Annotated in this window: 49 protein-coding genes and 1 pseudogene (1 of these 50 running past the window's edge); 26 read left to right on the plus strand and 24 right to left on the minus strand. The window is 50.5% G+C overall.

All coding sequences use genetic code 11. The annotated features are described in order from the left end of the window. Positions 1–285: pseudogene (locus LKK83_RS25760) on the plus strand (hypothetical protein); the annotation flags it as partial. A gap of 138 nt (positions 286–423) precedes the next feature. Here LKK83_RS25760 and xseA read toward each other — a convergent pair. Next, complete coding sequence (xseA, locus tag LKK83_RS25765; RefSeq protein ID WP_324634317.1) at positions 424–1,656, minus strand: exodeoxyribonuclease VII large subunit; 1,233 nt, start codon at positions 1,654–1,656, stop codon at positions 424–426. 230 nt (positions 1,657–1,886) lie between these two features. Here xseA and recA point away from each other — a divergent pair, with 230 nt between their 5' ends. Next, positions 1,887–2,993 (plus strand): recombinase RecA, encoded by a 1,107-nt coding sequence (gene recA / locus LKK83_RS25770; protein ID WP_324634318.1) that lies wholly within the window; start codon positions 1,887–1,889, stop codon positions 2,991–2,993. 160 nt (positions 2,994–3,153) lie between these two features. Here recA and rsgA read toward each other — a convergent pair whose 3' ends face one another. From rsgA to LKK83_RS25785, 3 genes are all read right to left on the minus strand, one after another. Further along, positions 3,154–4,218 (minus strand): ribosome small subunit-dependent GTPase A, encoded by a 1,065-nt coding sequence (gene rsgA / locus LKK83_RS25775; protein ID WP_324634320.1) that lies wholly within the window; start codon positions 4,216–4,218, stop codon positions 3,154–3,156. Between the two features lie 494 nt (positions 4,219–4,712). Further along, positions 4,713–7,850, minus strand: coding sequence for an MFS transporter (locus tag LKK83_RS25780; protein WP_324634321.1), 3,138 nt, complete (start codon positions 7,848–7,850; stop codon positions 4,713–4,715). Between the two features lie 608 nt (positions 7,851–8,458). Next, positions 8,459–9,958, minus strand: a complete 1,500-nt coding sequence (locus tag LKK83_RS25785) for a CIA30 family protein (protein WP_324634323.1) — start codon at positions 9,956–9,958, stop codon at positions 8,459–8,461. A gap of 99 nt (positions 9,959–10,057) precedes the next feature. On the opposite strand from LKK83_RS25785, the gene LKK83_RS25790 reads away from it, so the two are divergent. Together LKK83_RS25790 and LKK83_RS25795 are read left to right on the plus strand one after the other, a co-directional pair. After that, positions 10,058–10,309 (plus strand): hypothetical protein, encoded by a 252-nt coding sequence (locus LKK83_RS25790; RefSeq protein ID WP_324634324.1) that lies wholly within the window; start codon positions 10,058–10,060, stop codon positions 10,307–10,309. Positions 10,310–10,600: 291 nt separating this feature from the next. After that, positions 10,601–11,458 (plus strand): prohibitin family protein, encoded by an 858-nt coding sequence (locus LKK83_RS25795; RefSeq protein WP_324634325.1) that lies wholly within the window; start codon positions 10,601–10,603, stop codon positions 11,456–11,458. A 59-nt stretch (positions 11,459–11,517) separates the two neighbouring features. Here LKK83_RS25795 and LKK83_RS25800 read toward each other — a convergent pair whose 3' ends face one another. Then, a complete protein-coding gene (locus tag LKK83_RS25800; RefSeq protein WP_324634326.1) occupies positions 11,518–12,456 on the minus strand; it encodes a GUN4 domain-containing protein in 939 nt (312 codons plus the stop codon). Positions 12,457–12,555: 99 nt separating this feature from the next. Then, complete coding sequence (locus LKK83_RS25805) at positions 12,556–12,963, minus strand: MAPEG family protein (RefSeq protein ID WP_324634327.1); 408 nt, start codon at positions 12,961–12,963, stop codon at positions 12,556–12,558. 3 nt (positions 12,964–12,966) lie between these two features. Between LKK83_RS25805 and LKK83_RS25810 the strand changes: the two genes are divergently transcribed. Continuing rightward, positions 12,967–13,107 (plus strand): hypothetical protein, encoded by a 141-nt coding sequence (locus LKK83_RS25810; protein ID WP_324634329.1) that lies wholly within the window; start codon positions 12,967–12,969, stop codon positions 13,105–13,107. On the opposite strand, the gene LKK83_RS25815 is transcribed toward LKK83_RS25810, so the two are convergent. Beyond that, positions 13,104–13,487, minus strand: a complete 384-nt coding sequence (locus tag LKK83_RS25815; protein ID WP_324634331.1) for a hypothetical protein — start codon at positions 13,485–13,487, stop codon at positions 13,104–13,106. The genes LKK83_RS25810 and LKK83_RS25815 overlap by 4 nt on opposite strands. A 306-nt stretch (positions 13,488–13,793) precedes the next feature. On the opposite strand from LKK83_RS25815, the gene LKK83_RS25820 reads away from it, so the two are divergent. Beyond that, on the plus strand, positions 13,794–15,233 hold the full coding sequence (locus LKK83_RS25820) for a sodium/proline symporter (RefSeq protein WP_324634332.1): 1,440 nt from the start codon (positions 13,794–13,796) through the stop codon (positions 15,231–15,233). A gap of 18 nt (positions 15,234–15,251) precedes the next feature. Here the strand turns inward: LKK83_RS25820 and LKK83_RS25825 are convergent, their stop codons facing one another. The 3 genes from LKK83_RS25825 to LKK83_RS25835 all read right to left on the minus strand — a co-directional run bounded on the left by LKK83_RS25825 (position 15,252) and on the right by LKK83_RS25835 (position 18,150). Beyond that, the gene (locus LKK83_RS25825; RefSeq protein ID WP_324634333.1) at positions 15,252–15,962 is read right to left on the minus strand and encodes a class I SAM-dependent methyltransferase; all 711 of its coding nucleotides are present in this window, start codon (positions 15,960–15,962) and stop codon (positions 15,252–15,254) included. Positions 15,963–16,201: 239 nt separating this feature from the next. Further along, on the minus strand, positions 16,202–17,134 hold the full coding sequence (locus LKK83_RS25830; protein WP_324634334.1) for an Rpn family recombination-promoting nuclease/putative transposase: 933 nt from the start codon (positions 17,132–17,134) through the stop codon (positions 16,202–16,204). Positions 17,135–17,217: 83 nt separating this feature from the next. Continuing rightward, the gene (locus tag LKK83_RS25835; protein WP_324634335.1) at positions 17,218–18,150 is read right to left on the minus strand and encodes an alpha/beta hydrolase; all 933 of its coding nucleotides are present in this window, start codon (positions 18,148–18,150) and stop codon (positions 17,218–17,220) included. A gap of 167 nt (positions 18,151–18,317) precedes the next feature. On the opposite strand from LKK83_RS25835, the gene LKK83_RS25840 reads away from it, so the two are divergent. The 4 genes from LKK83_RS25840 (at position 18,318) to LKK83_RS25855 (ending at position 21,030) form a co-directional block, all read left to right on the plus strand. Next, positions 18,318–19,481 carry an acyl-CoA dehydrogenase family protein gene (locus tag LKK83_RS25840; RefSeq protein WP_324634336.1) on the plus strand — a complete coding sequence of 388 codons (1,164 nt, stop codon included), beginning with the start codon at positions 18,318–18,320 and terminating at the stop codon, positions 19,479–19,481. A 31-nt stretch (positions 19,482–19,512) separates the two neighbouring features. Further along, positions 19,513–19,917, plus strand: a complete 405-nt coding sequence (locus LKK83_RS25845; RefSeq protein WP_324634338.1) for a DUF2809 domain-containing protein — start codon at positions 19,513–19,515, stop codon at positions 19,915–19,917. A gap of 96 nt (positions 19,918–20,013) precedes the next feature. Next, entirely contained in the window at positions 20,014–20,427 is a 414-nt protein-coding gene (locus LKK83_RS25850; protein WP_324634339.1) for an acyl-CoA thioesterase, read from the plus strand. A gap of 162 nt (positions 20,428–20,589) precedes the next feature. Further along, positions 20,590–21,030 (plus strand): arsenate-mycothiol transferase ArsC, encoded by a 441-nt coding sequence (locus tag LKK83_RS25855; RefSeq protein WP_324634341.1) that lies wholly within the window; start codon positions 20,590–20,592, stop codon positions 21,028–21,030. 67 nt (positions 21,031–21,097) lie between these two features. Here LKK83_RS25855 and LKK83_RS25860 read toward each other — a convergent pair whose 3' ends face one another. Together LKK83_RS25860 and LKK83_RS25865 are read right to left on the minus strand one after the other, a co-directional pair. Next, the gene (locus LKK83_RS25860; RefSeq protein ID WP_324634343.1) at positions 21,098–22,264 is read right to left on the minus strand and encodes a calcium-binding protein; all 1,167 of its coding nucleotides are present in this window, start codon (positions 22,262–22,264) and stop codon (positions 21,098–21,100) included. Positions 22,265–22,578: 314 nt separating this feature from the next. Next, positions 22,579–23,562: a DNA-methyltransferase gene (locus tag LKK83_RS25865; RefSeq protein ID WP_324634345.1), complete on the minus strand. Its 984-nt coding sequence runs from the start codon at positions 23,560–23,562 to the stop codon at positions 22,579–22,581. A gap of 358 nt (positions 23,563–23,920) precedes the next feature. Here LKK83_RS25865 and LKK83_RS25870 point away from each other — a divergent pair, with 358 nt between their 5' ends. From LKK83_RS25870 to LKK83_RS25880, 3 genes are read left to right on the plus strand one after another with little or no spacing between them, the layout of a single operon-like run. Next, the gene (locus tag LKK83_RS25870; protein ID WP_324634346.1) at positions 23,921–24,286 is read left to right on the plus strand and encodes an AAA family ATPase; all 366 of its coding nucleotides are present in this window, start codon (positions 23,921–23,923) and stop codon (positions 24,284–24,286) included. Between the two features lie 60 nt (positions 24,287–24,346). Further along, positions 24,347–24,496, plus strand: coding sequence for a hypothetical protein (locus LKK83_RS25875; protein WP_324634347.1), 150 nt, complete (start codon positions 24,347–24,349; stop codon positions 24,494–24,496). A 39-nt stretch (positions 24,497–24,535) separates the two neighbouring features. Then, complete coding sequence (locus LKK83_RS25880; RefSeq protein WP_324634348.1) at positions 24,536–24,772, plus strand: hypothetical protein; 237 nt, start codon at positions 24,536–24,538, stop codon at positions 24,770–24,772. Positions 24,773–25,095: 323 nt separating this feature from the next. On the opposite strand, the gene LKK83_RS25885 is transcribed toward LKK83_RS25880, so the two are convergent. From LKK83_RS25885 to LKK83_RS25905, 5 genes are all read right to left on the minus strand, one after another. Next, the gene (locus tag LKK83_RS25885) at positions 25,096–28,149 is read right to left on the minus strand and encodes an SMC family ATPase (RefSeq protein ID WP_324634349.1); all 3,054 of its coding nucleotides are present in this window, start codon (positions 28,147–28,149) and stop codon (positions 25,096–25,098) included. 102 nt (positions 28,150–28,251) lie between these two features. Beyond that, complete coding sequence (locus LKK83_RS25890; protein ID WP_324634350.1) at positions 28,252–29,427, minus strand: exonuclease SbcCD subunit D; 1,176 nt, start codon at positions 29,425–29,427, stop codon at positions 28,252–28,254. Between the two features lie 161 nt (positions 29,428–29,588). Continuing rightward, positions 29,589–30,086 carry a BON domain-containing protein gene (locus LKK83_RS25895; protein WP_324634352.1) on the minus strand — a complete coding sequence of 166 codons (498 nt, stop codon included), beginning with the start codon at positions 30,084–30,086 and terminating at the stop codon, positions 29,589–29,591. A gap of 123 nt (positions 30,087–30,209) precedes the next feature. Further along, positions 30,210–31,517, minus strand: a complete 1,308-nt coding sequence (locus tag LKK83_RS25900; protein WP_324634353.1) for a general stress protein — start codon at positions 31,515–31,517, stop codon at positions 30,210–30,212. 164 nt (positions 31,518–31,681) lie between these two features. Further along, positions 31,682–32,149: a BON domain-containing protein gene (locus tag LKK83_RS25905; RefSeq protein ID WP_324634354.1), complete on the minus strand. Its 468-nt coding sequence runs from the start codon at positions 32,147–32,149 to the stop codon at positions 31,682–31,684. Between the two features lie 350 nt (positions 32,150–32,499). On the opposite strand from LKK83_RS25905, the gene LKK83_RS25910 reads away from it, so the two are divergent. Continuing rightward, complete coding sequence (locus LKK83_RS25910) at positions 32,500–32,928, plus strand: tetratricopeptide repeat protein (protein ID WP_324634381.1); 429 nt, start codon at positions 32,500–32,502, stop codon at positions 32,926–32,928. 177 nt (positions 32,929–33,105) lie between these two features. On the opposite strand, the gene LKK83_RS25915 is transcribed toward LKK83_RS25910, so the two are convergent. Continuing rightward, complete coding sequence (locus tag LKK83_RS25915) at positions 33,106–33,408, minus strand: hypothetical protein (protein ID WP_324634355.1); 303 nt, start codon at positions 33,406–33,408, stop codon at positions 33,106–33,108. Between LKK83_RS25915 and LKK83_RS25920 the strand changes: the two genes are divergently transcribed. The 3 genes from LKK83_RS25920 to LKK83_RS25930 all read left to right on the plus strand — a co-directional run bounded on the left by LKK83_RS25920 (position 33,396) and on the right by LKK83_RS25930 (position 36,309). Continuing rightward, on the plus strand, positions 33,396–33,806 hold the full coding sequence (locus tag LKK83_RS25920; RefSeq protein ID WP_324634356.1) for a hypothetical protein: 411 nt from the start codon (positions 33,396–33,398) through the stop codon (positions 33,804–33,806). The two genes, LKK83_RS25915 and LKK83_RS25920, sit on opposite strands and share 13 nt — an antisense overlap. 156 nt (positions 33,807–33,962) lie before the next feature. Beyond that, positions 33,963–34,538, plus strand: a complete 576-nt coding sequence (locus LKK83_RS25925) for a ferritin-like domain-containing protein (protein ID WP_324634357.1) — start codon at positions 33,963–33,965, stop codon at positions 34,536–34,538. Positions 34,539–34,728: 190 nt separating this feature from the next. Further along, the gene (locus LKK83_RS25930; RefSeq protein WP_324634358.1) at positions 34,729–36,309 is read left to right on the plus strand and encodes a phytoene desaturase family protein; all 1,581 of its coding nucleotides are present in this window, start codon (positions 34,729–34,731) and stop codon (positions 36,307–36,309) included. Between the two features lie 603 nt (positions 36,310–36,912). On the opposite strand, the gene LKK83_RS25935 is transcribed toward LKK83_RS25930, so the two are convergent. The 4 genes from LKK83_RS25935 to LKK83_RS25950 form a co-directional block, all read right to left on the minus strand. Beyond that, the gene (locus LKK83_RS25935) at positions 36,913–37,575 is read right to left on the minus strand and encodes a dienelactone hydrolase family protein (RefSeq protein ID WP_324634359.1); all 663 of its coding nucleotides are present in this window, start codon (positions 37,573–37,575) and stop codon (positions 36,913–36,915) included. Positions 37,576–37,681: 106 nt separating this feature from the next. Next, a complete protein-coding gene (locus tag LKK83_RS25940; RefSeq protein WP_324634360.1) occupies positions 37,682–39,028 on the minus strand; it encodes an erythromycin esterase family protein in 1,347 nt (448 codons plus the stop codon). Between the two features lie 193 nt (positions 39,029–39,221). Next, positions 39,222–39,884 carry a phosphoribosyltransferase gene (locus LKK83_RS25945; RefSeq protein ID WP_324634361.1) on the minus strand — a complete coding sequence of 221 codons (663 nt, stop codon included), beginning with the start codon at positions 39,882–39,884 and terminating at the stop codon, positions 39,222–39,224. Between the two features lie 642 nt (positions 39,885–40,526). Next, positions 40,527–41,267 (minus strand): type 1 glutamine amidotransferase, encoded by a 741-nt coding sequence (locus tag LKK83_RS25950; RefSeq protein WP_324634362.1) that lies wholly within the window; start codon positions 41,265–41,267, stop codon positions 40,527–40,529. Positions 41,268–41,331: 64 nt separating this feature from the next. On the opposite strand from LKK83_RS25950, the gene LKK83_RS25955 reads away from it, so the two are divergent. From LKK83_RS25955 to LKK83_RS25965, 3 genes are all read left to right on the plus strand, one after another. Then, positions 41,332–42,954 (plus strand): hypothetical protein, encoded by a 1,623-nt coding sequence (locus LKK83_RS25955; protein WP_324634363.1) that lies wholly within the window; start codon positions 41,332–41,334, stop codon positions 42,952–42,954. 144 nt (positions 42,955–43,098) lie between these two features. After that, positions 43,099–43,872 carry a hypothetical protein gene (locus LKK83_RS25960; protein WP_324634364.1) on the plus strand — a complete coding sequence of 258 codons (774 nt, stop codon included), beginning with the start codon at positions 43,099–43,101 and terminating at the stop codon, positions 43,870–43,872. A gap of 249 nt (positions 43,873–44,121) precedes the next feature. Continuing rightward, positions 44,122–45,063, plus strand: a complete 942-nt coding sequence (locus tag LKK83_RS25965) for a lysylphosphatidylglycerol synthase transmembrane domain-containing protein (protein WP_324634365.1) — start codon at positions 44,122–44,124, stop codon at positions 45,061–45,063. Between the two features lie 39 nt (positions 45,064–45,102). Here the strand turns inward: LKK83_RS25965 and LKK83_RS25970 are convergent, their stop codons facing one another. Continuing rightward, complete coding sequence (locus LKK83_RS25970; RefSeq protein ID WP_324634367.1) at positions 45,103–47,751, minus strand: PAS domain S-box protein; 2,649 nt, start codon at positions 47,749–47,751, stop codon at positions 45,103–45,105. A 299-nt stretch (positions 47,752–48,050) separates the two neighbouring features. Here LKK83_RS25970 and LKK83_RS25975 point away from each other — a divergent pair, with 299 nt between their 5' ends. The 5 genes from LKK83_RS25975 (at position 48,051) to LKK83_RS25995 (ending at position 56,149) form a co-directional block, all read left to right on the plus strand. Beyond that, on the plus strand, positions 48,051–49,787 hold the full coding sequence (locus LKK83_RS25975) for a hypothetical protein (protein ID WP_324634368.1): 1,737 nt from the start codon (positions 48,051–48,053) through the stop codon (positions 49,785–49,787). 212 nt (positions 49,788–49,999) lie between these two features. Continuing rightward, positions 50,000–51,781 carry a hypothetical protein gene (locus tag LKK83_RS25980; RefSeq protein ID WP_324634370.1) on the plus strand — a complete coding sequence of 594 codons (1,782 nt, stop codon included), beginning with the start codon at positions 50,000–50,002 and terminating at the stop codon, positions 51,779–51,781. An 80-nt stretch (positions 51,782–51,861) separates the two neighbouring features. Then, positions 51,862–53,613: a hypothetical protein gene (locus tag LKK83_RS25985; protein WP_324634371.1), complete on the plus strand. Its 1,752-nt coding sequence runs from the start codon at positions 51,862–51,864 to the stop codon at positions 53,611–53,613. A gap of 120 nt (positions 53,614–53,733) precedes the next feature. Further along, positions 53,734–54,531, plus strand: a complete 798-nt coding sequence (locus tag LKK83_RS25990) for a hypothetical protein (RefSeq protein ID WP_324634372.1) — start codon at positions 53,734–53,736, stop codon at positions 54,529–54,531. Then, entirely contained in the window at positions 54,515–56,149 is a 1,635-nt protein-coding gene (locus LKK83_RS25995; RefSeq protein WP_324634373.1) for an ArnT family glycosyltransferase, read from the plus strand. Before LKK83_RS25990 ends, LKK83_RS25995 begins: the two co-directional genes overlap by 17 nt. A gap of 33 nt (positions 56,150–56,182) precedes the next feature. Here LKK83_RS25995 and LKK83_RS26000 read toward each other — a convergent pair whose 3' ends face one another. Further along, positions 56,183–56,650 (minus strand): nucleoside 2-deoxyribosyltransferase, encoded by a 468-nt coding sequence (locus LKK83_RS26000; RefSeq protein WP_324634374.1) that lies wholly within the window; start codon positions 56,648–56,650, stop codon positions 56,183–56,185. Positions 56,651–56,859: 209 nt separating this feature from the next. Here LKK83_RS26000 and LKK83_RS26005 point away from each other — a divergent pair, with 209 nt between their 5' ends. Then, positions 56,860–57,671 carry the start of a CHASE2 domain-containing protein gene (locus tag LKK83_RS26005; protein ID WP_324634375.1) on the plus strand. It continues 1,282 nt past the right edge of the window, so only the first 812 of its 2,094 coding nucleotides appear in the window; the start codon lies at positions 56,860–56,862; the stop codon falls past the right edge of the window.

The following is a 57,671-nucleotide window of genomic DNA, read 5'->3' on the forward strand; positions in this document are numbered from 1 at the left end:
AGGAGGGACATCATGCGGGAATCATCCATGTATCAAGAGATTTTAGCTGAAGGTCGCGAAGCGGGTCTGCGCGAAGGGATAGAGAGAGGTCAAGAACTCGGTCGCCAGGAGGGTCTTCAGGAGGGTCGCCGGGAGGGTCGCCAGGAGGGTCTTCAGGAGGGTCTTCAGGAGGGGATAGAGCAAGTGGCACTGAATTTAGTTCGGAGTGGGATGTCACTCGAACAGATTGCTGGCGTCACGGGTTTATCCGTACAACGAGTGCGCGAACTGGGTTCTGAGTCATAGGACAGTGCCGATCGCCGCTTTTGCTCCACACAGGCGATCGCGATTTTCTTTCCGCCTATTACCACATTGCCTTACTTTTGTCAACCCCTAAGAATTACAAAAAGTAAACCAGGGATGCAGGGGGGTTTGCGATCGCCCTTATTCCAGAATCTCAGTAATTTGCACCTTAACCCGACCCTCCCCAAGTTGGAGCGAGAGGGCTTCTCCGGGTGCTAGCTGGGCGCTGCTGCGGGCGATCGCCCCCGATTCGGTTCTCACCACCGCGTAGCCTCGTTGTAGCACCCTCTGCGGGTCGAGGTTGTGGAGTGTATGCCGCAGCATTTGGCAGTGCATGCGCGCGTTCCGCAATTGCTCGGAAGTCACCTGCACCAAGCGTTTTTCCTGCCAGTGCAGGGCTTGACGATGTTGCTGCAGGTGTTGGGACAACGGTAAACGCCCCAAGCGCGATCGCAGCATGTGGAGTGCCTCTGCTTCGCGCTCGAACCTTGCCAATCCTGCCGCTTTTAAAGCAACCACTCGTTGCTGATGTTGTGCGGACAAACTCGCTAATTCCGGCACCGCCATTTCAGCCGCCGCTGTGGGCGTGTGGGCACAAACGTCGGCCACTAAATCCGCCAAAGATTCATCCCGTTGGTGACCGATGCCGGTAATCACGGGAATGGAACAACAGGCGATCGCTCTCACCACGCCTTCATCATTAAAACAAGCCAAATCCTCAGAGGCACCCCCACCCCGCGCCAAAATCAACAGCTCAGCGCGATCGTCCCCTTCTACCCGCGCGATCGCCCGGGCGATGGATGCCGGCGCTTGTTCTCCTTGCACCGTCGCCGGCGACAGCAGCACCCGCAACCCCGGATACCGTTGCCGCAAGGTACGTTGTATATCCCCCCAGGCAGCCGCTTGCGGGGAGGTGACCACCGCCAAGGTTTGCGGGTGCGGCGGGAGGGGGCGCTTGCGGTCCGGGTGGAATAATCCCTCCGCCTCCAGACGCGATCGCAGTTGCCGATAGCGCAGGGCCTGCAACCCTTCCCCCGCCGGAAACGCCTGCCACACATTAAGCTGATAATCTCCCCGCTTCGGATACAGGCGAATGCTAGCCAACACCAACACCTGTTCCCCAATTTCCGGCACCTGCACCAATTTTTGCAACTGAGAACCCCACACCACACAGCGGATTGCCGCACTACCATCCGGTTCTTGCAACGTAAAAAACAACCCACTGCGATGCGATCGCGCGCTAGAGACTTCCCCCATCACCCACACCTGCCGCAATTGCTTGTCCAGTTCCAATAAATCTTTAATGTAGGCACTCAACCCTGCCACAGACAACGCATTATCCAGCATCAGGTTATCGGCGATCGCATCCATCATCAGCCACTCTTTTACAGTTTAAATTCAACAATTGAACCTTCCGTCCAACTTACCACACCCTCTGCCCCGGCAAGCTTCTAGCCATTTCGGATTATCCCGCAAAACCAGACCAATCAAGCGGATTTAAGATTTAATTAACATTTATCCGTCCCAGATCCCCCCCAACCCCGAGCCGGTCATGTAGAATAGATAATCAACATGCCCAGTCCAGATGAATCCCAACTAAGAGAATGGCTACACAAACCTCGGTAAACTCCGACAGAGAAAAAGCCCTAAAAGTAGTGCTTTCCCAAATCGAGCGCAACTTTGGCAAAGGGGCGATCATGCGCCTCGGAGATGCCACCAAAATGAAAGTGGAGACGATCCCCTCCGGGGCGCTCACCCTCGACTTAGCCCTAGGTGGGGGTTTGCCCAAAGGTCGGGTGATCGAGATTTACGGACCCGAGAGTGCAGGTAAAACTACTTTAGCATTGCACGCCCTCGCCGAAGTACAAAAATCTGGCGGCGTTGCCGCTTTCGTAGACGCAGAACACGCCCTCGACCCCACCTATGCCTCCAGTGTAGGCGTGGATATCGAAAACCTGCTCGTCTCGCAACCCGACACTGGCGAAATGGCCCTGGAAATCGCCGATCAGTTAGTCCGTTCTTCTGCAGTAGATCTAGTGGTGATCGACTCGGTAGCGGCCCTGGTACCGCGCGCGGAAATCGAAGGACAAATGGGGGATCCCACGATTGGCTTGCAAGCGCGCTTGATGAGTCACGCCTTGCGGAAAATTACCGGAAACATCGGCAAATCTTCCTGTACCGTGATTTTCCTCAACCAGTTGCGGCAAAAAATTGGCGGTTACGGCAACCCCGAAACCACCACCGGGGGTAACGCCCTGAAGTTCTATGCCTCAGTTCGCCTCGACATTCGGCGGATTCAAACCCTGAAAAAAGCATCCTCAGAATTCGGGATCCGCGCCAAAGTGAAAGTCGCCAAAAATAAAATCGCGCCCCCCTTTAGAATTGCCGAGTTTGACATTCTCTTCGGCAAAGGCATTTCCAATATGGGTTGCGTGATGGACTTAGCGGAAGAAACCGGCGTGATTATCCGCAAGGGGGCTTGGTATAGCTACAATGGCGATAATATCGGCCAAGGGCGCGACAACTCCCTACAGTATCTCGAAGACAATCCAGAAATCGCAAAAGAAATCGAGCAAAAGGTGCGCGAACAACTGGAACTCGGTGCGGTGGTGTCCGCCAACTCCGTGGGACACACCCATGATGACAATGGAGATGCCGAGTACGACGAAGACTATGTTGAGGAGTATGCCGAAGAGGAAGATACGAAATAAGTGAGGCGCGCCCTCTACTTTCCCCACTGCCAAAAGCACCCCCCAAACCTCGGGGGGTGCCCTAGAGCGTCGGTTCGGTAGAATTAGTCCGCTTAGGCAGACACAAGCTTTTGCCTCGGCGCGATTTTAATTCGCCACTCTCAGCCGAACTACGTATAAATCACCGCTTTTTGCCCATCTTTCTTCTCTGTTTGTGGATTTGTTTCCAGCGTTTTTTCTCGACAAGAGAGGCATTTTGGTTTTGCTTGGCAGACAGGTAGTGCAGTTCCTTTTGCAGCTTTTGATAGCTGAGGAACCGCTGCTCATCTAGGGTACCGTTTTCGATCGCCGCTCGTAATGCACAACCGGGTTCGCGATCGTGTTGGCAATCGCGAAAACGACACTGTTGCGCGAGAAGTTCGATATCCTCAAAGGTTTCTTGCAATCCGCGATCGCTCGACCACATTTGGATTTCGCGCATTCCCGGCGTATCGATGAGCATTCCACCTGTGGGTAAACGCATCAATTCGCGATGGGTGGTAGTATGTCGTCCTTTCCCGTCACTTTCGCGCACCGCTTGCACGTTTTGCGCCAAAGTTCCGAGTAACTGATTGGCGAGGGTAGACTTGCCCACCCCCGAGGAACCGAGTAAGGCGACAGTATCTCCGGGTTGCAGATAGGGGTGCAATTGTTCCACGGCGCTGCCCGACAGGGCACTAACGACCACAATCGGTACCCCCGGCGCGATCGCTTCCACCTCCGCAATTCGTTCCCCGATGCTGACGCACAAATCCGCTTTATTCAACACGATCGCCGGATTAGCACCACTTTCCCAGGCTAAAATCAAATAGCGTTCGATCCGTCGCAGATTGAAATCGCGATCCAATCCCGACACGATAAACACCCGGTCGATATTACTCGCCACGATTTGCTCTTTCGTTTTCCCCCCGGCAACTTTGCGGGAAAATTTGCTTTGGCGCGGCAAAATATGGTGGATAATCGCGTTTTTCCCTCCTGGCGATGGGCGAATTGCTACCCAATCCCCCACGGCGGGAAAATCCTCGCTTTGCGTCGCGCCATAGCGCAGCTTACCGGCGATTTCTGCCAATAACTCTCCCGTTTCGGTGTAGAGAAAGTAGGTATTTTTATAGGCGATCGCCACTCGCCCCGCCAGATATCCTTCCCGTTGATAGCTGGCAAAATTTTCCTCAAAAAAAGAATTCCAACCTAATTGCTTTAGGTTCATTGCCGATGTTTCCTCGAAGTGTATTGCTGGTTAAGAGCAAGGAACACCGAGGAAGTACGGTTTTATTTCCGGATAAACTCATCATTCAAGCCGACCCTCTGGCTGTTCCTTGCTGGATGGATGTAAAGAATTTTGGGAATCGATTCGGACAAGCTCAGACATATTTTCTACTCCTGAAAAGCATTAAGAATGGATCGATCTCGATTTAGCCGCCATCGATGGTCGAGGGCGATATTTAAGTCTACACCGAAAGCATTTCAACTGTCAACCCTCCCTTGCAGAAAAGTTAGATGAGGGGGGGCGCGTCATGCAATCTCATGTTTCGACGGTGCAGTGACGGCAGAACTATACATAACCCGGCTGACAAAAGCCAGCATCGGGTTTTGCATCAGGGGGAGAATAGAACAATGTTTGCCGGGAAGAAAAAACCCCTCTGTAGCTGCAGAGGGGTGAGATAGATAAGGGAAGAAAAAGAGAAAAGAGAGAAGGAAACGTTAAATCGCCACAGCGATCGCGCCGGCACCGGCGGAGGCGGCGGCGGAAACCAAAGCGGTGAAGAACAGCCACCAAGCGGCAACAGATGCGGATTTGCGGGTTTCTTCCGCTTGATGTTCGGCTTCTCGCTTCAGGTCTTCGAGGCGGCGTTGGGTTTCCATTTGGAAGCGTTCGGCGCGACGCAGCACGCTGTTGCGGGCCTTTTCGATTTGGTCGATCGCGCGGTTGGCGTCAGCTTCGGAGATATCGTCGCGAGAGCTCATAATCGCCACCAGGGTATCGCGATCGAACTGACTGAGACGATCGCGCAGGGCATCAAATCCCGCTTCCGGATCGTCAAACAAAGTGCGAACATCGCGCTTGATTCCCTCATAGTTGAGTTCCGGGCGCTCCAGAGAATTGAGATAATTGCGGATGCGAGCCAAAATAGCATCGATCGCAGACTGAATGCGATTCTGCACCTTCTGCAATTGTGCCACGAATTTATCGCGCACGGCCATAATCCGATCCACGATTTCCTTCGCTTCCGCCTCGGAGATATCATCGCGCTGCGCCAACAACGCTTCCAGGGTGGTGCGATCCATATGAGAGAGGCGATCGCCTAAATTGCTCGCCCCCAGACGCGGATCGGCAATCAACAACTGCACATCGCGCTTGATGCCTTCCGGGTTGAGTTCCACTTTGCCCGTGTTGCGCAGGTAATCTTCCAGCGCCTGCTCGAAATCCATCGTTTGTTGCTGCACCCGAGTCGCGACGCGGCGAGGTGCCTTGATAACCTGACGAATCGAAGATTGCACTTGGTCGATCGCGTCATTGACTTCCGACTCGCTCAAGTCATCCCGTTGAGAGAGCAGTTGTACCAAGGTATCGCGATCCATCTGTGCGAGGCGATCGCGAATAGCAGAAGCACCCGCTTGCGGGTCTTGCATGAGTTTTTGCAAATCGCGCTGAATCCCGTCCGGATTGAGTTCTGCTTTCCCGGTCGATCGCAGATAATCGGCGATCGCTTCGCCTGCGCGATCGTAGCGCTCCTTGGCTTTCCCGGCCAACATTTGCGGTGCGTGAGCCACGCGGAACCAAGAATGTTCCACCGTATCGGCAATTTCGTTCACCTGGTCTTCGCTCAACTCCGGGCGTTGCGAGAGCAGCTTCACCAGCGTATCGCGATCGAAGCGCGACAGACGCGCTCTGAGCGCCCACAGTCCCGCCTGCGGGTTATCCAGCATGGTTTGCAAATCGCGCTTGATGCCTTCGGGACTGAGTTGTTCCTTTCCGGTAGAGCGCAGGTAATCCTCTACCTTGTTCCACTGCATGTCGATATTGGCTTGCGCCGCTTCTTGGGTTCCTTTCGACTCTTCCAATACCAAGTCGCGAGTGCGATCGAGGGCGGCGAGCATTTCTGCGGCTTCATCGCGGGTCAAATCTTTGCGATCGCGGAAGATATCGATAAACAATGGGCGATCTAACTGCGCCAAGCGATCGCGCATTTCCCGATAGTCCGCATCCGGATCTTCGAGCAAATGTTTGAAATCCCGCTCGATATCCGACGGTTTGAGGGTTTCCTTGGGACTGTAGCGCAGGTATTGTTCCACCTCAAATCGCAGTTCTTCGGCTTTGATGCGCTCGTCTGCAGCGGCAACGGTGTATAATACCTCCACGCGCACCGCTTCCAGGATGCTGGCAATTTCTTGGATTCTGGCTTGGGTAAATACCCCGCGCGAGGCCAGCATTTCAACGAAATCTCCTCGGCGAATGCGCTCTAATTCCGCGCGAATCAATCCCGGCGAAGCTTCTGGGTCGTAGAGCACTTCTCGAAACTCCCGGTTTACCGTTTCCGGCGTCATTTGCCAAGAGTATTTATTTAGCACGTAATTTTCGATATCGGCGCGCAAAATGCTATAGGGTTCTTTTGCTTCCCCCTGAATCTGACGCGATACCTTATCGGTTTGGTCGCTGACGCGAGCTCTCGCGTCCTTCAGTTTGTCAGTGATTTTTTCTACATCTAAATCCGAGAGGTCCTGGCGACCCATCGCCACAGCTAGCACACTGTGAAATGCCAATTGCATGCCTTGCTGCATCATTCCCGGCTGTTGCGCTTTGCGGCGCGCCCGCATTTCGTAAATGACGCGATCGATTTTTTCTTCGAGTTTGTCGGAAATTAAATCCGACGGTGAGGCTTCTTTAATATACTCGATCAGTTCTCCCATCCAATCTCGCGGCTGCAATTGGCGCTTTGCTTTATGCCAGGTGTTCTCCAATTGGTCGGCGATCCGATTCACATCCCGTTTCGATAAATCGCTGCGGGAACTCACCACATTTACAAAGGTTTGGCGATCGAGTTCCGGGAGTTTCCCTTCTGTGGCAATTTGCTTAAATTCCGGTTCGTTGAGCAAGCTTTCAAATTCTTGGCGGATGTTTCCCACGTCGAGGGCGGCGGGTTTTAAACTGGCAATGTAATCTTCCAGGTTTTCGCGAATTTCCGCCGGATCGATCGCCGAACCGATTTCCCGACGAACCGCCGATGCAGCCGCTTCCGCCGTGGCGACCATTTGATGGGATGCGGCTTTGGCACCGATCGCCCCGGTTGCGGTGCCCACAATCGCTTGAAAGCCCGAGGTGGCGGTATTCACCACCGAACCCACTAACGACCCCACTGTGGTGGAACTCACCCACACCAGCAGGGAAAAGTATGTCCCCCAAATCACCAAACCCACAATCGCACCCAACCCGATACTGACGATCAAGCTGAGTTTGACGGCTAGTAATGCGGCGCAAAATAAGGCGATGGTGACGGTGATTAGGGTCCACGCCCCCACGGCGGTCTCGATTTTGCGAATCGTCCCGCCAATGGTTTGGTTGGATTGATTCGGGTTATTGGACTGATTTTGGTTATTTGATTGCTGATTTGACTTGGAGTTGCCCCCAAGGGCAGAAATCCCAGTGGCGACGGAAAGATTCGTCAGCAACAGTTGAAACCCAAACGCCAAAACAACCCCGGCAATTAAGGCCACAAAAAATTGCGGCCCTTCAAATAAGACCGAGGTTTTTTCTGGGGTTTCCGGTACCACCTCCACTGGAACTTGGGCCAAAAATGACCCCACCTCCAGTTCCAGCAGGCTTTGTGCATTTTGTAACATCGTAGCTACCTCGCTCGTTATCAATCTATGGAAAAAGCGCCACGGGAAAAACCGAAGCGGGAATAGCAGAAGTCTCGGCGCGAGTTCTGCTCCTCCTTTAGTTAGGATTGTTCGATTTTGCCGGAAAAACATCCCCCCGCAGGCGGATTTACTCTAGGCCAGCGTGTAAACAAATGTTGCGATGCTAGTCTCGATCGCGGGAAAAGCGATCGGGCTTGCAGGAATTTTGCACCCACCGCGATCGCGCTTGGGATGTTACAAATGCTACTTTTGTGGCTTGGCAGCCTTACTGTGAGAAACCGCCTATATGTATAAAATTAAACTGATATATAAACTCGTTAAACTCGTTCCCAGGCTCAGCCTGGGAACGCCCCCTCGGAGGCTCCGCCTCCAGGTCAGGCGACCGCCTGGGAACCCCCCTCATATATAAACTCGTTAAACTCGTTCCCAGGCTCAGCCTGGGAACGCCCCCTCGGAGGCTCCGCCTCCAGAGTCCCCAAAGGAAAATGACCCAAATCCCGCGCCCGGAGAAGTGCGAGGGAGGCAAAAAGCAGTTACCTCACTTGCGATACTGTCCCGCAAGTGAGGTAAAATCGTTCGCTTAATGGCTAAGAGACCAACTCGCGATCGCGTTGCAGGTCGGAAAATAGACCCGTCCAATCCCCCGGCGGATGACCGCTATCGCCTTCTTTCACCTCAAAGGTCACATTGCAAGCAGCGGGAATGTCTAACGCTTGCACGCACAATTCGGCGATATCTTCGCGATTCACTTTCCCCTTAATCGTATCCCCTCGCTCGAAGGTTAACCGCTGAGTGCCCGGTTCTTCCGTCAGGGCACAAGGGCGGACGATCGTGTAGGGAATCCCACTCGAGCGAATCGCCTCTTCCCCGCGCAATTTCCAGGTTAAAATCCCGCCTAATTGGTCATTCATTCTCACCGCTGGCGGTTCTTCTTCTAAATTCAGTCCCGGACGACCCGGACGAGTCACCCCCGCCGAACTCACGTGAACGAACCGAGGTAATTTTTGCCCGCCATAGGCTTTCATCGATTCGATTTGCAATTGAAACACGCCCGGTTTAAAATTCTGATTGAGTTCCCCATCGTATTCAAACTTACTCAGCATGATTTGCACCGAGCGAATTTGAGAGGAGTCTAACGGGCCGGCATCTTGTAAGGTTTTTGCCCGAAAGACCGGGATAAATTCCGAAAAAGGAATGCGAACCGTAAACCAAATATTGGGAACCGTATCGAAAGAATAGCAGTAAGAAACGCTATCCCATTTCGGATCCGTGCGAAGGATAAATTTATAGCGCTTGCCATCACCTTTCACGCGCAAATCGATGCCTTCGTAGTCGGATAAATCCAATGGTGGCTCGAAATTGCGGGTGCGAACCGAGGCAAACCCGCCGGAATTGGCAGTGGAAACATACCCGGAGAAAAAGGCGGTTTCATCCACCAATCGCACGGTACTTTCGCTTGCGCCACCCATGACGATATCATCTAACGCACCCCAAGTTTCTTTTAAATCTTGGGTGGGTTTTCTAAAGTCAAAGATAATTTTTTCATCTGGATTGCCGAAGCGGGAGAGTTGAGAGCGAGTGGCATCTAAGAGGTTTTGAATGCCGTGGTATTCTACCATTTCCGGAGTATCCACCACTTCGGGGAGATAAAACTTGATGCCTTGATAGTATTTTTCCCGAGTGGGGGTATCGCCTTCCACCGGTTGCACGCGGGTTCCGATGCAAGAAATCACCGCTTTCACATCTTTGAGGAGGCGATCGCTCAGGGTTTCGGGGAGGGTGATATCTGCTTCCACCAAATCCACCCGATCGCCGAGGATTTCCCGCCCGCGCCGCGCATCTCTGACCAGCGATCGCACTTGATAGCCCCGTTGTTGGAGTTTTCGCACCACGCGCTTACCCACGCCACCAGTGGCACCCGCCACCAGAATCACCCCCGGGGTTTCCGGGGTGCTGACTGTATTTTTACCGCCAGTTAGCAGTTTTTGCAACCAGCGAATGTTTCCGAGAAAGGGAATAATCCCGAAATAAGACAGGGTTTTGAAGAACCTGCCTGCATCCCATTTGGCCTGATTTTTTTCGGTCATGGTTATCTACGCACTTGTCTGTTCTGCTTTTAGTGTTAACAAATATTTCGCAATGGCGGTTAGGGCGGTTTGCCTCACCTGTCCCCGGGAAAGCGGCGGGTGGGGACACAGACTGGCGATCGCCTTTCCGGGGCGCTGCAGTGGTCTCCCGGGGCAATGATGTTATTTAAAAAACAATTTTACTTAAGAGCGAGGGATGATGGCTATGGGGAAACTCCCCTGTTACCCCACTATTTTTGCACCAGTGGCGCACTGGTGAGACCCCGAAAAAAGGAACGCCCACAGACAGGAAAACTCACCCCAGTAACCCGGGAATGGGATGGGTATCTTGTGACGGGATACCGTAACTAGAAATCGCCACAGATAACAAGACAAACGGTGCGAAAAGCAAGAAAAAATGAATCAAACTTTGGCGGCGAGTTCCCCAGGAATCGGTATTCTAATAAGCGTAAGCTGTCACCCAATTCAATGGCTAATCGCTTATGCCCTAAAAAATAATAAAATGCGATCGCCGATGGGGAGAGTGATTTAAAATTTCGAATGCTAGAATATCCAGGGGTGCAGATGGGCAGTGCCTTCCGAGGAGATACTCTGCTAGTCTAGAAGGAGCAGCCAAAGTAAACACGCAAAGGAGATTACAGCTTGAAGAGTAAGTACGGGCAGAGTTGGCAAGCGATTTTGGGCGGGATTGTACTGGCGGTACTGATCCTCGTCGCCTCGAGTTCGTTTGTGATTATCAACCCCGGGGAAGCCGGCGTAATCAGCATCCTGGGGAAAGCCCGGGATGGCGCGTTACTCGAAGGTATCCACATCAAGCCGCCTTTGATTTCCAAAGTGGATGTTTATGATGTGACGGTGCAAAAGTTTGAGGTGCCCGCGCAGAGTGCCACCCGAGATTTACAAGATCTCACGGCGCGATTTGCGATTAACTTTCGCCTGGATCCGACCCAGGTGGTGAATGTTCGCAGAACTCAAGGAACCCTGGAAAATCTGGTGTCGAAAATTATCGCGCCACAAACCCAGGAATCTTTTAAAATAGCGGCAGCCAGAAGAACTGCAGAAGAATCGATCACGAAACGGAATGAATTGAAGCAAGATTTCGATATGGCGTTGAGCGAGCGCTTGAAAAAATATGCGGTAATCGTACTCGATACCAGTGTGATCGATTTGAATTTTTCTACCGAGTTTGCAAACGCGGTTGAAGACAAGCAAATTGCCGAACAACGGGCACAAAGAGCGGTTTATATTGCCCGGGAAGCGGAACAAGAAGCGCAAGCAGAAATCAATCGCGCCCAAGGGAAGGCGGAAGCGCAGCGCCTGTTAGCCGAAACCCTGAAAGCCCAAGGGGGCCAATTGGTACTGCAAAAAGAAGCGATCGAAGCGTGGCGCGAGGGCGGTGCCCAAATGCCCAACGTTTTGGTGTTAGGAGGCGACTCTCCTGGCGTTCCATTTTTGTTCAATTTGGGTGAAGTTCAAAAAGCGGCTAGCTTAACCCCATAGCTGGGTAACTGTTTCCCACAAAACCGTTCCCAGCTTCGGGCTGGGAACGGGATTAAAGGTTATGAACGAAGGGCGTTAAATAATTGCAATAAACCGGTGACACTTTCCTGTGCGGTGACTTTTCCTACACCGTAACAAGGGCGTTTTCGCCACCCGATCGCGGGCAAATGTCCCGCCGGCGCATCCAGAGAAAACCTCAGTTCGTCATAATACAACCAGTTTCCTTGCACCCGCCATCCCACGCGATCGCAAAATGCCGTGTAATCCCCTTCTACACTCTCCCAAATCTGCTGCTGAATATTGAAGCCAAATTGACCATAACTATATTCTTCCCACACCCAATCGATAGCAATTAAATCCGTGGGGGGAAAAGCGTGGATATCCTCTACACTCAGCCACCCTTCTTCTTCGCGATCGCTGGCTTTAAGCATCAGCGCCCAGGTTTCTTCATCGGCTTTTTTCCATTTCCCTTTTGACAATAATTTCATCAAATTATTGTAGTCTATTCCTACCTCGGAGGTGGGATAATAGGTTTCCGATGTGGCAGAATAAGGGTCAGTTGTGGTAGAATAGTCTGGTGTTGCGTCAGGGTTAAACTGGGCGGATAATTGCCAGAGAACCTGTTGCATTTGCTCGAAGTCGATGGGGTCGAGGCGAGCCATTACCCAATCTAATTGAGACTGGAGATAGCGTCGTTCTTCTTTCGCTTGGTCCAATTCGGCTTTGAGCTGGTCAAAGCGCCAGTTTAATTCAGATAAATCTGCGCGATCGCCCCGGGGTGGCATTGAGTTGGAGTGTTGCATTTCTTGCGCGATCGCTTGATAGCGTACCCACATTTTTCTCGCCCAGTCGAGCTGAACTTTTTGTTTTTCTAGGAAAGCTTTTCCCACTTTGCTGTATTTGCTGTCCGGTGGGGGAATCAAGTCCCACCCGCACACCGAACAGCGCTGGGTTTCTCCCTCCATGTATTCAGTATCGCAGACGGGACATTGCAACATAAAACTATCCGGATAAAAAAGCAATAAAAATCCGTAGGACGCGAGGTAAAAAGTTTGACGTTTCTGTAGCCAACTCCCCGAGTCCCAAGCGGCCAAATTCTACAGGATATTGCCGGTTTTAATCAGATTCCAGACGATGCCGATTAGAGAACCAAGCAGCAAAACTAGACTGGTAATCGAGCCAATTCCAAAGCCAATGGTGCGCTTTTCGGCAGCTTGATAATATCCCCAAGCATACACCGCGCGTCCCACAACCCAAGCCGCCCCAATGCCCGCCGCCCAAACTGGACTGACGAACACAGAAAACAGCCATAAAGCCGGCAGGAAAATCACCAGTTGTTCCAGGGTATTTTGCTGCACGCGCAACACCCGCTCGAAGTCCGGATCCCCGGTCATTTGCGGCGGGGGTACTTTGTATTTTGCTCTAGCTCCGCCCACATTAATGGTGACGACCAAATACAGAATCAGGGCGGAAACGGTGACTAAACTCGTCCAGGGTGAGAGCATGTTTTGCCAACCTCTACAAAAACGAACGATAAACTGTTTTGCAGCTCTGTGGGTATTATGCCATTAATGGGGAATTTGAGCAAAGCGATCGCCGAGGAATTTTCCCTGGATCCCAGGCAGTGGTCCGTCCCCGGGGGGGTTTAAGGGGCAATTTGCGTTTCTAATTCATCCAGACGATTTTCCACCTCGGTGAGCCGTTCTTTCAGTTCGATCGCTAAAATGGCAAGGTTATCAAATTGCTCCTCCAGGGTAAGGTCTTGCGGGCGTCTGGGTCGGGGAGTGGTGGCGGGTTCTGGTGTGGGTTCGGAAGCCGAAATCTGGGGGGTAAACTGCCGTTGTCGGCGCAGTCGCGACACTTCGTTTTCCAGTCGATTCAGTTGCGAGCGCAGGGTAAAAATTTCCGCTTCTAATTGTGAAATGCGAGAGGAATCGCTCCCGAAAGCTGGCGCTGAGGAAAATCCGGCGAGTACCATCAGGCCCGAACACAAGAGCAGCCCAAATCGCTTGAGGTTATTGAGGGTCATTGTCCAAATCCCGAACGGCTAAAAATATTGTCCAATTCCTATTTTACCTTACTCCTGCAATGAAATGAGTTGTTTATTTTCATGGTTTACAAAACATTCGGGAGAGAAGAAAATTTTAGCTCTAAAGCAAAAGTTATCCAAGCAGCGCGGGTAATTTTCACAGCCAACTGTGTGTGATTGACAGTTAAGGAAATCTCGGTTAAGCTCAGTCGAGAATCACCCTCGCGTCTTCGGCAGGGGTTGAGGCTTTTGGGTCTCCTTGCCGCAGGTTTGGGTAGGCAGGTACAACAATTTACGAGGACACCCGTGCTGGATCGAATCTGGATTGCGATTAGTTTCATTGTGTTTCTGTTGCTGTTTACGGGAGTCGGTATTTACTCGGCAACCCGCAAGACAAATACGACGGCGGATTATCTGCTTGCCAGTCGCACGGTCAATTTCTGGCTGACGGCTCTCTCCGCTTTCGCCACAGCCCACAGCGGTGCCATGTTCACGGCCATAATTGGTTATACTTACCAAGTGGGCATTTCCGCAGCTTGGTTGCCCATCGGATGGGTGCTGGGAGATGCCCTGGCTTGGATCTTTGTTTACAAGCGATTGCGCGTCGCCTCGGAGGAAAGCGCCTGCGAAACTGTGGGTGGGTTTCTCGCGGGCGACCAAAAGGGCAACCGGGCGATCGCTATTATCTCCGCATTCGTGACCCTGGCGTTTCTCGGCACCTACTCTGCGGCGCAACTGGTGGCGGGTAGTAAAGCACTGCACGTTCTGTTCGGCTGGGACTATTCTTGGGGGATTATTCTCGGTGCGGCGATCGTGGTGGCCTATTGTTTCTCCGGGGGCATTCGCGCCTCTATCTGGACTGATGCGGCACAATCGGGAGTGATGATGTTCGCCATGATGGGGCTGTTAGTTCTCTCTATTGCCGCTTGCGGCGGAGTGGGGGAACTGTGGAGCCAACTGGAAAGCATCGATCCGCTTCTCGTGAATCCCTCTCCCTCCAATCTCGAGTTTGGCACGCTTTTCTTTGTCTTGGGCTGGGTGGCATCGGGGTTGGCAGTATTAGGTCAACCTCATATCCTCGTCCGGGCAATGGCGATCGACTCCGCCGAAAATATAGGATTGTCTCGGAATCTCTACTTAATCTCTTATACGCTTTTTTCCGCAGCCGCGATCGGGGTGGGGCTGACGGCACGGGTGTTGATGCCCCAACTGATGGTTGCAGGCAGAGATCCGGAACTGGCACTACCTCTACTGTCAGTAGAACTGTTACCCGCCGTGTTGGTGGGCGTGATTTTAGCGGGACTGTTTGCGGCAGTCATTTCCACCACAGACTCCCAGATCCTCTCCTGTTCGGCGGCGTTGACACAAGATTTGTTTCCCAAAGCCGCGCATTCGTATAAAATGGCGAAAATCGGAACCGTGACGGCAACTGCCGTAATTTTGGCGATCGCCTTAGCGGGCAATCAAAATGTCTTTATGTTAGCCCTGTTGGGTTGGTCTACCCTGGGGTCTACTTTTGGGCCGCTTCTGCTGGTGCGGGTTTTTCGGTTGCCTCTCAATCCGATAGTAGCGATCGCGATGATGGTCGTCGCGATCGCTACTACCTTAATCTGGCGATTTGGACTCAACTGGTCTAACAATGTTATCGAAACACTTCCGGCGATGATAGCTCCTACGCTGGTTTACGCAATTTATTGGGTTTTTGCAGTTCGCCAAAACCAACAGAACCCCGGATCGCCGCCCTAAGAGCCATTTCCTTGGTTTTTACATTTTAGAAGCAATGAAAAACTGCCCGCTTTTATCTTTGCCTGACAATTTAAACCCGGCTTTATTGAAAAGCGCTGCAATCGCCTCTCCCTGGAAAATCCGGTAAATAAGTTGCTGCGTTGCTAAGATGCGATCGCCTTTTTTAAAGTAAAAGGTTTTCTCAATACAGTCTGGTTTTGTGGTAGATTCCACAATGTCCTGAGAGTAGACAATCCCTTCCGCTAAAGGTTTGTCATAATTATCGTGAACGCCTTGAATGTTGATAATAAACATCCCCCCCTTGTTGAGGCAGTTGGCAATATTTTGCAGCGCTTTTATGTTACTTTCATCGTCAGTTAAATGTGTATAAAAGTCTAACTCGTTGCCCGAATCGACAAAAGCACCCAACCCGCCGTTAGAAATGGCAACATCAAAGCGATCGGAAATCGACATCGAAAGAATATCCGCTTCAAACAGTTTGGCGCGATCGCCCAATCGCTTTTGAGCAATTTCCAACATAGCTGCGGTGTGATCCATGCCGGTTAATTTGTAATTCGGCTCGAGTTCTAACAGTTTCTCCAACAGTAAACCCGTTCCCACGCCAATTTCAATGATGCTTTGCTCTGGGGATACTATATCCGCGATTTGCTTGGCAATTTTTTCGTGGTTATAATAGCCACTGGTCATCAACAGATCGTAGTAATCGGCAATCCCCGTGTATTCGTTCATAGTGTTGCAGCCTCCTCAAATAGCTGGGTTTTACAGACCTAGCTTAACCGCTTTCAATTTACTTGTCAACCGTTTCGCTCAGCGAGGCGACAATTGTTTGTTATTCGACACCAGAATATTCTTACCCCATCCGGTTTTATCGGCTAACTTGCCCTTGAGTGTACCCACATTTTAGCGGCACACTTTGACTGGCGATCGCCCGATATAAAAATGCGCGCGATCGCGATTTCCCGGCTATTTTATTCAGAATTATCGGGATTAGAGGAAGCTTGTGCGGCTTCGAGAACCCGCTCCACATCCAACTCTAAAGCCGCCGCCACCTGTTCCACGCTCAATCCCAGCGCCAATAACCGAGGGACGGATTCCAGCTTACCCTCTAGCTTGCCTTCTCGCTTGCCTTTTTCCTCAGCTTCGGCGGCGACTTCTTGAAAGTACCGGGTTTGTTTTAACTCGGGCAATCCAAACATCGCTTCTATCTCCTGTCGCGATAAATACGGTAATTTATAGACCATGATGGTCTCTATCAATCCTACAACTTTTTGCTTCAATGCTTCATCGGCAAGTTGCTCCTGCGCTTGCTGGATTAATTGCGGTGCTCGGTCGATCGCGGTTTGACGATCCTTGACCACCAAATTCACCATTCCCAATCCCAGAGAAAGGGTGGATGGTTCTGAGAGTTCATCTAAATAGACGCGGATTAACAGGGGGGTTTCCTCCGGGCGATCGCCTTGCAGAAACCGCCGATATTGGCGCGGTACCCCCGGATCGCAACTGCGCGAGGAAAAGAGGGCGACGGCTTGAAAATCTTGCTGGGGTTGATATTGACCCAGATAAACGAAGATTTCACTCAAAAATCGCCAGTAGAAATCCTCTTTTTTCTGAAATTGTACCTCCAAAAAATAGATAAGCAAGTCGAGTTCGTTCTCCGGAGGTAACAACACCCCATCGAACCGACGTGCCAGTTCTTTGATTTCCCGCGAGGTGAATTCATAGCCTCGGGCGCGATCGCTGGATTGCCCGAGGAGTTCAAACACCAAACCGGGAAAGGTTTGAAACAGTTGATAAAAAATCGTATCCGTTCTCACCGAATTCGCTTCCGTTTTTAGAAGTGGACGATAAATGAACCGCGATCGCGCCGATTTACCTTTCGGGTATTGCCCTCCCTCGGTCAAGTTTCCTTAATTATTATAATTCAAAACTCCCTCGGTTTTCCACATAAGCGTCGCCTGCCAGCCGACTTGTGCCTTGCAGTAGATTAAGCCTTAAATGCGGCACTTAAAGCGGTTGATGCTTCTTCGAGGGCGGACAATCCTTGCGGTAACTTTTTCGCCAAATTGACAAAACCGTGAATCGTGCCATTATAGCGACTGATTTTGACGGGAACTCCTGCGGCTTGCAGGCGATCGCCGTAGAGTTCCGCTTCGTCGCGCAGGATGTCTAATTCCGCAGTAATTATCAAGGCGGGAGGTAGATTGTGCAGAGTTTTAGCAAACATCGGCGAAGCATAGGGATTTTTCCCGTCAGCCGCACTGGTAAGATAGCAATCCCAGAACCATTTCATCAAGGGTTTAGTTAATAGATAATATTTGCTATTTTGCCGATAAGATGGGGTATCGAATCGGTATTGAATTACCGGATAAAATAACAGTTGATAAACGAGAGAAAGGCTTTGCCGATCGCGCGCCATCTGTGCCACCACTGCCGCCAAATTGCCCCCCGCACTTTCTCCCCCGACGGCAAGGCGATCGCGATCGGCGTTGAGTTCTGCGGCATGATTCGCCACCCACAGGGTCGCCGCATAGGCATCTTCGGCAGCGGCGGGGAACAAATGTTCCGGTGCCAAGCGATAATCCACCGACACCACCACACAATCGGCGCGATTCGCCAACGTGCGACAGATACTCTCTTCCATCTCCAGATTGCCGATGACCCATCCGCCCCCGTGAAAGTACACCAACACCGGAAACGGCGCTTGCCCCGCTGGGGTATAGATTCGCAGCGGAATTTCCCCTGCCGGACCGGGAATTGAGCGGTTTTCCACCTGGGCGATCGCTTCGCGCGCGTGGGAAAACCGGAGAAAGATTTCGTTCACTTCCCGCACTTTGGTCGGGTTGAGTTTGGAAATCGGCGGAAATTCCCACTGGGCGATTTCCGCTAACAAGGCTTGGGTTTCTGAATTTGCTGGCATAATACTGCAACGCTTTGCGGATTTTCTCCAATTGTACCACTGCCGTTGTGGCTTGCAGATAAATTTTATATCCTTTTAAGTTTCTACCCTAAAAAGCAGGCGATCGCCACGGGGGTTGTCCGGGAACAACATTTTGTGATAGAATAAACCTCATTCACCTTGACTTGATGGCAATTCGATTGAAAACTCCCATGAAATCCCAGCAACAACGGCTAGCAGTTGCCGAGTCTTACTTGCGAGAAACCGTGGCACCGAATGCCACAGCGCTCGATCGCGATCCGGAGGTGCTGCGCCAGGCCCTCGCCGGATTGGGCGATCGCCGATTATTAGCCCTGAAAGTTCCCGAAGCGTGGGGCGGTGCGGATCCGGAAACCGCCCGCCAGTTTCAGGAAATGGTAGCGCGATATTCCGGTGCCTTAGCCTTTTTGCAGACACAGCACCAAAGTGCGAGCGGAATGCTGGCTCGCAGCGACAACGAGGCGCTGAAACAGGCGTATTTGCCCCATCTGGCAAGCGGCGATCGCTTGTTAGGGGTGGGGTTCTCCCAATTGCGGCGGCGCGGTACCCCGATGGTGAAAGCGCGACCCGTGGCGGGTGGATTTGCGATCGACGGTCAAGTGCCTTGGGTAACCGGATGGGGGTCGTTTTCGGAATTTATCGTCGGTGCCGAATTGCCCGATGGGCGGGCACTTTATGGCGTGGTTCCCTTTGCCGATACCCAGGACAATGGCGGCAGTGTTACCTTTAGTGAGCCAATGCAGCTTGCCGCCATGCAATCCACCCAAACCGTTATCGGTCAGCTCGAACGCTGGTTTTTACCCGCAGCGCGGGTGGTGTTTGTCAAACCGGCGGGATGGATACATGAAAGCGATCGCCACAATGTATTGCATCACAGTTTTTTTGCCTTGGGTTGCGCCCGGGCGGGATTGGACATTGTAGAATCCGCCCGCAAGAAGAAACAACTGCCCGCCATTGCCGCAGCTTGGGCCGCCCTCGATCGCGAATTAAACACCTGTCGAAGTGCGATATACCAACGCTCCACCCAGAATCCCGCCGAGTCCACCGGCGATCGGCAGGCCAACCCCTCCCCGCTAACGTCGCTACAATTGCGAGCCTGGGCGATTGCCCTGGCCAATCGCTGCGCTCACGCCGCCGTCACGGTTTCCAGTGGTGCGGCGAATCTCAGCCATCATCCCGCCCAACGGGTCTATCGCGAAGCTTTGGTGTTTTCCGTATCCGGGCAAACCACCGCCGTGATGGAAGCCACCCTCGATCGCGCGATCGGTGCAAGTGAGGTGGAAGTCGCTGCCCGTTCCCATTATCTCACTTAACGTCTAAACCGAATCTACCCGGAATTATCTGATGCAGGTTAACCCCGATCGCTCCTGGCAAACCCGCTTTCTCCTCCCCTCTATTCTCTCATTTTTCGCAGGCGTTGCCATCCTATTTTATAAAGGTCCCGGTTGGCAGTTTTTTCGCTTTTATGTCGGAGATGTAGTGGCGGTGGCATTTCTCTATTTTCTCCTCAGTTTGTTTTGGAAAGCTGCGGCGTATTGGCGCGCTGCAGCGATTGGCGCGATCGCCACCGCCATCGAACTGGCGCAGTTATGGGAACTGACCCCGAAAAATGGCTCGTTTGTCAGTACAATTGTCTTCGGTTCGCAATTTGAACTCTGGGATTTTGTCGCCTATGGCGTGGGATTGGCGATCGCCCTAGCGGTGGATTTTGCCCTCAAGCGCGATCGGCAAGGAAAAACGGGGGATTAATTCCTCTCTCCTGCGCCAATTTTCTCCCCTTTCTGCAGATTAACCGCCAATTTTATGATATAACCAAAAAGGTCAATTCTGCAAAGCGCGATCGCCATGCAAAAATTTATTACCCATATCCGCGTGCGTCACTATGAAATGGATGCTCTCGGTCACGTCAACAACGCCAGCTATCAGCATTACCTGGAAGATGTGGGAATTCAACACTCCGAACATCTCGGTTTTTCCCTCGATCGCTATCGAGAACTCGGCGGTTATTTCGTCATGCGCCGCGTGGAAATCGACTACCTGCGTCCCGCCGTCGCCGGGGATATTTTGGAGATTACTACCTGGTTGTCAAAAGTACGGGGCACTCGGGCTATTCGCCAGTATGAAATTCGCAAAAAAGGAGAGGAAAATTTGGTGGTCACTGCAGAAGTTTTGTGGGTGTGGGTAGATGCCGCTACCATGAAACCCAAACCGATTCCAAAGGAATTTATCACCACCTTTGAGGAACAGAAATCGGCATGAAACCGGGAAATAGAGGGATAAAAAATGAGCGATTTATCGAACTTGGCAGTCAATGCAATTGCTAAATTTAGCAACTATATACTAGCGATAGGTGCCCGTCAAACATCGGCGATCGCTTAAACTAAAATCCACAATATCACTCGTAGGGAGAGGAAAAAATCCATGAAAAAAGTGCTATTTCTCTGTACGGGCAATTACTACCGCAGTCGGTTTGCGGAACATCTGTTTAATGCCTTAGCAGCAAAACACCAACTGGATTGGCAAGCGGATTCCCGGGGATTGGCCCTGGAACTGGGCGTCAACAATGTAGGGCCGATTTCCAAGTACACTGTGCGACGATTGGCAGAACTCGGGATTGAGATTGGCGATCGCGAACGATTTCCCCGATCGGCAGAGTCGGCAGATTTTGCCACCGCCGATCGCATTATCGCCTTAGATGAAACGGAACATCGTCCTATGATAGCACAACGCTTTCCCCAATGGGCGGAGGCGATCGCCTATTGGAATGTGTGCGATGTGGATAAAACCCCGGCGGAAACCGCCCTACCGGAAATAGAACGCCGGATAGAAGAACTGGCGATCGCCTTGCAGCAGTTGCCTTAATTTAAGGAAAGGCGATCGGGAAGAATTGATGGGCGATCGCCTTGTCTCACTTTCAACCCAATCCACCTTAAAAAATAATAATATCGTTCGCCATCACTTCCCCACTTTCAATCACCGCAATTTGCACCAAATCCCCCGTCGAATTCGCCGCCGTTGCTGCCACTCCACCACTGGGGTCGTAGTACAAAATCCCGCCTTCCCCGGGTTGAGCGTCAAACACAATCGAAGCCAATTCCAGTTGCGTTCCTCCCGGCAATGCAAAGGTTCCCGAATAAGATTCGCTTCTCGAGGTAACGGCGAAAAAATCCACCTGAGTTCGCAGTCCCCCGATCGCATCTTCCGCAAAATCGAAGTGATTTACGCCGCGTTTCAAATAAAATCGATCCGTACCGCTTTCAAATACCGTCACCGTATCGTTGCCTTCTGTCGCCGTGGGCGTTTGATACACAAAACCCTGGGAAATTCCCGCACTGGCAACCAGACTATCTGCCCCTAATCCTCCTGACAAGCTATCATTTCCCGCCCCGCTTTCTAAGGTATCGTTTCCCGCACTTCCCACTAAAAAATCATTCCCAGAACCGCTGACCAAAGTATCGGTATTCGCCCCAGCAACCAGAACGTTATTGCCCGCTTTTGCTTGTAATAAATTGCTTCCCGCGCCATTGGCCGCAAATAGAGAATCGTTGCCTTGACTGCCGACTAACGTGCTGTTTTCGCCTAATGCCAACAGGGTATCGTTTGCATTACTGCCGTTTAAAACGCTGTTATCGCTAGCGGCGATCGAATCCCCATCTGTGGGCATTGGGGCAGGTTCCTCCTCAACCGACATCCCCGATTCGTTATTCTCGGGTTCGGAACTCGGCGGAAAGAAACTGCGCCCTTCACTCAAACCAAATTCGATTAAATGCTGCAAGGCTTCTTCCCGGATGAATTGACTTAAGTCCGGATGAATGGTTTGATAGTAATTGAGGTCAACTGCTGGGGAAAAACTGCGCCCTTCACTGATGCCAAAAGCAAGCAAATGCTGCAAAAGCGTTTCTCGATTTAGTCCCTGAAGGTCGGGATGCAAAGATTGATAGTAATCTAAATCGACCACTGGGGAAAATTGCCGCCCTTCAGCAAGGCCAAATTGTCGGAAATGTTGTAATGCTTCTGGGTCGCTGAATTGAGCGATATCCGGATAAATCGACCGATAATAGTTGGGGTTAAATACATCGGAGAGTGTCAAAACCATTTTGATTGTTCCCTTGCTAATGGATAATCATTGGAAGAAGCGGCGATCGCGCCTGGGGGTAAACGGTATCCCGGCAAATTCGCCCCCATAACCTTCCCTACTCACACTACACTAATCTACCCGGGCGATGCCATCTCCTCCATTGCAGGATACCCAATCTGGGACGAAATCCTGCGCCATTTGTTCGGAAAAAAGGAGCCAAGGTGAGGAAAAGTTCGCCAGTTAAGGGAAAAAGTTGGGTTGTAACCTTGATTTTACCCTAGGAAAAATTATTGCCATTTCGGGAATAAATATGTTATAATAATTTATAACTTTCAAGCGAATGTGCCGTATTTTTCCTCTTCCTTCATTCGCAAGTGGGCGAATTCAAAATACTGCGGTTCAATTTCAATCCCAATACTGTGACGGCCCCATCGACTGGCGGCTAAATTCGTACTGCCGGTTCCCATAAACGGATCGAGAACGGTATCGCCTACAAACGAAAACATCCGGATCAGACGTTCGGCGATCGCGATTGGATAGGGGGCGGGATGCGATTTCGTTGAAGCCCCGCCAATCGTCCAAATTTGTTGGAAATACTCCCGATGAGTTGCTTCCGGAATTACCGATAAAATTCGCGTCGCTAAATTCGGCTGACGATAGCCCCCAGATTTTCTCTGAAACAGGATGTATTCAATGTCATTTTTAATCACTGCATTCGGTTCGTAAGGCTTTCCTAAAAACTTCGATTTTCGATTAGATTCACATTTGGAATTCGCAATTTTATGCCAAATAATTGGCGCTAAATTATCAAAACCAATTTGACGACATCGTTCTTGAATGCTGGCATGTAACGGAAATACTACATGACGACCAAACCGCCGTCTGGGCACACAGACATCCCCCACCACAATCGCCAATCTTCCACCGGGAACCAACAGGCGAAAAACCTGTTTCCACACCCGATCCAGTTCGCTTAAAAATTCCTCATAATCGTCAATTGTTCCCAGTTGTCCTTCCCGGTTGGGGTAGGATTTCAGCGTCCAATAGGGCGGAGAAGTCACCACGAAATGAACGCTTTTATCGGGGAGGGTTTCCAAACATCGACCATCCCCGATATTGAGCTGATGACGGGTGGGTAATTGCTGCACAATTGCTTCAATCGAGCGGGTTAAGTTGAGGTTTTTGGCAATTGCCGGAATTGCCTTTTGCACATTGCGCTTGGCGAGGGCGATCGCTTCAGTGGGAACGATCGCCTCTAATTCTGTTTGTGTCACATCGCCTCGGTGAGAATTTGCTACAATGACCTGAGTAAACAAGGTCTGCTCCTTATCTGTGTGGGACGCTTTTCTATTATAATGGCAAAGGGGTAGAGCGGGCAAATAATTGCCGCCAATTTTTGAGGAAATAAGGGAGGCGATCGCCTCTTCGGTTAAATGGCATCGCAGGGGCAAACTTCACTGTATAAAATCCCCCCATATGGCCGAAAATGCGGTGGATATCCCATATTCTATAGGGTGGGACTTGCGCCACCGATTGACCCTCTGCAATGCAAAGACTGGGAAAGTGGCCACTTGAACCTGGAGATCGCTTCCCGACTCGCCCGTTCTGTGTTATAGTAGGAAACTATGTAAAACTTTAGCTAATTACCCGAATTCCTTTGAGTAGATGTTTGTTATGTTAATTGAGTTCAGCGTCGGCAACTACCGCTCCTTCAAAGAAACTGTCACATTCAGCATGGTGACGGCAGACATTACTTCTTCGGATAAAAATATTGATACAAATAACGTCTTTCAAGTTGATAACGAACTCAGCTTACTCAAAAGTGCAGCTATCTATGGAGCCAATGCCAGTGGCAAGAGCAATCTTGCTCAGGCGATCGCTTTCATGCGTTGGTTTGTCCTCAATTCATCGAAAGAAACCCAGATTGCGGAAGAAATAAATGTGGAAACCTTCAGGCTGAGTACCGAAACTCTCGGCCACCCCTCTTTTTTTGAAATTGTTTTCAGATTAAAAGCAAAACAATATAGATATGGATTTTAAGTAGACAAAATGGAGGTAGTTTCTGAGTGGTTAGCCCAGGTGCCAAAGCAACAATAACGAATGCTTTTTGAAAGAAAAAAAGAAAATTTTAGCATTAGACAATCCTTCAAAGAAGGAAAAAAACTAAACAATAAAACCAGAAGTAATGCCTTATTTATTTCTGTAGTGGCGCAATTTAATGGAGAAATTTCACAAAAAATATTATTGTGATTTCGCCATAACCTACAGGTTATATCAGGTCTACAGAATATGAGTCCCAGGCAGCATACACTGGACTATTTTGAAAAAGATGGCTATAGAATGGAAATTATTAAATTCGTCAAAGAGTTAGATGTTGTAATTCACGATATCAAAGTAGAAAATACAACACTCAACGAAGAATCATTACAGAGGAACTGGAAAGCAAACAACCCACTGCTATTAAAAACGCACGACGGCTTTTGCAAGAATACGATCCACCAAACCCAGCAGGTGGCAATCCATTAACCACGGTGTATGTTTTGGTAGAAAAACTCAACAAGTTTATCCCCGGGTAAATCGGGGAAGCATTTGCGGCAAAATGGTTAATCTTTATGCCGGAATGCTTTACCGTCAGTTGAGTATAAATAGAGGAAACTAAACACCGATTGTTGCACTCCTATTTTTTGCTAATTAGGACAGTGGTTGAGAAAAAAACCAGGTTAATATAGTGTGCGTTTTATTGCCAATAAAAATAGCCCGCGTAGGCGGGCAATGTTGCATTTAGCCCTACCCTTCTGGGGTGCTGGGCTTTTTCAGACCAATCGAGCGGACTTAATATTATAACCTCATCAAAGCATTTCCACTTCCAGGCGAGAGCCTTGAGGAGATTTAAACACTTTTACCTGATTTGGCAATCGTTCTCCCAGGGCTTTTACGTGGGTAATAACCCCGATGAGGCGGTTTTGTTGGCGCAGGGAGTCTAAAATTTGCGTGACGCTTTCTAGGGTTTCTGCATCTAACGTGCCGAAGCCTTCATCTAAAAATAAACTGCCTAATTCTGCGCCCATCGAGAGCTTTTCTGAAAGGGCGATCGCCATCGATAAAGAGGCAGCAAAGGTTTCCCCACCGGAAAGGGTTCGTACCCGTCGCAGTTCGCCGCCATTCCAGTTATCTTCAACCCAATATTCTCCCCCTTGCATTTGCAGCGCATAGCGCGCGTCGGTGAGTTCTTTTAACAACAGAGTGGCGCGGGCAACTAATTCGGCTTCTAAATGCTCTAAAATATAAGCCTGAAATTCATTGGCTTTTAGATTTTGCGCCAAAGTCCGATAAATTTCATAATTTTGAGTGACGGTTTCGCATTCGGCGAGCAGTTTTTTCCCCTGTGCTTGTTTTTGTTCGGCTGCTTGAATCCAGGTGGAGAGTTCCACACGCTTATCTTGCGCCGCTTTTAATTTGCCTTCGGCGATTTTTTGGGCGCTGCGCCGCTGGTTAAGTTGGGTTAAATCGGTGGTTCGATCGCCGATAATTTCTTGTAAATCATTCACCCGCGTGGATAGCTCGACTTTCGTTTCTCTGTACTGGGCGATCGCGGTTTGCCATTGGCTTTGTTGTGCGGGAGAAACGATTGCTTCGAGAAAGCTTTCTTCGGTAAAATCGGCACCTTTTAGGGTCTCTTTCCACCGGGCATTTAATTGCTCTTTTTTGTCTCGTGCTGTATCTGCGGCGGTGGTGGCTTGGTGGGTCTGTTCCCGCAGTTGTATCTCGTTCGTCTGCACCGATCGCGCGGCGTTTTCGGCGGCTTCTGCGCGATCGCGGAGGGTTTGTTTTTGTCGGCTGAGCGCTTGTGCGAGTGCCTCGTAAGACTGACCCTCGGTTATCTCATGCAGTTTGTCCCTTGCGGCTTGCAGGTTGTGCTGTCGTCGTGCCAGTTCCGCCGTGGCGGCTTCCGACTCGGTGACGGCGGCGGTATGGGTTTGGGTGGCAAACTCCTGGGCCTGTTGCGCGCTCTCTAATTGTGATACAGCTTGTTTCTGGGCGTCGGCAGCGGCGCGATACTGGCGATCGCTGTGTTGCAGCGCTTCCCGTTCCTGCTGTAGGGCGATCGCGTCGATAGCGGCTGATGCGGGTAACTGTAACGCCGCCGCAATCTGTTGGCGCAACCGATCCTGTTGCTGCTGGGTGCTTTCGAGTTGTGCCCGCGTCTCGGATTCTTTTTGTGCGATATTCTCTAAAGCCGCTTCTGCCTTGGTTGCGCTCAGTTGCGCCCTTTGCAATGCTTGCGCTGCCCGGGCTTCTTCTTGCCGCAGGGGGACGGTATCGATAATATCAAATGCCGCTAAAGAGGGCAATTCTGCTTCGGTTTCCGGGTGCAAGCCGCCACACACCGGGCAAGTATCCCCCGGTTGCAAGGTCATCCGCAATGCGGCAGCATGGTTGGCGCGCGCCGCTTCCGCGTTGGCGTTTTCTGCGGCTTCGAGTTGTTGCCGAATCGCCGCGATCGCCGTTTCGGCTCGTTCCCGGTTTAAAATCGCCGCCCGATACTCTTCTTCTTGATTATACTTTTCCCGCACGGCGCTGTCAAGTGCCTTGCCCTGCTGTTTCAGTTGCTTTTCCACCATCGCCCATTCCCCCAGTAGCGGCGCAACGGTAGTGAGACGGTCTAACCGTTCCCCTCCCGGTTGATGTCGCTGCAGGGCGTCGGTGGCGCTTTGCAGTTGCATGGTGGCAAATTTGAGCTTGGCGGAAGCTTGCGTGAGTTGATGTTTGGCGGCTTGTTGCTGACGCTGTTTTTGCTGCAAACTGCTCGTAGCGATCGCCACTTCCCGCTCTAATTGTTGCCGTTGGGCTTCGTAAACTTTCGCCGTGGCTAAGGCGGCTTCCCGGGCGGCAATTTGCGGCGCGATCGCCTCCGCTTCCGCTCTCACTTTTGCCAAGTTTTCTTCCGCCGCCGCCCGTTGGCTGGCGGCTTGCGCGAGACGGGCGCTGGCTTCCCGGGCCGCAGTTTCCGTGAGGTGGGCTTGCTCTCGCGCCTCTCGCACAAATGCCCACTCGGCTTGCAAGCGATCGGCCCGTTGCGACTGCGCCAACCGGGTTTGCAGGCTTTCGATTTCGCCAGATTGGCGGTTTAACTCCTGCAATTGTTGCTGCAACTGGCTCAGGCGGGTTATCTGCTGGAATAACCGTTCCTCCTCATCGAGCAATTTCTGCGCGTTGAATACTTCGGCATTGAGCGCGTTTAAGCCTGCTTCTAACTCGGTGAGTTGCGATCGCGTCTCTCGCACTTCTACCTCGTCTGGTACGGCGAGATCGGCGATTTGCCGCTCGATGGTGGCCACTTCTTGCTTGAGCATCCGCGCCAAATCGTTGGTTTCCTTCCGCATCCGCTCGAATATCTCGAATCCGGCGAGCTGTCGCAGGATTTCTCGCCGCTTGCTGGTATTTCCTTTTAAAAACTCGTCAAATTGACCTTGCGGGAGCAGGATAACCCGGGTAAAGGTATGAAAGTCCATTCCCAGAATCTCCGCGATCGCTTTTTTCGTTTCCCGTTCCTTCGTTTCCAGGGTTTCCCAACTGCGATCGCTCAGGGCTTGTTCTAACAATACCTGCGTTACTGGGCTACTGGGGCGATATCGCCAGCGCCGCGTCACCCGAAACTCTCCGCGAGACACGGAAAACCGAAATTGCACTTTTAACTCACTCGCCCCTTGGCTCACTAATTCGCTTACTTGGGAGGTGCGGGCAGTGGTTCCATATAAGGCATAGGTGATGGCATCGAGTAACGAGGACTTCCCCGCCCCCGTGGCCCCGGTGATGGCGAACAAATCTAACTCTGAAAAATTCAGGGTTTGTTCGCGGCGAAAGCTGGTAAATCCGGCTAGAGAAAGTTCGAGGGGTCGCATATTGCAATCAAGTAGTTGAGAACGAGCGGTTTTTGGGTTAAGTTTAGCACGCCGATCGCCTCGGCGTGCTTTCGGATTAGCTATCTAGTTTATCCTTTCATGTTATCCCACCGGCTTCTTTTCTCTTAATTTTTTATAAAGATTTTTAAATTCTCGCTCCACCGCCGGATCCGGGGAGTAGCCGAGTCGTTCTTGATAGTAATTGCGAAATTCCTGCACCGGGTCGAGTTCGGCGGAACTGCGCGTGGGTTGGGGGCGCTGAAAAAAGGAGTCGGGATAAAAGGGTTGAATTTGCAGGGCTTGAGGACAAATTTGCCGCACGCGATCGGCCAATCCGAGAACCGGACTGTCTAATTCGACAATAACCTTCAAAAACCCCGGATAATACTGTTGCGCTTCTAAGGTTTCATCTAAACTGTCCCCCGTACAGCGAATTACTTTTAACGGGCGCTGACAGATTAACGGAATAAATTCCACCTGGGCCGGTTCTCCCGGTTCGACTTCAATCAAATAAAAGCCTTTTTCTTGTTCCGCTTCTCCAAAATCAATTTGAATTAACGAACCGGAATAATAGGTGGGCGGACTGGTGCGAATTTGCTGAGGAACGTGGATATGCCCGAGGGCGATATATTGCGCTTCTGGGGGTAAAGTTTGGCGAGAAATGGCGTAGGTGTCGCGGGTGTAGTAAGCGACTTCCGATTGCGCCAATTTTGCGCCATCCATTGCCATATGACCCATCAAAATATTGACTTGCTTTTCTTTAAACCAGCTCGTTAAATCGGCAAAAACTTCGCCAACTACTTCCCGATAACTTTGCCGTTGCTGTTCGTCATTTTGATGCCACAATGCATGAGCGTTCAACATCCGCCGTTCCGACGCAAAGGGTAAGGCACCAACGCAGAGTTTGCCGCTTTTCGTATTCAGAATGACCGCGCCTCCGTCATCCGCCAAACGGGGTTTTCCCAAGGCACGAACTCCCGCCAGAGAGAGCAGGTGCGCCAGTCCATCGATGCGGGTAGCGGAGTCGTGATTTCCCGCGATCGCCACAGCGGGAATGCCCGCTTCTTGTAACTGATAAAAAAATTGATAGGCCACTTTTTCGGCGTAGGCGGGCGGGTTGGGAATGTCGAAAATATCCCCGGCAATTAGCATCGCATCCACGTCCAATTCTTTGGCATGGTGGAGAATTTGCTCCAACGCGCCTGCAATTTCGCGGGTGCGATCGACGCCTTTTAATCGTCGTCCGAGATGCCAGTCGGCAGTATGAATGATTCGCATGGGGAACGGGGGAATTAGAGGATAATTTAGCCATGAGTTTGACTGATGTAGAATAGTTTACCCCATTGCCAAGCAATTTACAAGGGAGTCGGAGGGGAAAAATAAAAGTAGGGTGGATTAAACCACCCTACTTCAGAGAAATCGGTTCCCTCGGCCAACGGTTACTCAATTTCTTCCGGAATAGCGGGCGCGACTTGGACATTTAATTCTACCACCTGTACCCCGGGAATCTCCATTGCCACCGGGGCGATCGCATTTAGTTCGTTGATGGTTTGCACCGTTCCGGATATGGTCACCAATCCATTTTCATCGGCATCAACTGCAAGAATACTGGCCGGCAATTGCGTTTCTAAGCGATTGCGAACCAGACTTTCGATGTTGTCTTCGTCGATTTCTAACGGGTCGCCGAATGTGGCTGCTCGTTGTTCCCTTGCCCGTTCGTCCGAGGCAATTTGCGCTTGACGCAGGTCACTTTTCGCGTCTTCTACCGTTTCTTGCACGTCTTCAATATCGGGCACTTCACCGGGGGCGTAAACGCTATTGGGAGCGTCGGCGCTGGTGCGGTCTACGCTGCAAGCACCTGCACCCAATACAATCGCACTGGTGAGTAACATCGGAATAAATTTTTTAAGTTTTCTGGGGTGAGTTAATAGTAGCATAGCGAGTCAATTGGTTTCTATAAAACTGTTTGAAATTCAGTGAAAAAGGGAGGAAATTGCGTTAGGGGAGAGACCCGATCGCTCGGGCCTCTACGAGAGAGATCTTCTCATTTCGCAACGGGATTATACTCGTCCGGTGGGATGATAATTAGACGTTCCCGCGCGGGGTTGAGTATAATGGTGAGAGCGATCGCGATAGGGAGTGCTGCTTTCGGGAAAGGGTTCCCCGGGAAGCTCGTAGATGCCCCATTCGCGAATGCCTCGGGCATTGAGAATCGAGTCAGCGAAGCGAATTTCTCCTTCAGTGGCGGTCACGAGGACCAAATAATCGCCCTGTGCGACGCGATCGCTGTATAGTTTGGCGCGTTCTTCCGGAATGCCCAGCCCGATGAGTGCGCCGACTAAACCGCCTGCAGCTGCACCGATCGCGCCTCCTGCCACGGTACTGGCGAGGGCAGTGGCTTCCGCACCGACGAGCAGCAACGGTCCAACGCCGGGAACTGCCAAGGCACCGAGTCCGACGAGCAAGCCGGTCAAGCCACCGACGGCACCGCCTGTAATCGCACCGGCTGCCGCACCTTCATCGGCTTTGTTACCCCCGGCAGGTTCCACCTCAATGCTCGCTAAGTTCCCCTGACGGTCGCGATCGCGGGCGATTACTGACACCTTTTCCATCGGAAACCCTTCGTCCCTCAGTTCTTGCAGCGCTTCTTCCGCCGCTCTAGAAGTGGAAAACAGACCCACCGCGCGTTGGTGTTGTTCCATCCTCACCGGACGTGCCGAGTTGGGGGTCGTCTCACTCATAGAGGCAGAGGGACTGTGGCGACTCTCGCCGGGAATGTCATAGATGCCCCACTCTTCAATGCCGAGGCGGCTGAGAATTCGTTCGGCGCGACGGATTTCGTCTTCCGTGCCTTCCACGATTAACAAGTAGTCGCCTCTGGACACCCGCTCGTTATACACGCGGGCGCGCTCTTCCGGAATGCCCAATCCGACCAACGCTCCGACTAAACCGCCGGCTGCCGCACCGATCGCGCCTCCTGCCAAAGTATTGGCCAGGATATTGGCGATCGCGCCACCAAACAGCACCGGACCGATACCGGGAATGGTCAGTGCGGTCAAGCCTTCCAGCAAGCCGATAAAACCGCCCACGGTGCCCCCGGCGATCGCACCAGTGGCCGCACCTTCCCCTGCGCGATCGCCGGCGGGTTCCGTATAGGTGCGCGTGGCAGGGGCAGAGGCAGCATCTCCCATCGTGCGATGATGATTCACGTCTACTCCCGTCACATTCTCCCGTCGGTGAATATCTGGGGCAATTATCGAAATATTGTCGATACTAAATCCAGCCCGTCGCAGTTCATTGAACGCGGCTTCGGCGTCTTCGTAGCGAGAAAAGACACCCACGGCTCGTTTATCTTTTAAAAAAGCCATTTTTCCTCCCGTTTATCATCAAATATATGGCGCAGGTTTTGCCAAGGTAGGCTCTCCTGCACTCCTCTTTAGCTTATCCCTTTTGCTCGGGAAATTCCTCTGTCTTGGGAGGGAAATTTACGCGATCGCGACTCCTTCAGCTTGCCGCTTTCACACCCTTGGCTTCACGAGTTCTGTTCGGAAACTGCCGGCGCGACAATCGCGTTGACTTTTACCCGTTTTACCCCTTTAATCTCCTTGGCTAAGGGTTCGATGCGCTCGAATTGCTCTGATGTGGGAACTGTGCCGGCGATTGTCACCACTCCCGCTTCTGCATCAACGGTGAGCAAACTCGCCGGTAAATTTACCTCTAATTTACTTCTAACTTCGCTTTCGAGATCGCGATCGGCGCGTCGTTCGGGATTGCCCCACCAATTATTCCGCTGCTCCCTGGCACGAATGTCTGCATTTGCTTGTCGTCTTCGCAGGGATCGAGTGCCATCGTTATAGGTTTCCCAAGCGGTGTCCGCATCCGGGGGTTTGCTATCGATTTGCGTGGTATTTGGAGCGCTGGCGCTCGTTTTCGCCACTTGGCAACCCGCTGCCGCAAACAGCACCACGGCAGTGAAAATAAATCTAGGTATTTTTTTCATCTTTCTTTCCTCATATTTTTCTCTGCTAAGCGATTATTTCCGGGGATTAGTTTGCTTTTATTTTGCCATTTTTTATTGGTCTACTTCCCTTTGGATGGGCATTTTTACCCGTTAGCTGAATTATAATTTTGTGAAAATCGGTTGACCCTTATAATCATTATCATAGGCGAATCCCGAGGCAATACGCATCACTCTTAAGGATGAGCAATTGGCTCTGTCCCTAGAAAGAAAAGCAGCCGTCAATCTTTCTTTGAGGGGGCGATCGCCGCGAATTTTCCAGCGACAATCCCAGTTTAGGTGAGAATCAAACCGTTGCACTCTCGCTTACACCTACAGTCGGTGCGGGTTCGCTGGCTTTCCTTCAAGCGCTGGAAATCGAACCCGACGCCCCGGATTTGTTAAATAATCTAGCAGTAGCTTACAACCAACAAGGGCAGGAGGAAAAAGCCTATGCCCTCATCAAAGAAATTCACGAGCGATTTCCGGATTATAGTATAGCTCGTATCTCCCTCGCCTTCCGAATGTTAGAGGAACATAAAATCCCTCGCGCTGAAGAATTGCTCAAACCCCTGTTGTCACAAAAGCACTTATACTTTACAGAATATGGGTTGTTTTGTCGCTCGCAAGTCTATCTCGCTTTTTACAAAGAAGAGGTTGAAGCCGCACAATATTGGCTAAACATGTGGGAACACAACAAACCGGAAAACCCCGAAATCCAGGATTTAAAATCCCGCCTAGCTGAATTGCAACAGTTACAATCAATGATGGACGATCTCTAGCTATTACCCCCAAGGGTGCAGGGTCAACGCTTAATCATCGGATTGTACCTAGCCAAAACCTGACATTTGTATGGTCGGGTGGAAACCGGGTTATATTTCGGTTTCTACCCGACCATTTTCGGGGGGTGACAACATCACTAACGGCTGATGACGTTAAGCCGTTAGCCGCGATCGCGCCTAGGGCACTTCATTTTGCCGTTCCTCCACCCGCACCGGGGGATCGGTGAGTCCCCATTCCCCGAGTAGTTTCACCACCCCGATTGCGGCAAATATGCCGATAATTGCGCCGATCGCCACTAAAATGATGTAGAGCTGCTTAAACGCTTTGCGCGTTTGAGACGGGTGAGCGTTTGGCACATCTTCCGCTTGTTCGTGCGGACTTCCCGGTGATTGCTCGGGAATTTCTAACTCTTGGGTGTGGGGGGGTGGGGGTTCGTGAGAGTTAAATGCATTGGTAGGTGGGTCGGTTGGTTCGTTCATGGTATTGGTTTCCGTTAAGTGCTCCTAAATATATTGTAGTCTTTAAATCAGATTGGCGATCGCCCCCCGATTTTGCTAACACTTCATTATACCACATCGAGCGGCAATCAGCAGCATTTATCGGCCTGAAAACTGCAACCCGGGGCGAATGTTTGCCAGATTTGTTGCCTGCATTACCATTCGGTGGCGGCGAAGCATCGGCGAATTTGCAGTGGGTTCCCGCTTTCCATCCCGGTGAAAAAATCTCCCTTGCGATAGATGGCAATGGCTCAAAAATGCTTTTCAAATTGACCGCACCTCGGATGCTCTCTGGTGGCGATCGCCACCAGCAAGATTCACAGAAAATTCAGCCTTTAGATAGAAGCGATCTCGGGGGGGAAATAGGTAGGCTAACCTAGGGTATGCCACTCTAGAACCAGCCGATCCATAAAAAGGGAAACCGAGAGTTTTACAAAAAATGCTCGTTTCCGGTTGAACTGAAAGGCGACTTTAAATAAGATACCCCAACGGCAAATTAATTGTCAGTTAAGAAAAAGCGAAGAGGAACGAACAATATGACTGCAACACAACCGCAAAAAACCGAACTTTATGATGTGGAAAAAGTGCGTCAAGAGGCGCGTCAATCCATTGAAGAAGGGGCAATCACGGAAGATTATCCCCTCGACTTAGAGCAAACCTACAAGCTGCTCAACGAAGCCCTGGCATCGGAAATTTTGTGCGTTTTGCGCTATCGCCACCACGAAGTGATTGCCAAAGGGATTAATTATCCCCAAGTGGCAGCGGAATTTGCCGAACATGCCGCCAGCGAACACGAACACATGATGGTCCTCGCCGAACGCATCGATCAACTCGGCGGCGATCCCGATTTCAATCCGGCAACAATTGTCCAGCGTTCTTCCACGGAATACGGTTCTAGCGGTCCGAATGTGGAACTTGTGGAACTGATTAAAGAAGATTTAGTCGCCGAACGGGTGGTTATCGAAATTTACCGCAAGTTAGTTAACTATTTTGGCAATGCCGACCCCACCACCCGGCGCTTAATCGAACAACTTCTCGCCGATGAAGAAGACCACGCCAGCGACTTGGCCGATCTGATCGCTGCAGTGGATCCGCGCAAAAAACCGGTGTAAGCGATCGCCTTAACCCCGGTTTTGCTGCCCTGAGTTCGAGTCATCTATGACCCGTACCCGCAGAGAAATCCGAGCCTGTAATTCGGGGGCATAGTCCCCCGTTTTGCTATACCGCTGCCACAAAGACTCGAAGCAATCTCTCCAATATATTTTAACACAACACTTGCAGAATTAAAGAGGGGTAAATGCGATGAAAAGCTTTGATTATGTGATACTCGGAGCCGGACTGGGTGGACTTTCTGCCGCCGCTTGTTTGAGCAAGCAAGGACATCGCGTGGCGGTGTTAGAAAAGCATTATTTACCGGGCGGTTGCTGTCACACCTTTGATATCGGACAGTACAGTTTTTGTGCCGACGTTCACTACATTTCTCAATGCACGCGCGATCGCACCATCGGGCGGTTTTTGAGCTTTATCGAACGAGACGTAGAGTTCAATTTACTCGATCCCGACTGCATCGATCGCGTCATTACCCCAGACGTGGATTTTAACATTCCCTTGGGATGGGAAACCTTTCGCGATCGCCTCCTCGCCACCTTTCCCGAAGAATCCACCGCCATTAACCGCTATTGCGACGAAATCAAGCACCTGCACAAACAAATGCGGGGCTTAGTGCGCGATTTCAACTGGTACAATCGCAAGTGGTCCGATTGGTTGAAATTGCCCAAATACTTAGATGTATTTTCCAAACGCCACTGGACCTTGCAAGACCTTTACGATAAAGTCGGTTTATCGCCAAAGTTGCAAGACCTCTTGGCGGGTCAAAGTGGTGACTATGGATTGCCTCCCAACCAAATTTCACTGCTTCCTCATACCTCTCTCGTGCGAGATTATGCCGCCGGCGCATATTATCCCAAACATCACTTCAAGCACTTCGTGGACACGATTGTAGAAGCGATTCAATCCCACGGCGGGGTAGTGCAATACTCCACGCCCGTGGAACATATTCAGGTGAAAAATGGCACGGTGGAAGCCGTGAAAGCTGGGGGAGAAACCTATCAAGCCACCCAAGCCTATATCAGCGATTTAGACCCGAAATTAACCGTGGCACTGATGCACGACGATCGCGCATTAAGTCAGTCGGAACGCGATCGCCTCACCGATTACGAATATTCCAGCAGCGCTTTTAACATTTACCTCGGTGTAGACGAACGATTCGATCCGCAAAAGTACGGAATCGGTAACTGGAATCTGTGGTATTATCCCCACGGAAACCTGAATCGCTCCTATCAACAACAACTCGAAGGCTCTTTCGATCGCCCCTGGATTTTCCTCTCCTGTCCCACCCTGAAATCCGGCGCACCGGGAATGGCTCCCCCAGGACATCACGTCTTGGAAATTAGCACCATTTGTCCCTACGAACCGTTCAAAAAACTGCACGAAACCGACTTAAAAGCCTATAAAGCCAAAAAGGAAGAATTTTACGAGAATTTGATGGAAAGCGTCCGCGATATCATCCCCGATATTGACGAGTACATCCAGCTCAAAGTCTCCGGTACCCCCACCACTACCGAGCATTATTTAGGTCAACCGCAGGGCAACATTTACGGCGCAAAATTGATTCCCAATCAAGTGGGATTGAATCGCATCGGATATCAAACCGAACTGCCGAATCTATTTTTTGTCGGCGCGAGTGCCGGTTATCCCAGCGTTCCCGGCGTGATTGGCAACGGGATTGATGTGACCGAATTGCTCACGGGTAAATTAGTCTGGGATCGCTCTCGCATGTACGGAATTCCCGAGGAAAAAAATGCAGTGGTTAATGTGTCGTAAATCGATTTGAACTGATATCTTGCATCAGTGGCAACACCCGCAGGTGCTTTAAAACCCCTGCTAATAATAGCGTGGGGTCGGTTGAAACCGACTGAAATACTTTTACCGTAAGTTTCCTAGTCGGTTTTTAACCGACTTCAGCTCCACGGGCGGGGATTTTAATCCTCGCCGCATCGTGGGGTCTCAGAGATTCTTATCAGTTATCTGTTGCAGACCTAAATTAAAATGGTATCAGTTTAGGGTTTATCAAGTGTTGTAACATCCATCCCGGGAGGGATTTATTTCTGGAAATCTGGCATCCGGTGGTGAGTTGAATCGAATAAAAAGCGGGCGATTGAAATCGCGTCTGAGCTTTTCTTGCGTCCGCCGACGCGGACTAATTTTTTTTGTAACGATCCTTCCTTCGACTCGTTTTTAGGCTCTGCCTGGGCAACCTCCCTAGAGGCTCTGCCTCCCCACCAAGCAATTTTACCACCCAGGCATCGGTGCTGCATGGTTCGCTTTCAAATCCGGGTATAAAATTTGCACAAACCCCGATCGCCGATCCAGCGCGCGCTGGATCGGCGATCGCGGCAGAGATTCATCTGGCGATATAACGGAAATTTAGACAAAGTGCTGCCGGAACCACTCGCTGGCGTGGTGGGCGACTTTTTCCAGTTTTCCGGGTTCTTCAAACAGGTGGGTAGCACCGGTAATGATTTGCAGTTTGGTTTTGGCCTGCATTTGCGCCATTGCTTCTTGATTCATGTCAATGACGGTAAGATCGCGACCTCCCACCAACAGCAAGGTTGGCGCTTGAACTAAGGGTAACGCCGGACCGGCCAGATCCGGGCGACCTCCGCGAGACACCACCGCACCCACCAGTGTGGGACGTTTGGAAGCCGCAACTAAGGCAGCACCGCCCCCGGTACTGGCTCCAAAGTAACCGATTTTCAGGTGACGAGTGTCCCGGTTGTGAGTGAGCCAGTCGGTGGCACCCACAACGCGATCGCCTAACATGCCGATATCAAAGCGCAGGTGACGGGTTCGCATATCCACGATTTCTTCTTCGGTGGTCAGCAGATCCATGAGTAAGGTGGCCAGTCCCGCATCCTGCAAGACACTCGCCACGTAACGATTTCGCGGACTGTGGCGGCTGCTCCCGCTGCCATGCGCGAACAACACAATCCCTTTGGCATTCACGGGAATGCTGAGATTGCCTTCTAAATTGACCGGACCTACGGGCAGGCGTACCAGTCGTTCTTCTAAATTCTGTGTTTTTACCATTTTTATCCGTTTTGCGTTTCTTTATGTGAGTTAAAAGGCGGCAGAGCCGCCGATTGGAGGTTCCCAGGCTGAGCCTGGGAACCAGCATAGTTGTTTTGTGTGAAGACTAGACGCCATAGGGAAAAGTTTCGGGGACTTCGCCGCGCTCCCAGATAGGGGTGCGCTCCAGGGGTTCGAGGGCGCGGGTCTCGTCAAAGTGGATAACCGCATCGAACTGATTCGGTAACTTTGTGTTAAAATAGTGGCTTGCCCGTTCGGTTTGAGGAAGATAAATCACCCCGATCGCCCGTTCGAGTCGCGGCGCGCGCAGTTCGCTTACGGCGTCGGAATCTTGGCGCAGGTCGAGCAAGAAACGAGACAGTCCGCTATCGCGAAACAGCCCTTCATAACTGTTTGGCAGGGCGGGACGGACGCGCTTGCGTTCGGCGGTTTCGCCCCAACTGGAAGCGGCGGTAACGGTGCCGGTATTGGTGGTCAATCCCACCAGTACCGCATCGTCATTATAGCGCTGGCGCATCAGTTGACCCACATTCAGTTCTCCTGCAGCACCCATGTCTGTGGCCCGGGCATCGCCAAGGTGAGAGTTGTGCTCCCAGACGACGATTTTGGCCAGAGAACCTTGGCGATCGCTCAAGTGCTGAGCCAGATTCTCCAGGGTTTCCGTCATGTGGCGATCGCGCAAGTTCCACGAAGAAATCCGCCCCCGGAACATAGAGCGATAGTATTCCTCCGCATTTCGCACTAACCGCGCATTCTGTTCGGCAAAAAAGAACTCGTCCTCGGGCACTCGTCCGTCGCGTCCGGCGTAGTCTGCGGCACGACGCTGCATGTCTACAAGCTGATTGATAACTTCATTTTCGCATGGTTCGCTCAACCCGAAGCTGGTGGCATAGCCATATTCTTGCACGTTTTCGCCGAAATGTTCAAAACAGCCATAGCGCTGACGGGCACGGGCAGCCGCTTCCGGATCGATGAGGTCGAGATACTTCAGTACGGCTTCGATGGAGCTGTATAAACTGTAGAGATCTAACCCATAGAACCCGACTTTTACCGCGTTGCTGGGCAGGCGATCGTTAAATTGGCGCAACCAGCCGATAAAATCTAGCACGTCGGTATTGCGCCACATCCAGGTGGGGAATCGCTCGAAGTTCCCCAACGAGTCGATCGCCTCGCGATCGTCGCTGACATTGCGGACATAGCGGTTGATGCGATAGGCATCGGGCCAATCTGCCTCTACCGCGATCGCCCTAAAGCCTTTTTCCCGAATCAGTCGCTTGGTAATTTCGGCTCGTTGCTGATAAAATTCATGGGTGCCGTGAGTCGCTTCGCCGATGAGGACGAAGCGCGCGTCACCCACCATATCCATTAACGGATCGTAGTCCCTCGTCTCACCAGTCAGTCGGTGGGCGTCTTGGCGAATCGCATCGGTAATCTTTAATCGGGTAATGACCATTGTTGTTTTCCTCCTTGTTTCCTCTTTTGGCTTCGGCAAGGAATCAAGAATTAAGAATTAAACTATCGGAAAAAATCCCTATAAACCGCTCTTTTTATCAAGGCAAAAGGGGAAAAACAAACGAGTCACAGGGGTGAGAACTACTTAATAAAATTCTCAATTCTCAATACCAAATTTTTAATTTTTTTGAAAGTTACCGACGGGAAGTAGCCGGTTGCTGATGCGAAGCGCGATCGAGCAGTTTTCGCACTTCTGCGTCGGTGGTTTGGGAGAAGTTGTCATACCAAACCCCCACGGCGAGGAACGGATCGGGCGTTTCGGCGCAGATAATTTCGTCTACTTCCATTCGGAATCGATCGCAGGTTTCTGGCGCACCAACCGGAACCGCCGCGATTAGTTTGGCAGGGTGTTGCTGTCGCGCGGCGATCGCTGCCACATGCATGGAAGCGCCGGTGGCTAATCCGTCATCCACGAGAATCACCGTGCGATCGCGCAGGTCTAAGGGGGGAAGATTGCCGCGATAGGCTTGTTCCCGGCGTTTTAACTCTTTGTCTTCCTCGGCGGCGACGCGATCGATGGCTTTCTGCTTGACGCGCAAGGAGTTGACCACATCTTCATTCAGAACCCGGACGCCACCACTGGCGATCGCCCCCATCGCCAATTCCCGATGATGGGGTACGCCTAATTTTCGCACCAGAAACACATCGAGTGGCGCATCGATTTCTCTAGCCACTTCATACGCCACCGGTACCCCACCGCGCGGCAATCCGAGCACCAGTACGTCGGAACGATTGGCGTATTGGCGAAGTTTTCGGGCCAGCACTTGACCGGCGTGCATTCGATCTCGAAATAGCATATTTGTCATCCTCCAGACTGCATAATTGCTGAAAATTATTAACCCTTGCTCTTGCGCTTAGAGTTTCAGGCAGATATATTATTCCTTGATTGGCATCAGGAAAGCGCTTCTTTAACCTTTTTGACATCAATGGCATCTGCGAACCAATAGCAGTTACCCTCGTTCGCTTCTGTTCCACAAACGAGCGCCATCGGTGTAGTCATTTTTGTAATTTTTTGGGTTTAGCTGATTTTTTAGACTCTATTTCTAGAGTAGCTGAAAATTCCCTGGAAATTCATCGCTCTTCAGACAGATTCCCACGGCAAACACTCTCCGAAATATTTCCCTCTCGCGATCCAACAAACTGTTTTCGCTTCGAGCTATAATTGAAAGGTTAAGCTTTAAAAAAACAGCGAATCCACAGGATAGGAGGTGAATCCGTTTATCTATATCCCCAGTCTGCGACTCAGAACACATCCTGGCGGCAGAAGGGAAACCGCCAGGATGAACGATGGGGGGTGTCGGCTAACCTAACCACAGCGCGATCGCCCCGGATATGGCCGACTCTCCCGGATTTTTTCCTAGATTATAACTCAGAAAGACCGCCCGTGGCAACATTTTTCTGCTTCAGCATAAAGTGGAGGAATCGGTTTAAACTCGAGTTTATGAAGCCATTCCTGTGGTATAGTCAAAAAACTGGTGCAGGAAGGTGCTGCTGAGGGCTTGGAAATTGGGAAAATACAAGCGATTTGCTTGGCGGATCAGGGTAGGTGGCAGTTTTTCCCCGGGCGGTTTATTCTCGTTGTGATTTTGCACCCATTTCTCGACAATTTCTTCCGTGGCTTCCAGATGAAATTGCAACCCCCAAACGCGATCGCCATAGCGAAAAGCTTGATTTGGGTACTGTTGGGAAGCCGCCAGACGAACGCAATCTGGCGGCATTTCAAAGCAATCTCCATGCCACTCCAACGCCTTAAACTTGCGGGGAAAGTGTTTGAACAACGGATCGTTTTCACCGGCTGCAGTTACAGAAAGATCGTACCACCCCAATTCCGGACCGCGATCGCCTTTCGACACCGTAGCCCCCAATACCTTGGCAACCAGCTGCGCCCCCAAACAAATCCCCAGAATCGGAACTTCGCGATGTAAAGCATCTTCGATTAACTTGCACTCGTAACGTAACCAAGGATATTCTTTTTGTTGATAAACGCTCATAAATCCACCGAGCACGATCAGGTGGGTGTAAAACTCGTTTACCGGCATCGGGAACGTCGCCTCGGTTGCCATATCTAAGTATTCATAGGGAATGTTTCTGTCGCGCAGAACCGTTTCAAAATGGCCGAGGTTTTCGCACTCAGCGTGCTTAATTGCCAAAACTCGGTGGGGAACGTTTTGCTGTTGCATCTTGACCTCTGGAACGAGTAGTGGGAATTTTTATCCTATCTCAATCAATCGATAATTTTAGGCGATGAGTAGAAATCTGTTTGCCTCTGTGGCGATCGCGCAAATTCCGAAAATCTTGACCTTATGCGATCGCAACCCCCATAGCCCAACTTACGGTTGCTTTGACCGTAACTTCTGGCATTACAAAATCGTAGACTTCCCCAGTGGCATGGCGCAGGAGTTTGTATGGCCGCTTGCCTTGGCCCATGAAACTGACCTGCCGGATAATCCATTCTATCATCAAAGCGCCATTCGCGATTGGGTAGAAGCCGGTATCCTCTATGCCGCCCGCAGCGCCCATCCCGACGCTTCTTGCGATGATTATTTCCCCTTCGAACGCGCCGCAGGTGCCGCCGCATTTTCCCTGCTGGCCTGCATCGAAAGTTACACCCTCCTCAACCTGAATAACTTTGAAGCGCTAAAATTTTTCGAACACCGCGCCCACTGGTTGGCGCATCACCACGAAAGCGGACAATTAACCAACCACCAAGCCCTAATCGTTCTGTGTTTGGAACGCCTCTCGAAACTGTTAGAAACCTCCACCTGGGACTGGGCTAAAGCTCAGCGTCTCGATCGCGTTTTATCTTGGCAAAATTCCGAAGGATGGTTTCAGGAATACGAAGGCTGCGATCCGGGCTATCATACCCTCACCATTTCTTGTTTGGCCAGCATTTATCGCCTCTCCCCCGATGAACGAATTAAACAAGCATTAGAAAAAGCAGTGGAATTGGCGGCGGAATTTATTCACCCCGATGGCTCTTTTGGCGGCGAATATGCCAGTCGCAATACCTATAATTTTTTCCCGCATGGCTTTGAATTAGTCGGCCAGTGGATGCCGCAAGCCCTTCGCATCAACGATTTATTTTTACAAGGGATTGAAAATGGTTTGGTGCCCTGCTACGCCGACGACCATATTATCGGACATCATACCTGGAATTACTTGCTGGCATGGCGCGATTTCGTTCGCGATCGCCCCGCAAAAGCACCGCGCCCCCCCGGGCGCGTTTTCCTCCCCAACGCCCAATTGCTCATCGATCGCCGTTCCGAAACCAGCAACGGTTACTCCCCAGAAGCCACCACCGAACTCTATCTCGCCCTCAACAAAGGCGGCGTTTTCAAACTGTTTCGCAACGGAAAACTCGTCGTCTCGGATACCCACTTTTCCCTGCAAGTCCTCGTCGGAAATCAACTCAAAAATGCCGTGGGTCATTTAATCGATCGCTATGACTACCAACTCGATGACGATGAAATTATCATCCAAGGACAACTCGGATGGGCAAAACAAAAACAAATGACTCCCCTCAATTTACTCATCCTGCGAGTCGTCATGCTCACCGGTGGCCGTTTTTTCCCCAACCTCATCCGCAAACTCCTGCAAAAAATGCTAATTACCGGCAAGCAAGGTGCTCCGTTTTATTTTATCCGCCGCCTGCGTTGGGAAAACGGACATTGGCAGGTTAATGATGAATTAGTGGCGCAATCTTGGAAAAAAGTCGGTTCCTTGGGCATCGGTGGCGACCAAACCTCGATTTATGTGGTAATGAGTCGCACGTTTCAACGCGGTCAATTGCAGCCTTGGCTCGACCTCACCGATGAAATTAATAGCCTCTCAGACGGTCAACCGTTAAAAGTAGAACGTCAGTTTTAATTCCAATCTTTCCAACCCTTCGGCGATCGCTCCCCCATCCCGTAACTATGCCACTGCAAAAACTGTCACAATATTTCCCGGTCATTCCTAGGGGCGATCGCCATAATCGAAGCAACAGTTTAGCAAATATTTGGCAATACTTCAATGTCTATCAACTTTTTTGGTGGATTTACCATCATTTGGGTGCTGGTTCTCCTCCTGGCATTTGGCATTTTACAATGGTTGAACATTCCCACGGGAAGTTTTTTGGATTGGGTAATCGGCGGGGCGAGTTTTTGGTGGTTGTTGGTCATTGTTACCGTGCCGTGGAATATTTATTTTCAATCGAAAGAAGTGGTACTCGAGGCAGAACAATCCCGAGAAAAAAATATTCCAGTCGATGACAAACAACTGAATTACGTGCAAGGCGTGGCGAAGCGATCGCTCGGCATTGCCCTAGGGCTGCATTTGCTTTCTGCCATCGTTTTGTATGCCTTAGCCATCACCGGCATTAGTGCGGTAGGATATATCGGTTCTGGGGCGGCATTATTGTTAACTGCCTTGCGTCCCGTGGTGCGCGCTTATGAATATATTGCCGCCCGGTTGATGATGATTCGCAAAGCATTTACCTACCCGCGCGAAGATGTGGTAGAACTGCGCGATCGCGTAGCCAATTTAGAAGCACAACTCGAGGCAATCCAAGAAAACCTAGACCAAAACAATCCCGATTCTATGGTGGCAATGGTACAGCGACAACTCTCTGCCAATCGCAATGATTTAACCCGTCTTGCTGCCTCGGTGGAAGAGTTGCGATCGCACAATCAAGCCGAACACGATAAACTGGCAAAAGACGCCCGCAATGCGATCGCTCAACTCAGCGAAGACTCGCAAGTTTTAGAACAGGTTCGCGAAATTATACGTTTTTTCAAAAGTGCCTAACTTTTGCCCCGCCGGATACTCGCCATCGCTATTTTTTCCACGGTAATTTTTCAGGTACCCAGACACCTCCTGCGCCTATCGATGGCACTGCTGACGCGATTTGCGCTATCGAGACGACAACATTGGGGGAATAGGGATGGGTTTGGAGATATAGTAGACATGACCCGCGATCGCTAGGGGCAAGGTATTGCCGTGCCCTTGGGGGATTGATGAGTGCATGACCGGATCTGACGCCTACATTCCTAACCCATGAAACGACTGATTTCTTTAGCTGTTAGCTTGCTGATTCTCGCGGCCATTTATTGGAAAATTGACTTTTCCGGACTGATAAAAGTCTTCGAGAATTGCGATCGCCTCTGGATGAGCGTTAGCCTCGCAATGGTCTTCCCATTAATCGCTATCACCAGTTGGCGATTGCAACAACTCGCGCCGCCCACCACGCGCCTGGATTTTCCGGAGGCCAATCGATTGATTCTCGCCTCTAGCGTGTTAAATATGGTGCTTCCGTCGAAAATGGGCGATATTGCTAAAGCATATTTCATGCGCGATCGCGGGCATTTGAGCGGTTCTTTAGCCCTGTCTCTGGTGGTGTTTGAAAAAGCCTGCGATTTGCTTTCTCTCCTGTTGTGGTGTGCCTTTGGCTTGCTATTATACCCCGAAAAAGATGTATTATTTTGGCTGATGACGGCGGGCGTGGCTGGGGGATTAATCGCTGGCGTGCTGCTGCTGAGTTCGCGTCGGTTTGCCAAGGTATTTTTTGCCGCCGGCGCGCGGGTCGCCCCGAAAAAAGTACAACTCAAGCTTGACAAATTGCGCTTTTCCTGGGGGGAAATGCACCAATATTTCTGGAGCGATCGCCGTCAGCTTGCCAAAATTACCCTCACCTCAATTTTTCTCTGGTTTTGTCATTTATTGCAAATTTGGTTCTTTATCCTTGCCCTGAATGCTTGGACTCCGTTTCTGGCGAATTTAGCCCTTTCCCCCTTGGCCATTTTAGCCGGATTGCTGCCTTTAACCTTTGCTGGGGTTGGCACCCGAGATGCGGCCTTGATTGTATTTTATCAACCCTATTTTAACGAAGCAACCGGTGCCGCATTGGGATTGCTCTGTACTTCGCGATATTTAATTCCCGCGATCGCCGGCTTGCCTTTTCTCCAAAAATACCTCGCCACGATTCGCAGTTGGAAATAAAGCGTCCCCACAGCAAACTCCCTCCCGCTTGGCCCTTTTTCATCCCTTTTCATTCAATTGGCGAATGGGAATTTCGATGCAAAATTCCACACCTTTACCCGGTTCGGATTTGCACCACAAATGCCCGCCATGTTTATCAACAATAATTTTATAGCTAATGGCCAATCCCAAACCGGTGCCTTTCCCCACCGGTTTGGTGGTAAAGAATGGCTCGAATAGTTTATCGCCAATTTCCGGCACAATTCCCGGGCCATTATCCGCAATAGAAATCACCGCATAAAACTCGTGCGGATCTTCGTCCCGGAAACTGACTTCTCCCGGGGCTTCCCTTTTTTCCCACCGGGAACAGGTGACAGTGGTACGAATCTTGATTATCGAGGGATTGGCGTTGATTTCATCGCGAGAACGATGGCGGTTGTACTCATCTAGCGCATCGATCGCATTGGCCAGAATATTCATAAATACCTGATTGAGCTGTCCGGAATAGCAACTTACCATCGGCAACTCGCCGAATTCTTTAACCACTTGAATTCCGGGACTATCGGGTCTTGCTTTCAGGCGATTTTGCAAAATCATCAGGGTGGATTCGATGCCTTTATGAATATCCGTGGGCTTCATTTCGGCTTCGTCCATGCGGGAAAAATTCCGTAAGTTAAAGACGATTTCGCGGATGCGATCGCTCCCCATTTTCATCGATTCTAAGAGGTTCGGCAAGTCCTCCATCATAAACTCGAAATCCATCGCTTCCATTGCCTCGCGAATCGATGGGGCGGGTGAAGGGTATTCTTCTAAATAAAGTTCGAGCAGACCGAGTAAATCTTGAATGTATTCGCGGATATGAGAAAGATTGCCATAAATAAAATTCACCGGGTTATTAATTTCGTGCGCGATGCCGGCCACCATCTGCCCCAAACTGGAGAGTTTTTCGCTATGCAGCAGTTGCGCTTGGGTTTGCTTGAGTTCGAGCAAGATTTGTGCCAGTCGCTCGGCTTTTTCTCGTTCTCGCGCTTCGGAATTTCGCAGGGCTACCTCGGCGGCTTTATTCTCGGTAATATCGCGGGCTACACCATAGAGTAACCCTTCGGAAACAAGCGGGACGGAATTCCAGGCTAACCAGCGATAGGAACCATCTTTACAGCGATAGCGATTCTCGAATTTAATCGCTGGAGAACCTTGTTCAATTTGCTGGCGAAATTCGGCTTCGGTGGCGGCGCGATCGTCGGGATGAATTAACTCGATAAACGGAATGGAGAGGACTTCTTCTCGACTGTAGCCGAGGATTTTTTCCACGGCGGGATTTACCTGTTTGAAGTAGCCGTCAGTGTCGGCTACGATCAGCATATCTAAGGAGAGATTAAAGATGCGATCGAATTCGGCTTGGGTGCGAACTCGCTCGATGATTTCGCCCTTCAATCGTTCGTTGGTTTCTTCTAGTTTTGCAGTGCGTTCTTTAACCAATTCTTCGAGCTTGTCTCGCCCTTGCCGTAAGGCGGATTCGGCTTTTTTGCGTTCGGTAATCTCGTGGGTGACAACCATCCCGGCAAAAATCTCTGCGCGATCGTTTTTCACCGGCAATACTTGCACTTCATACACCCGGTCTTCATAAGGCATTTCAAATTGATGGGTTTCTCCCGCCAGTGCGGCGCGATAAACCGGTTCGAGGGCTTCACAAGTGGCGCGATCGAAGATTTCCCAAATGGTTTTTCCGATGATGCGATTCGCCTCGATACCCACATCGGCTAATCCTTTGCCATCGGCGATCGTGTAGCGCAGGTTACGATCGAACAAAATCACCGCTCCTTGAGGAAAATTCTGGGCTAAGGTGCGGTAGAGTTGTTCGCTGTGGCGCAGTTTGTTTTGGCTGGATTTGGCTTGCGTAATATCGCGGAAAACCCAAATCCGCCCATAGGTATTTCCATCCAGGGAAATCAGTGGAGCCGTGTAGCGATCGCAAATTCGCCCATCTTTCAGTTCGATTTCATCGTGGCTGATTTCCCACGGATGCCCATCAAAATATTCTACCTTTGTCAGAAATTCTTGCGGATTTTTTAGCCCCGCCAACATCCACTCGCGCAACACCCGATCGCCTTGGGTTTGTAGTACCGATTCGGGAATTTGCCACAGTTGGACAAAGTGGGAATTATAGGAAATTACTCCTGCGCGATCGTCCACCACCAATATGCCGTTGGTCCGGGAATCGCTGTGGGTTTCCAGCAGTGGCGTGCGGTTTGTCCAGCTTTCGGCTGCCTCGGATTTCGGGTCGATTTGTGCCCACAGCATCACCCCGGCAATATCACCTTGGTTGTTGCGCCAGGGACGCATTTCCCACTTCACCCACTGGCCGTTTTTTTCCCGGGTGCGCTGTTTCCCGACCTCGATTTCTCCGGTTAAACACCGCTGGAAAATCTCTTGCAATTGACCCCCCGTTTCGGGGAAAATCTCAGGGTGCGATCGCCCTTGCAGGGGTCGATCGCCCAATTTTAGGTCGATCGCCCAGCGATCGCTCACCAGAAGGTAGCGCATCTGGCGATCGAGCATGGCAATGGCGGTGGGCGTCTGAGCCACAAATTGGCGCAGTAATTCAACGGAATCGGACATGACTGGTGCTTGCGATCGCTCTGAAAAGCTTGCAGAGTGGGGAATCTCGTAGGTTACGGGTTTGTTAGCCTGCACGGACGGGTTTAGCACCCTGGTGAATGTTTTGGTCAGTTTAAGCCCGAGCATAGTTTTATTCTATCAGTAGATGAATGGTTCAAACAATTTGGTTATAATCCAGTGCTACCCCTTTCGAGAATGGCAGAATTATCCAATTGTTCTCTCGGCGGATGTCATGGAAAATACCGACAGCACCCCTGCACCCTTCCTCTCTTCCCGGAAAAGACCCACGAGGTGCTTCGCCTTTCCCTTTTCCTGAAATACCCGCTTTCCCCGCGCTAACATCACAACGCAAACCCATTTAATCCCGACCTCCTAGATTCCTCCGAACTATGAGCGATCGCCCATCCCAAATGAAAAAATTACAGACATTTCTCACTGCGCCTCCCCGGAAAAATTCCCGCCGGGAGATTATTTTTTGGTTGAGTTTAAGCCTGACGTTTACCCTCATTTATAGCTACATGGCGCTGTCAGAAGCATTTAACGGCAACTATGTGGTGCAAGATGACGCAAGGCAGCATGTGTTTTGGATGCAGCGCTTTGTAAATTCCCAGTTATTTCCCAACGATTTAATTGCCGATTATTTTCAATCGGTCGCCCCTTTAGGATATACGACACTTTACCAATTTTTCGCCACCTTGGGCATCGAGCCATTAATGCTGAGTAAATTACTGCCCCCGGTGCTAGCACTCATCAGCGCTTTGTACTGTTTTGGCTGTACGATGCAACTGTTCCCCGTCCCGATCGCCGGCTTTATCAGTACCCTTTTGCTCCAGCAAAGTTTGTGGATGAAATTTGACGTGGTGTCCGCCACTCCCCGCGCCTTTGTCTATCCCTTCTTCTTAGGTTTTTTGTATTATCTCCTGCGAAAAAATTTACTCGGCGTCTGTCTGTCTCTCGTTCTTTTGGCTCTCTCTTATCCTCCCTATGTTTTGATTGCTTGTGGGATGCTAGTCGCGCGATTGGTGAAGTGGAAAAATCCCGGAATAAAGCTCTGCCAAAATCGTCGCGACTATTGGTTTTCTGCCCTGGCAATTCTAGTTGCTTTTGTGATGATGTTGCCCTATGCCTTGCACTCCACTGAATTTGGTCCGACGATAACCAGAAGCGAAGCGATCGCCTACCCAATTTTTCATCCGGAAGGACGGCAATCTTTTTTTAGCGACAATCCGCTTTACTTTTGGTTGATTGGCGAGCGATCGGGCATTCTTCCTCCCCTGTTGCCCCCGTTGATTTGGCTGGGACTTTTCTTGCCCTTTGCCTTACAAAAACCGCAGATATTTCCCTTGGCTAGAAGGGTACAAAATCAGAAAGTATTGCTCGATTTAGCGCTGACTTCTCTGGCGCTATTTTTTGCCGCTCATGCGGTGGTGTTTCGCCTCTATTTGCCCAGTCGCTACATCGAACATAGCGCCCGCATCGGAGGAGCGATCGCCACGGCAATTTTGCTCACCTTGATTTTGGATTGGGCTTTAAACATTGTCACCCCAGCAGCAAGACAATCGAATGGTAAAAAAGCGATCGCCCTCGCTTCTAGCCTGCTGCTTGCCATTGCATTAGTGCTTTATCCCCTCTACGATCGCAGCTTCCCGCGCACCAACTATCGTCCCGGCAGATTGCCGCAATTATATGAATTTTTCCAACAGCAACCGCAAGATATTCTCATCGCTTCTTTAGCCTCCGAAGCCAATAATCTGCCCACCTTTTCCCACCGTTCCGTTTTAGTCGCCAGGGAATATGCCATTCCCGTTCATTTGGGATACTATCGTCAATTTAACCAACGAGTCACGGACTTGCTGCGCGCTCAGTATAGTTCGGATCCGACTCAGGTGCAACAATTTATCCATCGCTATGGGATTGATTTTTGGTTAGTCGAGCGATCGGCATTTACCCCGGAATACATTGCCCAAGATAGCTGGTTGCAACAGTATCAACCCGAAGCCCAACGCGCGATCGCTCAGTTGAACTCGGGTACTCTCCCCATTGTTGCCACCGCGATCGACCGTTGTACCACTTTCCAACTCGGCGATTTTGTGGTTTTAGACGCCGATTGTATTGTGACAAAATAACAAAACATGCACATTATTTTCCAGAATTCCTGTGGGGAGGCGGTAGCTCAGAAGGGGCGTTCCCCCCAGCAGGGAACCAGTTAAAAAAAGTTCGCCTGCGCGGACTTAACTCGTTCCCAGGCTTAACTCGTTCCCAGGCTCCTGCCTGGGAACATCCCACCCCTCCGCCTCCCCCCCCAATCAATGCGATCGCATAATTTGCCCCCTTGCTTATGAGCCTAACAAAATTGCATCGGTTCCTCACCGCAACCCTGGAGAAAAGCCCGCAAACGGCGCGAATATTTTGGCCGATATTCACCTTAACTTTTGCCACAATTTATGGTTTAATGGTCTTAAACGTGGCCTTCAGCGCCGAATATGTGGTGCAAGACGATGCGCGGCAACATGTGTTTTGGATGCAGCGGTTTATCGACCCAGAATTGTTTCCCGGCGATTGGATTGCCGATTACTTTCAAACCGTCGCCCCCGCCGGCTATACCGCACTGTATTGGATAGTGGCAAAACTGGGAATTTCCCCCATGTTATTGCACAAACTCCTACCGCCAATTCTGGGTTTAATCACCACCGGTTATTGTTTTGCCGTCACCTTGCAAATCTTGCCCGTCCCGTTAGCGGGGTTTCTCAGCGCTTTATTGCTCAATCATTATATTTGGATGCGCGATGACGTGGTGTCGGCAACAGCAACCGCATTTGTCTATCCCATTTTTATGGCATTTCTGTATTATTTATTGCAGCGCCAACTCATCGCCACTTGCATCACCATCGCCCTGATGGGATTATTTTATCCGCAATGCGTTTTAATCGCTGCCGGCATTTTAATATTGCAGCGAATCCAGCTTTCTCAATGGCGTCCTTCTCTTTCTCGCCACCCACAGGATTATGTGTTTTCCGGGATTGCCCTTGCCGTAGCAATGGCAGTCATGGCATTTTATGCCGTAAAATCCAATGACTACGGGCCGGTAATTAGTGCCACAGAAGCAAAAACCTTGCCGGAATTTTTATCTGATGGCAAAAGCGAATTTTTTACCGAAGATGTGGGGGATTTTTGGGTTAGCGGTCAGCGCAGTGGCATTATGCCGCGATTTGGCACAATTTTACCCATCGTTACCGGGGGATTATTGCCGATTTTGTTGTGGTTAGATATCATAGCCAATCGTAAAAAAAGCCAAGGGGAAAAAAGCGGTTCCGAGTTCAATGAAGTTCCCGGAGTATTTCCGTTACTCAAGCGCTTGCAAAATGGCCGATTGTTTCTGGAAATCATTGTGGCATCTTTGGCGATGTTTTTGATATCGCATGCCTTGTTATTTCGCCTGCATTTGCCCAGTCGCTACACGGAACATAGCTTGAGAATGGTGACAGCGATCGCCGCTGGAATTGCGATCGCCGTGATTGTGGATGCCCTGTTATCCTGGGGCGAAAACAAGGGAAAACCCATCATTGCCGGCATGTTGGCGGTGTTAATTGTCGCCGGCATTATCCTGGAACCCACCTGGTTAAAACGCTTTCCTAGAACCGATTACATCGTGGGGGAAGTGCCGACCCTTTATGAATTTTTCGCCACCCAACCGAAAGACATCTTGATTGCCTCAGTTTCCGAAGAAGCCAACAATCTACCATCCTTCGCGCGGCGCTCGATATTGGTGGGCGGCGAAGGATATCCGGTTCCCTATCATAAAGGATATTATGGCGAAATTCGACAGCGCACGATAGACTTAATTGATGCTCATTACAGCCCAAATTTGTCAGCCGTGCGGGAGTTTATTTCCACCTATGAAATCGACTTTTGGTTAGTCGAAGCGGGTGCGTTTACGCCCAACTACGTGAGTCGCGATCGCTGGATGATGCAATATCAACCTCATGCCAAGCAGGCGATCGCGCAAATGCAGCAAGGAATGACCCCCGCACTGGCAACCCTGCGCGATCGCTGTACCGTCTTTCAAACCGAGGGATTTTTTGTGTTAGATTCTGCTTGTATTTTAAATCCGCCCAGCTAATTCCCCCGAGGAACCCCCCTGACTCACTCACCCTTTTCAATCCCTGCAATGCAGCGCCGTTTAATCGACTTCAACCACTCATGCTAACCTCCTACCTGCAAACCTTTTTCACCACTCCCTTGCCCAAAGCATCGCGTTCTTCGCAGATATTTTGGTTGACCCTGAGCTTGACATTTGCCATCCTGTTTGTTGGCTTAGGACTGCAACAAGTCTTCAAACATCCCTACGTGGTACAAGACGATGCGCGACAGCATGTTTTTTGGACGCAGCGATTGCTCGATGCGGAAATGTTTCCGCAAGATTTGATGGCAGATTACTTTCAATCCGTCGCCCCCACAGGCTATACCACACTATACGATATCGTGGCAAAACTCGGCATCGACCCCTTTGCATTTAACCAAATTTTGCCGCTAATTCTGGTCATTATTACCACCCTTTATTGTTTTGGGGTGACGTTGCAAATCTTGCCCGTTCCCTTTGCCGGCTTTGTCGCCAGTTTGCTGGTCAATCAAAACTTGTGGATGCAAGATGATGTGCCTTCGGGAAGCCCGGTGGCATTTGTCTATCCCCTGTTTTTTGCATTTTTGTACTATTTACTGCAGCGAAAACTACTCCTCACCGCCGCCGCGATCGCCCTTCTCGGACTGTTTTATCCCCAATGCGTTTTCCTCGCCTCCGGAATTTTAGTCTTGCAACTGTTTCGCTGGGAAAATCGGCGCTTGCATTTCACCCAAGATCCGGCGGTTTATCGCTTTAGCGGGATTGGGCTAGCCGTTGCCTTTTTCGTTATGCTTCCTTACGCTTTCAAATCTTCCGAATTCGGTCCGGTGATGACAGCGGAAGAAGCGCGCACCTTATGGCCGAGTTTTTATATCGATAACACCTGGGAATATTGGCTCTGTTGGCGGCGCACCGGCTTTTTTCCCAGTGAATGGTGTAAGTTATCTTTTACCTTACCGCAAGTCATTTTAGGCGTCACTTTTCCCATCTTGATGCTCTTTCGCTCCGCTTTTCCCCTAACGGAAAAAATCCGTCCGGGCATCCAGGTTTTGGGACAATTACTGCTGGTTTCTACCGGGATGTTTTTCGCCGCTCACCTGCTGTTATTTAAGCTGCACCTGCCCAATCGCTACACCGAACACAGCCTGCGCGTTTTAATGCCAATTGTCGCCGCGATCGCCTTTACCTTGATTGTGGATGCAATAGTGCAAAAAGTCCGCCGCGATCGCCATCCCATCTGGGGCGGAACTCTCTTCCCTTTTGCCTTTGTCCTCTTCGTCCTGATGCTAATTTATCCGGTTCTCATCCGCGACTTTCCCGATGTGGATTATAAAGTCGGTAAAGTTCCCCCCGTGTATGAGTTTTTTGCCCAACAACCCAAAGACACGCTCATCGCTTCGATAACCAAAGATACGGATAATTTGCCTTACTTTTCCCGCCGTTCTATTGTGGCCAGTCCCAGCTATGTGCTAGGCTACCATAAAGCCTATTACTTCGAGCTAACCCAGCGCGCTGTGGATTTATTTACCGCTCACTACAGTCCCGATTTGAATCAATTGCAGCAATTTATTCAAAAGTATGGCGTAGATTTTTTGCTAGTAGAGCGATCGGCATTTACTCCCGTCTATATTGCGAACAGTTATTGGCTGGAAAAGTTTCGCCATACGGAAACTCAACCCCTATTTGCCGCCGCAGAACAAGCGAAAGCCACCCTCGCCACCGGTACCCTTCCGGCGATCGCAAATTTTATGGATTCCTGTTCGGCGTTAGAACATGAAGGATTTGTGATTCTTAAAGCAGACTGCATCCTCAACGCCTCGTCCGATTCCTAACCCAAATTAGGGCGCGATCGCGGCAGGACAACACCACCTTCAAATCTGACCAAAAGCAGTTATACTAGGTTGGTGCAACTGTGAAAAGTAGGAGAAGCTACGGTTTGCGGAATATTTCAATTGCCGGAAAATTCCGCGATCGCGCCAACCTCCTCCCACCCCGATCGCCACCCAGGAGCCTGTATTCTCGTGCTGAATCGCCTCTTGCCCAACCCCTTACCCAAATGGCCTTTTTTCCTGATTAATGCTATCAATATCCTGGCGATTTTCATTGCGATTGTCGCCGCTTTACTGTTGGGATACTATCCCAAACATTTTATGGACGAGGGACAACCCCTCACCTTCCTTTCCACCGCCGAACTGCTGTTCATTTCCCTGCTGTGTGGGATGATTTTTGCCCGTCGCAAGGCACAATACCGCGCGAAATCCTTCTGGCGGTCTCCCGCTTTTATCTGGGTGCTGTTGTCGGTGGGTTTTTTATTTCTAGCCTGCGACGAACTGTTTAGCATTCACGAAGGATTAGACCGCACCATTCACTATCAACTAGACATCGATCGCACGGATTTGACGGATCGGCTCGATGATTTAATCTTGGTTGCTTATCTGGCTGTTTTTTTCCTCGCCGTTTACTGGGGACGGAAAGAATTAAAATGTTATCGCCAACTTTTGCCTTTATTCCAATCTGGCATTGCCTTAACTGGGGCGATGATTTTTTTTGATGCCCTCAGTCATACCACGGATATTATTACCAGTCCAGTGCTTTATGAATGGCTCAACGCCCTGGAAGATAGTTTAAAATTGATTGCGGTTGGCTTGCTGCTCAGCTTGGCTTATTATTGTCTGCAGGTGGCCAAATTGCCAGTCAGTAATGTTCGCGATCGGGAGAATTTATCGCCCAAAAATGGTAAGGAAAGTTAATTGGATGCCCGGGAAAAAGCTCGACAGTTGCGATCGCGCTTTTGTTTTGATTCTCATCCTCTGTTTGTTTGCCTACACTTACGGGATTTGGTGGGGTTTGCCCAGTTTTGACGGATGGGCGGCGGATGAAATCGTCCCCGCCAAAGTCTTAGAAGCGATCGCCGCTCGCTTTTCCCAGGGATGGCATTATAAATATCCCCCGTTTCACTTTTATCTATTGGCGTTATTGTATTCGCCGATTTTGCTCCTCGATTCCGTGAACTTGGTAGATGTAAATCACTTGGAAACTTATACGGTTTTATTCTACATCGGCAGGGTTCTCAGCCTCATCTTTGCCCTGGGTTTGCTGTTTCTGATTTATCGCTGCGGACAAGAACTCTATTCCAAAAAAGCCGCTTTATTTGCTACGGCGATCGCTGCTTTAAACTGCACCTTTTTCTATTACGCCAAACTCACCAACTTAGAAGCCCCTTATTTATTCTGGGTGGTGCTTTCTTTCCTGTTTTATCTCAGAATCCTCAAATTTCAACGCCTGCAAGATTATTGGCTGTTTTCTATTGTAGCGGCGATCGCCGTCTGCACCAAAGACCAAGCTTATGGTTTCTATCTCCTCACTCCCCTGTTTCTCATTTGGCAACATCACCGCCTTCTCAAACAGCAAAATCAAACCATCACCCTCAAAAACACTCTCCTGCATCCCAAAATTATCGGCTCTTTAATTATCGGACTGACGGTGTTTGCCCTGCTGCACAATTTGTTGTTTAACCTAGAAGGATTTATCAAACATGTGCAAGTGATTACCTTGGGCAAAGGAAGCATCGATCCGCGCTACTCGCAAAACCTCTGGGGTCAGCTTAAAATGTTTCGCGATAGTCTCACCAATCTCAGATTTGCAATGGGATGGCCTTTATATGGCATCTGTTTAATTGGATTGGCAAACCACTTGCGACACCCGCAAAAAAAGCCCTTGCTCAACGCTTTTTTCGTGCCCATTCTCTCCTACTACCTGTTTTATATCTGCGTCGTCTGGTACAGCAACATTCGCTATTTAATCCCCATTGCCATTGTCTTGTCCTTTTTCGGCGGGCAGTTTCTCGCCAATTTTTTAACCCCCGCGAAGAAGTTTTTTAAAGCAAAACTTATCTTCATCGGTGCCATTTTAATTTACACCTTCGCGTATTCTTTTACCCTAAACGTTTTAATGGTGCAAGACTCGCGCTACACCGTAGAAGCTTGGATGAAACAGCATATTCCCCCCACTGCTTTTATCCTCGGAAGCGGGGACGACAAATATTTCCCTCGGTTAGAAGCGTTTAATTCCCAAACCCTCCGCAAACCCACCCTCGCCGATTTACCCACCCTGGATCCGGACTACATTATCCTCAGCAGTGGTTACGATATCCGCCGCTTCCGGCCCAATACCCCAGAACATGAATTTTTGTCGCAACTGCTTGCGGAAAACCTCGGCTATCAGTTAGCGTTTCAGTACAAGTCTACCCCAAATTGGTATTTGTTTAATCGCGAGGAAGTGGAATATCGCAAGTTAGAAAAAATGCGGGTGTATTCCAATTTTGATAAAATCAATCCGGAAATTAAAATATTTCAAAAAAGCCGATAACCGTCAGGTGGGCAATGCCCACCTTCGGAAAAATTATGCGGCATATCGGCGTAAAACCTGCAACAATGGCGGGATAAAATCTTCACCGGGTTGCAGATAGGTGACGCGATCGCTGGAAGGAGGCGGATTCAGGGCGGTTAACAGCAAATGGGCGCAACTGTTGCTCAACATCAGGTTGATTCCCAGGTGTTCTCCACTGCCACGAAAGTCGGTGCGAAGTCCGACAATCGGGATATTTTTGGCATGGGCGTATCCCATTTCAAAACAAGTGCCAGAATCGGCATCGGTGCCGTCTAAAATGGCGAGAATAATCCGGGCTTTATCGATACCGCGAATGCAAATAGCGAATTGTTCTTCTGGTGCCTTAACCCCGGCGCATTCCTGCTGTGGGAGGTAAATCCGATAGCCATTTTCGGTTAAAGTATCGGCCAGGTTTTGGTTAAAGTTGACCTCGGCTTTTGTAAATAAAGGACCGGCCATGTAAATCCAAGAATTGCTCATTATCTAACCCGTTGTTGTGAAAGTGAATAATAAAGGATTTTTCCCCATCCAGGATATAACACAATTCTGTGGCAGGTTGGGTGAGGACATCAAAAGCGTTATCCCTCCCGCGTCGCATTTTGCGCTTTACGATCGCCCTCATTTCTCGGCCAGAGCTATGATATTGGGGTTTCACCGAGGCATTGACTGAGGCACAATAATAATAGGCGATGCAGAACCAACGCCCTCTGCTCGCGCCGGGGTCTCCTCCCGTTTTGATTTCCAGGTGCATTTTGCGGGTGAGTGCGGTGGGAAACCCCCGCGATGGCAATAAATTGTGGCTAAATTTTAATCCCGTGATTATCGAAACCCTCAAAAATAACGTTCTGATTTCTAACGTTCTCGCGAAAGTTTCCCTGCCGTGGCGCACTCTGGCACGGCGGATTGGTTCTGCGGACCTTTCTACAATGGCGATCGCCACCGTTACCGTCACTGGCGTGCTGCTGGGGGTGCGAGAGTTGGGCACGTTGCAACCCTTGGAACTGGCGGTTTTCGATGGGATGATGCGCCTGCGCGGCGATGAAGGTGCAGACCCTCGGATCCTGGTGGTTGCAGTGACGGAATCTGATATCCGCGCCCTGGGACAGTGGCCCCTTCGCGATCGCGTGGTGGCGCAGGCGTTGGCGAATTTGCAGCAACATCAACCGAGCGCGATCGGCTTAGATATTTTTCGCGATGTCCCCAACCAACCGGGCTATGAGGAATTAATCGAACAATTTGACCAACCCAATGTATTTGGCATTACTTATATTGGCGCATCGGATGCCGAAAGCATTCCTCCACCGAAGAATTTGCCCCCGGAACAAATTGGCTTTAACGATTTGCTCACAGATGCTGATGGGATCGTGCGCCGAAATCTAATGTTTGATGTCAAAGATAATGCTACCCTGCACTCGTTTTCTCTGCGACTAGCGCTCGCTTATTTAAAAGAACGCGAAGATATTTTACCGCAACTGACAGAAAACAACCAATATCAGTTGGC

It is taken from the genome of Phormidium sp. CCY1219, from assembly GCF_035615515.1.
Lineage (GTDB): Bacteria > Cyanobacteriota > Cyanobacteriia > Cyanobacteriales > Laspinemataceae > CCY1219.

Excerpts from the sequence above, each read along its gene's own strand:
- LKK83_RS25895 (WP_324634352.1), bottom strand. The coding sequence starts at position 30,086 with ATGCTACTATTAACTCACCCCAGAAAACTTAAAAAATTTATTCCGATG.
- LKK83_RS25840 (WP_324634336.1), top strand. The coding sequence starts at position 18,318 with ATGGCAATTCGATTGAAAACTCCCATGAAATCCCAGCAACAACGGCTA.
- LKK83_RS25800 (WP_324634326.1), bottom strand. The coding sequence starts at position 12,456 with ATGTTGCAATGTCCCGTCTGCGATACTGAATACATGGAGGGAGAAACC.
- LKK83_RS25975 (WP_324634368.1), top strand. The coding sequence starts at position 48,051 with ATGAGCGATCGCCCATCCCAAATGAAAAAATTACAGACATTTCTCACT.
- LKK83_RS25965 (WP_324634365.1), top strand. The coding sequence starts at position 44,122 with ATGAAACGACTGATTTCTTTAGCTGTTAGCTTGCTGATTCTCGCGGCC.
- LKK83_RS25850 (WP_324634339.1), top strand. The coding sequence starts at position 20,014 with ATGCAAAAATTTATTACCCATATCCGCGTGCGTCACTATGAAATGGAT.
- LKK83_RS25845 (WP_324634338.1), top strand. The coding sequence starts at position 19,513 with ATGCAGGTTAACCCCGATCGCTCCTGGCAAACCCGCTTTCTCCTCCCC.
- LKK83_RS25885 (WP_324634349.1), bottom strand. The coding sequence starts at position 28,149 with ATGCGACCCCTCGAACTTTCTCTAGCCGGATTTACCAGCTTTCGCCGC.
- LKK83_RS25935 (WP_324634359.1), bottom strand. The coding sequence starts at position 37,575 with ATGGTAAAAACACAGAATTTAGAAGAACGACTGGTACGCCTGCCCGTA.
- LKK83_RS25825 (WP_324634333.1), bottom strand. The coding sequence starts at position 15,962 with ATGAACGAATACACGGGGATTGCCGATTACTACGATCTGTTGATGACC.
- LKK83_RS25785 (WP_324634323.1), bottom strand. The coding sequence starts at position 9,958 with ATGACCGAAAAAAATCAGGCCAAATGGGATGCAGGCAGGTTCTTCAAA.
- LKK83_RS25860 (WP_324634343.1), bottom strand. The coding sequence starts at position 22,264 with ATGGTTTTGACACTCTCCGATGTATTTAACCCCAACTATTATCGGTCG.
- LKK83_RS25870 (WP_324634346.1), top strand. The coding sequence starts at position 23,921 with ATGTTAATTGAGTTCAGCGTCGGCAACTACCGCTCCTTCAAAGAAACT.
- LKK83_RS25995 (WP_324634373.1), top strand. The coding sequence starts at position 54,515 with ATGGTAAGGAAAGTTAATTGGATGCCCGGGAAAAAGCTCGACAGTTGC.
- xseA (WP_324634317.1), bottom strand. The coding sequence starts at position 1,656 with ATGATGGATGCGATCGCCGATAACCTGATGCTGGATAATGCGTTGTCT.
- LKK83_RS25915 (WP_324634355.1), bottom strand. The coding sequence starts at position 33,408 with ATGAACGAACCAACCGACCCACCTACCAATGCATTTAACTCTCACGAA.
- LKK83_RS25890 (WP_324634350.1), bottom strand. The coding sequence starts at position 29,427 with ATGCGAATCATTCATACTGCCGACTGGCATCTCGGACGACGATTAAAA.
- LKK83_RS25805 (WP_324634327.1), bottom strand. The coding sequence starts at position 12,963 with ATGCTCTCACCCTGGACGAGTTTAGTCACCGTTTCCGCCCTGATTCTG.
- LKK83_RS25875 (WP_324634347.1), top strand. The coding sequence starts at position 24,347 with ATGCTTTTTGAAAGAAAAAAAGAAAATTTTAGCATTAGACAATCCTTC.
- LKK83_RS26000 (WP_324634374.1), bottom strand. The coding sequence starts at position 56,650 with ATGAGCAATTCTTGGATTTACATGGCCGGTCCTTTATTTACAAAAGCC.
- LKK83_RS25940 (WP_324634360.1), bottom strand. The coding sequence starts at position 39,028 with ATGGTCATTACCCGATTAAAGATTACCGATGCGATTCGCCAAGACGCC.
- LKK83_RS25780 (WP_324634321.1), bottom strand. The coding sequence starts at position 7,850 with ATGTTACAAAATGCACAAAGCCTGCTGGAACTGGAGGTGGGGTCATTT.
- rsgA (WP_324634320.1), bottom strand. The coding sequence starts at position 4,218 with ATGAACCTAAAGCAATTAGGTTGGAATTCTTTTTTTGAGGAAAATTTT.
- recA (WP_324634318.1), top strand. The coding sequence starts at position 1,887 with ATGGCTACACAAACCTCGGTAAACTCCGACAGAGAAAAAGCCCTAAAA.
- LKK83_RS25925 (WP_324634357.1), top strand. The coding sequence starts at position 33,963 with ATGACTGCAACACAACCGCAAAAAACCGAACTTTATGATGTGGAAAAA.
- LKK83_RS25985 (WP_324634371.1), top strand. The coding sequence starts at position 51,862 with ATGCTAACCTCCTACCTGCAAACCTTTTTCACCACTCCCTTGCCCAAA.
- LKK83_RS25955 (WP_324634363.1), top strand. The coding sequence starts at position 41,332 with ATGAGTAGAAATCTGTTTGCCTCTGTGGCGATCGCGCAAATTCCGAAA.
- LKK83_RS25945 (WP_324634361.1), bottom strand. The coding sequence starts at position 39,884 with ATGCTATTTCGAGATCGAATGCACGCCGGTCAAGTGCTGGCCCGAAAA.
- LKK83_RS25950 (WP_324634362.1), bottom strand. The coding sequence starts at position 41,267 with ATGCAACAGCAAAACGTTCCCCACCGAGTTTTGGCAATTAAGCACGCT.
- LKK83_RS25960 (WP_324634364.1), top strand. The coding sequence starts at position 43,099 with ATGTCTATCAACTTTTTTGGTGGATTTACCATCATTTGGGTGCTGGTT.
- LKK83_RS25900 (WP_324634353.1), bottom strand. The coding sequence starts at position 31,517 with ATGGCTTTTTTAAAAGATAAACGAGCCGTGGGTGTCTTTTCTCGCTAC.
- LKK83_RS25835 (WP_324634335.1), bottom strand. The coding sequence starts at position 18,150 with ATGCCAGCAAATTCAGAAACCCAAGCCTTGTTAGCGGAAATCGCCCAG.
- LKK83_RS25905 (WP_324634354.1), bottom strand. The coding sequence starts at position 32,149 with ATGAAAAAAATACCTAGATTTATTTTCACTGCCGTGGTGCTGTTTGCG.
- LKK83_RS25815 (WP_324634331.1), bottom strand. The coding sequence starts at position 13,487 with ATGACCCTCAATAACCTCAAGCGATTTGGGCTGCTCTTGTGTTCGGGC.
- LKK83_RS25930 (WP_324634358.1), top strand. The coding sequence starts at position 34,729 with ATGAAAAGCTTTGATTATGTGATACTCGGAGCCGGACTGGGTGGACTT.
- LKK83_RS25855 (WP_324634341.1), top strand. The coding sequence starts at position 20,590 with ATGAAAAAAGTGCTATTTCTCTGTACGGGCAATTACTACCGCAGTCGG.
- LKK83_RS25880 (WP_324634348.1), top strand. The coding sequence starts at position 24,536 with ATGAGTCCCAGGCAGCATACACTGGACTATTTTGAAAAAGATGGCTAT.
- LKK83_RS25980 (WP_324634370.1), top strand. The coding sequence starts at position 50,000 with ATGAGCCTAACAAAATTGCATCGGTTCCTCACCGCAACCCTGGAGAAA.